At 42.3% G+C, this 57,671-nt stretch carries 54 protein-coding genes and 3 tRNA genes (1 of these 57 running past the window's edge); 22 read left to right on the forward strand and 35 right to left on the reverse strand.

Annotated elements, in window-relative coordinates; genetic code table 11:
* Positions 1-99: 99 nt before the first annotated feature.
* From PSF11_RS13685 to gpt, 14 genes are all read right to left on the reverse strand, one after another.
* Positions 100-176: transfer RNA gene (locus PSF11_RS13685), tRNA-Arg, on the reverse strand.
* An 11-nt stretch (positions 177-187) separates the two neighbouring features.
* Positions 188-280: transfer RNA gene (locus PSF11_RS13690), tRNA-Ser, on the reverse strand.
* Positions 281-693: 413 nt separating this feature from the next.
* On the reverse strand, positions 694-879 hold the full coding sequence (gene csrA, locus PSF11_RS13695; protein ID WP_004264815.1) for a carbon storage regulator CsrA: 186 nt from the start codon (positions 877-879) through the stop codon (positions 694-696).
* Positions 880-1,106: 227 nt separating this feature from the next.
* The gene (gene alaS / locus PSF11_RS13700) at positions 1,107-3,737 is read right to left on the reverse strand and encodes an alanine--tRNA ligase (RefSeq protein ID WP_004923165.1); all 2,631 of its coding nucleotides are present in this window, start codon (positions 3,735-3,737) and stop codon (positions 1,107-1,109) included.
* A gap of 451 nt (positions 3,738-4,188) precedes the next feature.
* Entirely contained in the window at positions 4,189-5,256 is a 1,068-nt protein-coding gene (gene recA, locus PSF11_RS13705; protein ID WP_014656658.1) for a recombinase RecA, read from the reverse strand.
* 106 nt (positions 5,257-5,362) lie between these two features.
* Positions 5,363-5,866 carry a nicotinamide-nucleotide amidase gene (gene pncC, locus PSF11_RS13710; RefSeq protein WP_036941514.1) on the reverse strand — a complete coding sequence of 168 codons (504 nt, stop codon included), beginning with the start codon at positions 5,864-5,866 and terminating at the stop codon, positions 5,363-5,365.
* Between the two features lie 22 nt (positions 5,867-5,888).
* Positions 5,889-7,079, reverse strand: coding sequence for a lysophospholipid transporter LplT (gene lplT, locus PSF11_RS13715; protein ID WP_004923175.1), 1,191 nt, complete (start codon positions 7,077-7,079; stop codon positions 5,889-5,891).
* A gap of 4 nt (positions 7,080-7,083) precedes the next feature.
* Positions 7,084-9,228: a bifunctional acyl-ACP--phospholipid O-acyltransferase/long-chain-fatty-acid--ACP ligase gene (gene aas / locus PSF11_RS13720; RefSeq protein WP_036941520.1), complete on the reverse strand. Its 2,145-nt coding sequence runs from the start codon at positions 9,226-9,228 to the stop codon at positions 7,084-7,086.
* 111 nt (positions 9,229-9,339) lie between these two features.
* Positions 9,340-9,837 carry a shikimate kinase AroL gene (gene aroL / locus PSF11_RS13725; protein WP_004923298.1) on the reverse strand — a complete coding sequence of 166 codons (498 nt, stop codon included), beginning with the start codon at positions 9,835-9,837 and terminating at the stop codon, positions 9,340-9,342.
* A 133-nt stretch (positions 9,838-9,970) separates the two neighbouring features.
* Positions 9,971-11,224 (reverse strand): glutamate-5-semialdehyde dehydrogenase, encoded by a 1,254-nt coding sequence (gene proA, locus PSF11_RS13730; RefSeq protein ID WP_004923180.1) that lies wholly within the window; start codon positions 11,222-11,224, stop codon positions 9,971-9,973.
* A gap of 2 nt (positions 11,225-11,226) precedes the next feature.
* Positions 11,227-12,330, reverse strand: coding sequence for a glutamate 5-kinase (proB, locus tag PSF11_RS13735; RefSeq protein ID WP_072503004.1), 1,104 nt, complete (start codon positions 12,328-12,330; stop codon positions 11,227-11,229).
* 115 nt (positions 12,331-12,445) lie between these two features.
* Entirely contained in the window at positions 12,446-12,847 is a 402-nt protein-coding gene (gene crl, locus PSF11_RS13740; RefSeq protein ID WP_004923183.1) for a sigma factor-binding protein Crl, read from the reverse strand.
* Between the two features lie 70 nt (positions 12,848-12,917).
* Positions 12,918-14,168 carry an esterase FrsA gene (gene frsA / locus PSF11_RS13745; protein WP_072502490.1) on the reverse strand — a complete coding sequence of 417 codons (1,251 nt, stop codon included), beginning with the start codon at positions 14,166-14,168 and terminating at the stop codon, positions 12,918-12,920.
* 178 nt (positions 14,169-14,346) lie between these two features.
* Positions 14,347-14,811, reverse strand: coding sequence for a xanthine phosphoribosyltransferase (gene gpt, locus PSF11_RS13750; protein WP_004923189.1), 465 nt, complete (start codon positions 14,809-14,811; stop codon positions 14,347-14,349).
* A 262-nt stretch (positions 14,812-15,073) separates the two neighbouring features.
* Between gpt and pepD the strand changes: the two genes are divergently transcribed.
* Complete coding sequence (pepD, locus tag PSF11_RS13755; protein ID WP_004923192.1) at positions 15,074-16,534, forward strand: beta-Ala-His dipeptidase; 1,461 nt, start codon at positions 15,074-15,076, stop codon at positions 16,532-16,534.
* 73 nt (positions 16,535-16,607) lie between these two features.
* On the opposite strand, the gene dinB is transcribed toward pepD, so the two are convergent.
* The gene (dinB, locus tag PSF11_RS13760; protein WP_014656663.1) at positions 16,608-17,663 is read right to left on the reverse strand and encodes a DNA polymerase IV; all 1,056 of its coding nucleotides are present in this window, start codon (positions 17,661-17,663) and stop codon (positions 16,608-16,610) included.
* A gap of 174 nt (positions 17,664-17,837) precedes the next feature.
* Here dinB and PSF11_RS13765 point away from each other — a divergent pair, with 174 nt between their 5' ends.
* From PSF11_RS13765 to PSF11_RS13775, 3 genes are all read left to right on the forward strand, one after another.
* Positions 17,838-20,138, forward strand: a complete 2,301-nt coding sequence (locus PSF11_RS13765) for a TonB-dependent hemoglobin/transferrin/lactoferrin family receptor (RefSeq protein ID WP_072502491.1) — start codon at positions 17,838-17,840, stop codon at positions 20,136-20,138.
* A 77-nt stretch (positions 20,139-20,215) separates the two neighbouring features.
* On the forward strand, positions 20,216-20,746 hold the full coding sequence (locus PSF11_RS13770; RefSeq protein ID WP_004923195.1) for an RNA polymerase sigma factor: 531 nt from the start codon (positions 20,216-20,218) through the stop codon (positions 20,744-20,746).
* Positions 20,747-20,772: 26 nt separating this feature from the next.
* Complete coding sequence (locus tag PSF11_RS13775; RefSeq protein ID WP_036941530.1) at positions 20,773-21,684, forward strand: glycerophosphodiester phosphodiesterase family protein; 912 nt, start codon at positions 20,773-20,775, stop codon at positions 21,682-21,684.
* A gap of 128 nt (positions 21,685-21,812) precedes the next feature.
* Here PSF11_RS13775 and nqrM read toward each other — a convergent pair whose 3' ends face one another.
* The 8 genes from nqrM to PSF11_RS13815 form a co-directional block, all read right to left on the reverse strand.
* A complete protein-coding gene (gene nqrM, locus PSF11_RS13780) occupies positions 21,813-22,040 on the reverse strand; it encodes a (Na+)-NQR maturation NqrM (RefSeq protein WP_004923200.1) in 228 nt (75 codons plus the stop codon).
* 16 nt (positions 22,041-22,056) lie between these two features.
* A complete protein-coding gene (locus tag PSF11_RS13785) occupies positions 22,057-23,088 on the reverse strand; it encodes an FAD:protein FMN transferase (RefSeq protein WP_036943998.1) in 1,032 nt (343 codons plus the stop codon).
* A gap of 191 nt (positions 23,089-23,279) precedes the next feature.
* Positions 23,280-24,506 carry an NADH:ubiquinone reductase (Na(+)-transporting) subunit F gene (gene nqrF / locus PSF11_RS13790; RefSeq protein WP_004923204.1) on the reverse strand — a complete coding sequence of 409 codons (1,227 nt, stop codon included), beginning with the start codon at positions 24,504-24,506 and terminating at the stop codon, positions 23,280-23,282.
* Positions 24,507-24,521: 15 nt separating this feature from the next.
* A complete protein-coding gene (gene nqrE / locus PSF11_RS13795) occupies positions 24,522-25,118 on the reverse strand; it encodes an NADH:ubiquinone reductase (Na(+)-transporting) subunit E (protein WP_004923207.1) in 597 nt (198 codons plus the stop codon).
* A gap of 4 nt (positions 25,119-25,122) precedes the next feature.
* Positions 25,123-25,752 (reverse strand): NADH:ubiquinone reductase (Na(+)-transporting) subunit D, encoded by a 630-nt coding sequence (locus PSF11_RS13800; protein ID WP_004923209.1) that lies wholly within the window; start codon positions 25,750-25,752, stop codon positions 25,123-25,125.
* Positions 25,745-26,539: a Na(+)-translocating NADH-quinone reductase subunit C gene (locus tag PSF11_RS13805; protein ID WP_004923212.1), complete on the reverse strand. Its 795-nt coding sequence runs from the start codon at positions 26,537-26,539 to the stop codon at positions 25,745-25,747. Before PSF11_RS13805 ends, PSF11_RS13800 begins: the two co-directional genes overlap by 8 nt.
* Positions 26,532-27,770, reverse strand: a complete 1,239-nt coding sequence (locus tag PSF11_RS13810; protein WP_004923214.1) for an NADH:ubiquinone reductase (Na(+)-transporting) subunit B — start codon at positions 27,768-27,770, stop codon at positions 26,532-26,534. The genes PSF11_RS13805 and PSF11_RS13810 overlap by 8 nt, the downstream gene beginning before the upstream one ends.
* 4 nt (positions 27,771-27,774) lie before the next feature.
* Positions 27,775-29,118, reverse strand: a complete 1,344-nt coding sequence (locus tag PSF11_RS13815) for a Na(+)-translocating NADH-quinone reductase subunit A (protein ID WP_004923217.1) — start codon at positions 29,116-29,118, stop codon at positions 27,775-27,777.
* 415 nt (positions 29,119-29,533) lie between these two features.
* Here PSF11_RS13815 and PSF11_RS13820 point away from each other — a divergent pair, with 415 nt between their 5' ends.
* Entirely contained in the window at positions 29,534-30,271 is a 738-nt protein-coding gene (locus tag PSF11_RS13820; RefSeq protein WP_014656669.1) for a L,D-transpeptidase family protein, read from the forward strand.
* On the opposite strand, the gene PSF11_RS13825 is transcribed toward PSF11_RS13820, so the two are convergent.
* Together PSF11_RS13825 and lpcA are read right to left on the reverse strand one after the other, a co-directional pair.
* Positions 30,242-31,009: a class II glutamine amidotransferase gene (locus tag PSF11_RS13825; RefSeq protein WP_004923223.1), complete on the reverse strand. Its 768-nt coding sequence runs from the start codon at positions 31,007-31,009 to the stop codon at positions 30,242-30,244. The genes PSF11_RS13820 and PSF11_RS13825 overlap by 30 nt on opposite strands.
* Before the next feature lie 26 nt (positions 31,010-31,035).
* Positions 31,036-31,614, reverse strand: coding sequence for a D-sedoheptulose 7-phosphate isomerase (lpcA, locus tag PSF11_RS13830; protein ID WP_014656671.1), 579 nt, complete (start codon positions 31,612-31,614; stop codon positions 31,036-31,038).
* A gap of 349 nt (positions 31,615-31,963) precedes the next feature.
* On the opposite strand from lpcA, the gene fadE reads away from it, so the two are divergent.
* Complete coding sequence (gene fadE, locus PSF11_RS13835) at positions 31,964-34,423, forward strand: acyl-CoA dehydrogenase FadE (protein ID WP_040132885.1); 2,460 nt, start codon at positions 31,964-31,966, stop codon at positions 34,421-34,423.
* A 419-nt stretch (positions 34,424-34,842) separates the two neighbouring features.
* On the opposite strand, the gene PSF11_RS13840 is transcribed toward fadE, so the two are convergent.
* Complete coding sequence (locus PSF11_RS13840; RefSeq protein ID WP_004923225.1) at positions 34,843-35,307, reverse strand: RidA family protein; 465 nt, start codon at positions 35,305-35,307, stop codon at positions 34,843-34,845.
* Positions 35,308-36,626: 1,319 nt separating this feature from the next.
* A complete protein-coding gene (gene lysA, locus PSF11_RS13845; RefSeq protein WP_004923229.1) occupies positions 36,627-37,886 on the reverse strand; it encodes a diaminopimelate decarboxylase in 1,260 nt (419 codons plus the stop codon).
* Positions 37,887-38,002: 116 nt separating this feature from the next.
* Here lysA and PSF11_RS13850 point away from each other — a divergent pair, with 116 nt between their 5' ends.
* Complete coding sequence (locus tag PSF11_RS13850) at positions 38,003-38,938, forward strand: LysR family transcriptional regulator (RefSeq protein ID WP_004923231.1); 936 nt, start codon at positions 38,003-38,005, stop codon at positions 38,936-38,938.
* Here the strand turns inward: PSF11_RS13850 and PSF11_RS13855 are convergent.
* Positions 38,912-39,832, reverse strand: a complete 921-nt coding sequence (locus PSF11_RS13855) for a LysR family transcriptional regulator (protein ID WP_014656674.1) — start codon at positions 39,830-39,832, stop codon at positions 38,912-38,914. The genes PSF11_RS13850 and PSF11_RS13855 overlap by 27 nt on opposite strands.
* Before the next feature lie 124 nt (positions 39,833-39,956).
* On the opposite strand from PSF11_RS13855, the gene PSF11_RS13860 reads away from it, so the two are divergent.
* Together PSF11_RS13860 and PSF11_RS13865 are read left to right on the forward strand one after the other, a co-directional pair.
* The gene (locus PSF11_RS13860) at positions 39,957-40,829 is read left to right on the forward strand and encodes an MBL fold metallo-hydrolase (RefSeq protein ID WP_036941546.1); all 873 of its coding nucleotides are present in this window, start codon (positions 39,957-39,959) and stop codon (positions 40,827-40,829) included.
* Positions 40,830-40,898: 69 nt separating this feature from the next.
* Complete coding sequence (locus tag PSF11_RS13865) at positions 40,899-41,543, forward strand: DsbA family protein (protein ID WP_004923238.1); 645 nt, start codon at positions 40,899-40,901, stop codon at positions 41,541-41,543.
* A gap of 4 nt (positions 41,544-41,547) precedes the next feature.
* Here PSF11_RS13865 and PSF11_RS13870 read toward each other — a convergent pair whose 3' ends face one another.
* On the reverse strand, positions 41,548-42,189 hold the full coding sequence (locus PSF11_RS13870; protein WP_014656677.1) for a prepilin peptidase: 642 nt from the start codon (positions 42,187-42,189) through the stop codon (positions 41,548-41,550).
* Positions 42,190-42,669: 480 nt separating this feature from the next.
* Here PSF11_RS13870 and rsmE point away from each other — a divergent pair, with 480 nt between their 5' ends.
* The 9 genes from rsmE (at position 42,670) to hemW (ending at position 49,457) form a co-directional block, all read left to right on the forward strand.
* Positions 42,670-43,401 (forward strand): 16S rRNA (uracil(1498)-N(3))-methyltransferase, encoded by a 732-nt coding sequence (gene rsmE / locus PSF11_RS13875; RefSeq protein ID WP_072502492.1) that lies wholly within the window; start codon positions 42,670-42,672, stop codon positions 43,399-43,401.
* A gap of 9 nt (positions 43,402-43,410) precedes the next feature.
* Positions 43,411-44,358, forward strand: a complete 948-nt coding sequence (gshB, locus tag PSF11_RS13880; protein WP_036941552.1) for a glutathione synthase — start codon at positions 43,411-43,413, stop codon at positions 44,356-44,358.
* Between the two features lie 124 nt (positions 44,359-44,482).
* Positions 44,483-45,043 (forward strand): YqgE/AlgH family protein, encoded by a 561-nt coding sequence (locus PSF11_RS13885; protein ID WP_004923247.1) that lies wholly within the window; start codon positions 44,483-44,485, stop codon positions 45,041-45,043.
* On the forward strand, positions 45,043-45,462 hold the full coding sequence (ruvX, locus tag PSF11_RS13890) for a Holliday junction resolvase RuvX (protein ID WP_004923249.1): 420 nt from the start codon (positions 45,043-45,045) through the stop codon (positions 45,460-45,462). The genes PSF11_RS13885 and ruvX overlap by 1 nt, the downstream gene beginning before the upstream one ends.
* Before the next feature lie 123 nt (positions 45,463-45,585).
* On the forward strand, positions 45,586-46,281 hold the full coding sequence (locus PSF11_RS13895) for a YggS family pyridoxal phosphate-dependent enzyme (RefSeq protein WP_053110101.1): 696 nt from the start codon (positions 45,586-45,588) through the stop codon (positions 46,279-46,281).
* A gap of 10 nt (positions 46,282-46,291) precedes the next feature.
* A complete protein-coding gene (gene proC, locus PSF11_RS13900) occupies positions 46,292-47,113 on the forward strand; it encodes a pyrroline-5-carboxylate reductase (RefSeq protein ID WP_036941558.1) in 822 nt (273 codons plus the stop codon).
* Positions 47,114-47,131: 18 nt separating this feature from the next.
* On the forward strand, positions 47,132-47,716 hold the full coding sequence (locus PSF11_RS13905; RefSeq protein WP_004923256.1) for a YggT family protein: 585 nt from the start codon (positions 47,132-47,134) through the stop codon (positions 47,714-47,716).
* A gap of 15 nt (positions 47,717-47,731) precedes the next feature.
* Complete coding sequence (gene rdgB, locus PSF11_RS13910) at positions 47,732-48,325, forward strand: RdgB/HAM1 family non-canonical purine NTP pyrophosphatase (RefSeq protein ID WP_004923259.1); 594 nt, start codon at positions 47,732-47,734, stop codon at positions 48,323-48,325.
* Entirely contained in the window at positions 48,318-49,457 is a 1,140-nt protein-coding gene (hemW, locus tag PSF11_RS13915; RefSeq protein ID WP_004923262.1) for a radical SAM family heme chaperone HemW, read from the forward strand. Before rdgB ends, hemW begins: the two co-directional genes overlap by 8 nt.
* A 115-nt stretch (positions 49,458-49,572) precedes the next feature.
* Here the strand turns inward: hemW and PSF11_RS13920 are convergent, their stop codons facing one another.
* The 5 genes from PSF11_RS13920 to trmB all read right to left on the reverse strand — a co-directional run bounded on the left by PSF11_RS13920 (position 49,573) and on the right by trmB (position 53,569).
* Complete coding sequence (locus PSF11_RS13920) at positions 49,573-50,523, reverse strand: siderophore ABC transporter substrate-binding protein (RefSeq protein ID WP_014656682.1); 951 nt, start codon at positions 50,521-50,523, stop codon at positions 49,573-49,575.
* A gap of 192 nt (positions 50,524-50,715) precedes the next feature.
* On the reverse strand, positions 50,716-51,441 hold the full coding sequence (locus tag PSF11_RS13925) for a DUF2884 family protein (protein WP_014656683.1): 726 nt from the start codon (positions 51,439-51,441) through the stop codon (positions 50,716-50,718).
* A 38-nt stretch (positions 51,442-51,479) separates the two neighbouring features.
* Entirely contained in the window at positions 51,480-52,406 is a 927-nt protein-coding gene (glsB, locus tag PSF11_RS13930; RefSeq protein WP_072502493.1) for a glutaminase B, read from the reverse strand.
* Positions 52,407-52,520: 114 nt separating this feature from the next.
* On the reverse strand, positions 52,521-52,850 hold the full coding sequence (locus PSF11_RS13935; protein ID WP_004923275.1) for a YggL family protein: 330 nt from the start codon (positions 52,848-52,850) through the stop codon (positions 52,521-52,523).
* Entirely contained in the window at positions 52,850-53,569 is a 720-nt protein-coding gene (gene trmB, locus PSF11_RS13940) for a tRNA (guanosine(46)-N7)-methyltransferase TrmB (protein WP_004923278.1), read from the reverse strand. Before trmB ends, PSF11_RS13935 begins: the two co-directional genes overlap by 1 nt.
* Positions 53,570-53,844: 275 nt before the next feature.
* Between trmB and mutY the strand changes: the two genes are divergently transcribed.
* From mutY to PSF11_RS13960, 4 genes are all read left to right on the forward strand, one after another.
* Positions 53,845-54,909: an A/G-specific adenine glycosylase gene (mutY, locus tag PSF11_RS13945; RefSeq protein ID WP_004923281.1), complete on the forward strand. Its 1,065-nt coding sequence runs from the start codon at positions 53,845-53,847 to the stop codon at positions 54,907-54,909.
* On the forward strand, positions 54,909-55,178 hold the full coding sequence (locus PSF11_RS13950) for an oxidative damage protection protein (protein WP_004923284.1): 270 nt from the start codon (positions 54,909-54,911) through the stop codon (positions 55,176-55,178). Before mutY ends, PSF11_RS13950 begins: the two co-directional genes overlap by 1 nt.
* 53 nt (positions 55,179-55,231) lie before the next feature.
* Positions 55,232-56,305 (forward strand): membrane-bound lytic murein transglycosylase MltC, encoded by a 1,074-nt coding sequence (mltC, locus tag PSF11_RS13955; RefSeq protein WP_072503005.1) that lies wholly within the window; start codon positions 55,232-55,234, stop codon positions 56,303-56,305.
* Between the two features lie 190 nt (positions 56,306-56,495).
* A tRNA-Phe gene (locus PSF11_RS13960) sits at positions 56,496-56,571 on the forward strand.
* 233 nt (positions 56,572-56,804) lie between these two features.
* Here PSF11_RS13960 and PSF11_RS13965 read toward each other — a convergent pair.
* On the reverse strand, positions 56,805-57,671 hold the 3' portion of the coding sequence (locus tag PSF11_RS13965) for a tyrosine-type recombinase/integrase (RefSeq protein ID WP_000654298.1). Its footprint extends 204 nt past the window's final position; only the last 867 of its 1,071 coding nucleotides appear in the window; its start codon lies beyond the right edge, outside the window — the gene reads right to left on this strand; its stop codon occupies positions 56,805-56,807.

A 57,671-nucleotide genomic window follows, 5' to 3' on the forward strand; every position in this document is an offset into this window, starting at 1 on the left:
CATTACAATATCAAACTCTACACTTCTCAATGACTACTGTTGTTTCAGTTCTTAAAAACCAAAACGCAACCCCACCAGCTTTACTTATAGGGTTAAATATGGTGCATCCGGGAGGATTCGAACCTCCGACCGCTCGGTTCGTAGCCGAGTACTCTATCCAGCTGAGCTACGGATGCAGCATCTAAAATGGCGGTGAGGGAGGGATTCGAACCCTCGATGCAGCTTTTGACCGCATACTCCCTTAGCAGGGGAGCGCCTTCAGCCTCTCGGCCACCTCACCGTTTTTAGTCACAGGCGATTTGTTTTTGACATCTCGTCTCTGTGTGGCGCACATATTACTTTCCTCGCTTTAGAAGTCAAACAATTTTTCCAAACTTTTTACTTTTCAATGATCGTTTGCACATTTCACAAGCAAGATGATTAGTTTAGCATCGAAAATCATATTCATCACGGGGTAATTTCACAATTTTTAAGGTCGTAAAAAAACGACTCATTGTGAAATTCAATCGTGAAAATATGCTAGCAAAACATGTTAATCATCATATGCAGTGCAAGAGAAGTGGTAAGGGCCATAGAATAAAAGGCCAATTAGCCACAGGGAAGCGAGAAAAAATTAAATATAGGAAGGGATATAGATAAAAGACAAGCGTCCATCTTTGCTGTGTGGGTCAAGATATGGACGCTTATTCATTATTATTGATTGTCTGGTTGAGTCTTTTCAGCCTGGATCCGTTGATAAATTTCTTCACGGTGAACAGAAACTTCCTTTGGGGCATTGACACCAATACGAACTTGATTGCCTTTTACTCCCAGTACCGTAACTGTTACCTCATCGCCTATCATGAGTGTTTCACCAACTCGACGAGTCAGAATAAGCATTCTTTGCTCCTTGAAATATTAAAAGAGTCGGGTCTCTAGGTTTCCCCCGCTATTGTCCATCACACACCGTGAAAACGTAAAGCAATGATATACACCTAAAGCATTGATGCCATCAAGGCAATCATTTTTAATTATATACATACAAAATATAACACCACTTACAACACTTTAACAATGTTGCAACAGCGAAAGTTACCTCACGGTGTATGAGGTAACTTCCCCAGTAGCTAGAGCCGTGAAGACACCCAATCTTCTACACTTGCCATAGCTGTTGGTAACGCACTCACATCCGTACCACCAGCCTGAGCCATGTCTGGGCGCCCACCGCCTTTACCACCGACTTGTTGAGCAACATAGGATATCAAATCACCCGCCTTTATTTTAGCAGTCAAATCATTAGTTACACCAACAATTATACTGACTTTATCACCACTTGTTGTTGAAAGCACGATAATCGCTGATTTCAACTGATTTTTGAGATCATCAACCATGGTTCTCAAAAGCTTAGGTTCAGTATTATTTAATTGACTAACAAGTAATTTAACGCCTTTGATATCTTTTGCTTTGCTACTTAGTGAAGCACTTTCTTGCGATGCTTGTTGATCTTTTAATTGCAAAATCTCTTTTTCTAGCTGACGAGATTTTTCCAATGCAGACTTAACTTTTTCAACTAAGCTACTCATATCGCCTTTGAGAAGATGAGCTATCGCATTAAGTTGCTCTGACTGGCTATGAACACTTTCCAATGCGCTCTCACCTGTTGTCGCTTCAATACGACGCACACCTGCCGCTGTACCAGACTCACTGAGAATACGGAACAAACCAATATCACCAGTACGGCTTGCATGCGTACCACCACAAAGTTCGATAGAGAAATCACCGCCCATACTCAGAACACGTACGCGCTCTTCGTATTTCTCACCGAATAGTGCCATCGCACCTTTCGCTTTTGCACTCTCTAAATCCATAAGTTCCGTTTCAATTGGTGTATTCTTACGAATTTGTGCGTTAACGATATCTTCAACTTCGCGCAACTGAGCGGCTGTCATAGCCTCAAAATGTGAGAAGTCAAAGCGCAAGTATTTATCATTAACTAAAGAGCCTTTTTGTGATACATGCTCACCTAGCACTTGACGTAAAGCGGCATGTAACAAGTGAGTCGCTGAGTGATTCAGACGGATTGCATCACGTCTTTCCACATCGATTTTGGCATCAATACGATGATTAATCACCAAAGAGCCTGATTCTACCTTACCAATATGACCAATCGCTTGACCATATTTTTGGGTATCCGTCACGATAAAGCTACCGCTATCATTACGCAACAAACCTGTATCACCGACTTGACCACCTGATTCTGCGTAAAACGCCGTTTTATCAAGGATCACCAAACCTTCTTCACCTGCGTTCAGGGAATCGACTGGCTGGCCATTTTTATAGATGGCAGTTATTGTTGCTAATTGTTCATTATAGGCATAACCAGAAAATTCGCTGTGCTTTTCGACCTTAATCAGTGAATTATAGTCAGTACCAAAGCCACTTGATTCTCTAGCACGACGACGCTGGTCTTCCATTGCGCGCTCAAAGCCTTCTTCGTCAACCTTAATATTACGTTCACGACACACATCAGCGGTTAAATCCATCGGGAAGCCGTATGTATCATATAAACGGAATACCGTTTCACCATCTAAGGTATCCCCTTTAAGGGCAGCTAGTTCTTCATCAAGTAGCTGTAGGCCGCGCTCTAAGGTACGAGCGAACTGTTCTTCTTCAGTTTTAAGTACTTTTTCAACAGTAGATTGCTGACGAGCCAGTTCATCCGCTGCGGCCCCCATAACGTTAATGAGTGGCGCCACTAGTTTGTAGAAGAAAGTGTCTTTTGCTCCCAGCATATAACCATGACGTACTGCACGGCGAATAATACGGCGCAATACATAACCACGTCCTTCGTTGGATGGAATAACACCATCACTCACGAGGAATGCACAAGAACGGATATGGTCAGCAATGACACGAAGTGATTTATTTGAAAGGTCGTTAGAACCTGTCGCTTTAGCGGCTGCTGCGATCAGCTCTTGGAAAATATCGATATCATAGTTAGAGTTGACATGCTGCAATACTGCCGCAATACGTTCAAGCCCCATCCCTGTATCCACTGACGGCTTAGGTAGTGGTTCCATCGTGCCATCGGATTGACGGTTAAACTGCATGAAAACGATGTTCCAGATTTCGATATAACGGTCACCATCTTCTTCAGGGCTTCCTGGAGGGCCACCCCAGATATGCTCACCATGATCATAGAAAATTTCGGTACATGGACCACAAGGACCTGTATCCCCCATCTGCCAGAAGTTATCAGATGCGTATGGCGCCCCTTTGTTATCACCAATACGGATAATACGATCTACAGGAATACCGACTTCTTTGTGCCAAATATCATAGGCCTCATCATCGGTCTCGTAGACGGTCACCCACAATTTTTCTTTTGGTAAGTTGAACCATTCTTTCCCAGTTAATAGCTCCCAAGCAAAGTTGATTGCATCATGTTTGAAGTAATCACCGAAGCTAAAGTTGCCAAGCATTTCAAAGAAAGTATGGTGGCGGGCTGTGTAGCCAACGTTTTCTAAATCGTTATGTTTACCACCTGCTCGCACACATCTTTGTGCTGTTGTCGCTCGGGAATATGCTCTTTTATCCAGACCAAGAAAAACATCTTTGAACTGGTTCATCCCTGCGTTAGTGAACAATAATGTTGGGTCATTGTTTGGCACTAGCGAACTGCTACTGACCACCTGATGACCTTTTGTATGAAAAAAGTCGAGAAACGCTTGACGGATCTCAGCGGTGCTTTTACTCATAATTATCCCGATTTCAAGCTGGAAACTGAATTACGAATTGTTGAGATGGAATGTAACATCACCTCTAATCAACTCTCCGATTAAAAAGTGACTGATAAGATAAAGTCTCTTTGTGTAGAAGTAAAATTTATACTCTTCATACTTCAAGTTGTAGCATGGTTGACTATGTTCACTCGTCCTAGTTACAGACATGATACATGTTCTTAGCGACTTATTTTTTTGTCGCCTCGCTGCGCCTTGAATTTTTTGTAGTATAGATACATCCATTCGTGGCTTTCATTGTAAAGCGTCTGAATATTTTCTGAAAGTATGTTTATACCTTTCAATGGGCTATTTTTCCACAGAAAAACCATTGTTCATCCCATTATAGCTCAAATGAAAAACAAAAAAACGCCACTCATTTTAGAGTGGCGTTTATAATCTTCTTATTTATCAAACTAATAAGTTCGTATTAAAATTCTTCTGGTGTCTCATCTTCATCAGTTTCACTGATATAGTCAGCCGCTGCGCTGCTAAACTCACCAGTGTGCGTTAAAAGCATTTCACGCAATTTTTTATCGAGTTCTTCTGCAATTTCCCGATGCTCTTTCAGATACGTTGTCGCGTTTGCTTTACCTTGACCGATTTTATCACCGTTATAGCTATACCAAGCACCGGCTTTTTCAATCAACTTATGTTTAACACCTAAGTCGATCAATTCACCATAGGTGTTAATGCCTTCACCATAAAGGATTTGGAATTCAGCCTGTTTAAATGGCGCAGCAACTTTGTTTTTAACAACTTTAACGCGTGTTTCGCTACCTACAATTTCTTCACCATTTTTGACAGCACCGATACGGCGAATATCTAAACGAACAGAAGCGTAGAATTTCAGAGCGTTACCACCTGTAGTGGTTTCAGGGTTACCAAACATAACGCCGATCTTCATACGGATTTGGTTAATGAAGATTAAAAGTGTATTCGAGTTCTTTAAGTTACCCGCTAATTTACGCATCGCTTGGCTCATCATACGAGCCGCTAAGCCCATGTGTGAGTCACCGATTTCACCTTCAATTTCAGCTTTTGGTGTTAATGCGGCTACGGAGTCAACGATAATGACATCAACAGCGCCTGAACGCGTCAGTGCATCACAAATCTCTAGTGCTTGCTCACCAGTATCAGGTTGAGAACATAGAAGGTTATCGATATCAACACCCAGTTTTTTCGCATAGATTGGATCTAGCGCATGTTCAGCGTCGATAAATGCACAGGTTTTTCCGCTACGTTGTGCTGCTGCAATAACTTGCAACGTGAGTGTTGTTTTACCAGAAGATTCAGGACCATAAATTTCGACAATACGCCCTAATGGCAAACCACCTGCACCTAAAGCCACATCAAGAGATAAAGAGCCTGTTGAAATAGTTTCTACGTCCATTGAGCGGTCTTCACCAAGACGCATGATAGAGCCTTTACCAAATTGCTTTTCAATTTGACCTAACGCTGCAGCTAATGCCTTTTGTTTGTTTTCATCGATAGCCATGTTCACTCCCTTTGGTGCAATGGACTCTCCCACTGCAAATAGAACGATTGAATTCGGTTTGTTGATGACAAGTATACTGTATAATCATACAGTATCAAGAAGATTTTTAACTTAACATTTGTAAAAGTGTTTCAAGTGCATAAGCGGTTGATTGTAAACGAACTGCATTTCTATCACCTTGGAACACACAATGCTTAGTCGTAATATTAACAGTACCTGTAGAGTGTTTTTGAGCAAATCCAAACCAAACAGTACCAACCGGTTTTTCCTCACTACCGCCACCGGGACCTGCGATACCGCTGACGGAAACCGCCACATCAGCGGCGGCTTCTTTAAGTGCACCAAGCGCCATCTCCGAAACGACTTGCTCACTCACTGCGCCATACTTCTGCAATGAGGCTTCTGTCACACCGATCATCTGGTGTTTTGCCTCATTACTGTATGTCACAAACCCTCTATGAAAGTAATCCGAACTACCGGCAATATCCGTCAATACTTTTGCAATCCACCCGCCGGTACATGACTCCGCACAGGTTATCGTTTTACCTTGTTTTTTGAGGAGCTGACCAAGCTGAACGCTTAATGTTTCGAGATAACTTTCATTTTTCATTTGATTGTTTACCTTTACATGCCTATTTTTTGCGTGCGCGATCCCAGATCCACAACCCAGCAATTGCGATAGCAAATACCGAGCCAAAGCCAATACCGACACTAATCACAGACAACCCAGCTTTCATTGCCAGTGAATATAGCCCTAACATAATAAGCATGGCGCTATTTTCACCTAGGTTTTGCACCGCTATCGCGTTACCAGCCCCAACCGTTTCCTTACCTTTTTCTTGCAGTAACGCATTGAGAGGAACTACAAATAGCCCACCAAAAATCCCTAATACAGCCAAGATAGCGTAAGAAGGCATGAGTTTAGTTTGCAGAGCAAGTAATATCACCATAACGCCAATCACAATCCCTGCGGGAATACAGCGTGATACGGTTTTTAATGTAATAAATTTTGCGGCAAGCCCCGCTCCCACGACAATACCGACGGCAACCGCGGCATTTAGGTAGGTTGGCGTTGCATTATCTTGTAAGCCTAATGCGATAGGAACCCATGCCACTAATAAGAAGCGTAAAGTGACACCCGCGCCCCAAAACATGCTAGTTCCGACCAATGAAAAACGGCTTTCTTGGTTTGCCCACAGCGTGCGGCAGGCTGTCCAAAAATCAATAAATAGTTTTTTAAAATGCCAACCTTTACCAGGGCGAGCGGCAACTAATCGAGGAATATAAAAATTGGCAATTACCGCTAACGCATAAAGCACAGCACAGGTCGCAAGGGCTAATATTAGGCTAACATCAGATAAAATACCGCCAACAACTGAGCCAACTAATATAGCGGCGATTGTTGATGCTTCCATAACGCCGTTTGCTTTTACTAAGTTATCGCCACTGGTTAGTTCACCTAAGATACCGTATTTTGCAGGGGAATATGATGCTGCGCCAATCCCAACAAGGCCATAACAAAGGAATGGGTTAAGACCCAAGCAGATCCCCAGCGCGCCAATAAACTTAAACAAGTTTGAAACTAACATGACACGCCCTTTCGAGAAGCGATCAGCAACTTGCCCTACAAATGGCGCTAAGATGATATAGGTAAATACAAAGACCATCTGTAATACGGGATGGCTCCATTCAGGATAAAACTCCGCTTTTAACTGGGCTAAAATGGCAAATAACAGCGCATTATCAGCAAAAGCGGAAAGAAACTGCGAAGCCAGAACCGCTTTCATCCCTCGGCTCATGAGTGGCGCATTGACATCTTGCATACCTTCAATCCTCTAACGCCATCTGTTTAAGCGTAACGAAATCTGTTTTACCCGTTCCGAGCACTGGTAACTCTTTTACAACACGAATATCCCGCGGCACAGCTAATTCGGTTAAGCCCTTACTTTTTGCGGCAGATGAAAGTGCACTTCTATCCAGCTCTTTATCTGTGGTAAACAGGACCAATGCCTCGCCTTTACTGCTATCCGGTTTCGTAACCACAGCATGATGGGCGTTTGGCGACAAACTGAATACCATCTGTTCAATACTTTCGAGTGAAACCATTTCACCAGCAAGCTTCGCAAATCTTTTGACACGGCCTTTAATCGTGCAGTAATTGAGTTCATCAAGTACGACGATATCACCTGTGTCATACCATCCTTCTTCTTGCTCACCATGCTGGTTTTCTGCCGATGGTTTTTCAAGAACGCCGGGCGCTTCAACACGCAAATACCCTTTCATGATATTTGGCCCTTTGAGTTGCAACTTGCCTCCATTTTCAATCCCGGAAATTGGGATAATACGGGAGTCCATTTGTGGCAATATTTGCCCTACCGTGCCTTCTTTAGAGGCCATCGGAACATTGATAGAGACAATAGGCGCACACTCAGTCACACCATAACCTTCAAGAATACGAATGCCGAATTTATCAAACCAAATCTTCTTGGTGCTATCTGATAATTTTTCAGCACCCGCAACAACATAGCGTAATCGTGCAAAATCATATTGATGAGCAAAACGTGCGTAGTTAGCCAAAAATGTTGATGTGCCAAATAACACAGTGCAATTTTTGTCATACACTAATTCAGGGATAACTCGGTAATGGAGTGGGCTTGGGTATAAAAAGACCCGGCTTCCTGAAAAGAGAGGAATAAATAGCCCAACCGTTAACCCAAAAGCGTGAAAGAGTGGCAACGATGACATAAAACGGTCACGAGGCGTAAAGTCTGCGATGGTTTTAATTTGCTCAACGTTTGCCATAAGGCTAGCGTGGCTGTGCACAACCCCTTTTGGCGTGCCTTCTGAACCAGAAGTAAACAGTACTAATGCTTCATCTTCAGCCTTACGAGGAATCACGGCCTTAGCTGGCATTAATAGGTGTTTAACTATCCATAATTTATCTTGCCAAGTTACGGTATCTTTTAAATCTTCAAGGTAAATCCAATTTGCTTCAGTAACTTGCTCTGGAATATGGGTTAAATTGCCTTTTTCAAGAAATTGTCGTGACGTAAAGATAACTTTTGCTTGAGAAGCTTTAAGTGCATTACGAATACCATGGCTACCCGCCGTATAATTCAGCATGGCAGGAACTCGTCCACGCATTAAAGCCCCGAAAATAGCGGCCGCCGTCACTGTTGTATTTGGTAATAATAGGCCAATACGCTCATTTTCATGGGTATAACGTTCGATTATTCGCCCAACGCCTAACGATTTTTTCAACAGCGTTTGGTAGTTATCTTCTTTAAAATTAATATCTTCAATACATGGCGAACGGCGCCCAAAGCGTTTTACGCTCTGAATAAATTCTTCAACCAGTGTGACTTGAGGACGGCAAGCCATACGTGCTGACTTCATAATGCTATATAAATGAATACCGGCTAAACGACGGCGTTCAATCGCTTTTGCCGCTTCAGGCATAGGGATAGTTTCAGCGGGTAAAATATGCAGAGTGATTTGAGGAAACCATTTCAAAGGAATAATACCTTTTAGGCGGCTAAAATAACTCCTTTCAGCGCCTTCAATGCGAATAGGTACCACTTTTGCCCCTGATTTTGCCGCAACAAATGCCGCACCGTCATAAATTTTCATCAGCGAGCCGTGAACGCTGATACGCCCTTCAGGGAAAATAACGATTGGGCGGCCTTTTTCAACTTCTTTGACTAGTTTGCGGATCCCCAGAGGGTTTGCCGGATCAAGAGGAACAATATCAGCATAAGGTTTTAGTAGTTTGATCATTCTCGGTGTTGCAACAGTCGAATAAACTGCAAACACAGGCTTGATAGGTAAAAACAGCGCAATTAATATCCCATCAATGAATGAAACATGGTTAGGTGTAATTAGACATTTGTCTTGATATAACTCTTTTTCGTCTCCCAGTACGCGGATACGAAATAAAAATCTAAGTACTGCCCTGAGCATATTTGCCAGCATAATAAATCCCTATGTTTTGTCTTCTTTTATCATTCCAACAGATAATTATGTCTTGAAAACCAGAATTAAGCTAAGTAGTTTACTCCTAAAGTGCCTTGAAGCACGATGCTTTTAAGCCAAATTTGTTAATTGAGTGATAATTGTCTCGACGGGCAGCTCCGCATCAATCACATAATGTGCGGTTGCTTGATAAAGAGGCTCCCTTTGTGACATGACCTCTTCAATTTCTTCTAATATTGATTTGCCTGTTAAGCTTGGACGTTGATCAGCTTGCGGCTCTGCTGCTAGTCTCGCCGCCAAAACCTCTGGTTTCGCGCTCAAATAGATCACCGTGCCATTATCACGCATCACACGTTGGTTTTCTTCAGATAGGATAATGCCGCCCCCCGTCGATACCACGGCATCTGGATCGGCTATCGATTTTAATACTTCACTTTCTAAGTGACGAAAGTATTCCCAGCCATGTTGTTCTACTATCCGCGCAATACTGGTTCCCGCACGTTCAACAATCAATTTATCGGTATCAATGAATTGACATGCTTTATAATCAGCCAATCGCCTACCGATTGTTGTTTTCCCTGAACCTCTCGGACCTATTATGTAAAACATTTTGATTCATCCCATTGTCATGATCATTACGAGGCATACGCTACGCGTTATAGATTTTTTAGTCTCAAAACAACCAATAATCATAAAAACAAAGCCACACGCTAAGTGTGGCCTAATTATTATTATTTAACTTTTAAGCTCGGTTAAGGAAGTCTCCATAACCAATCCATTTGTATGTCGTCAAGGCATCTAATCCCATTGGACCACGAGAATGCAGTTTTTGTGTACTCACAGCAACTTCAGCGCCTAGTCCAAATTGACCTCCGTCGGTAAACCGAGTACTTGCATTGACATACACTGCCGCAGAATCTACACGTAGGACAAAGTAGTCAGCTTGGCGGATAGATTCCGTTAAAATAGCATCGGAGTGTGCGGTGCCATAGGTTCGAATATGGTCGATTGCCGCATCAATTCCCGAGACAATTTCAACATTCAGATCGAGTGATAACCACTCATCCACTAAGTTTTCAGGCGTGACATCGACCACTTTTGCAGGCCCTTTTTGCAAGTACGGCATAGCTTGCTTGCTGGCATGTAAAGTGACCTGCTGTTCAGCCATTTTTTGGCTTAGTAGAGGTAAAAACGCCGCCGCAATTTTTTCATGAACCAATACGGTTTCAAGTGAATTACAAGCGCTTGGACGTTGGACTTTTGCATTAATCAGCACGTTGATTGCTTTATCAAAATCAACTGATTCATCAACAAATGTGTGACAAACACCAATCCCACCGGTGATCACAGGGATCGTCGATTGCTCACGACACAATTTATGTAGCCCTGCTCCACCTCTTGGGATCAGCATATCAACATAACGATCTAATTTGAGTAGCTGCGCCACTAATTCACGATCAGGGTTATTAATCGCTTGAATAGCATTCGCCGATATGCCGCTATTTTTTAATGCTTTTTGGATCACGTCTGTGATAGCCAAATTGGTATTATGCGTTTCTTTACCACCACGTAAAATAGCCGCGTTACCTGTTTTTAAGCATAAAGCAGCCACGTCAACGGTCACATTTGGGCGAGCTTCATAGATCACCCCAACAACCCCTAGTGGCACACGGCGACGTTGTAAATTTAAACCGCTATCCAACAGATTGCCATCAATCACTTGCCCGACAGGATCGGCTAATTGGCACACTTTTCTAACATCATCCGCGATATTTTTTAGGCGCTCTGGCGTTAGTAATAAACGATCTTGCAGTGCAGGCGACATCCCATTTGCACGAGCTTGTTCTATGTCTTTTTCGTTAGCGGCAAGAATTGCTGCACTTTCTTGTTCCAGTAGATCAGCAATTTGCTCTAAAGCCGCATTTTTTTGTTTTGTACTTAATTGGGCGAGTTGCCATGAGGCTTCACGAGCCGATTTTCCCATTTGTTCTAACATAATTAACCCACTATCATATCGTCGCGGTGGACAGCTACAGAGCCATGTTCATAGCCCAGTATGCGGCCTATTTCCTGTGAATGATGGCCCGCAATCATTCTTAAAGCGTCACTATTATAATGAGTGACCCCGTGAGCAAGATCTTTACCTGCCATATTCCGTATCCGTACAACGGCACCACGGGAAAAATCACCTTCAATTTTTTTGATGCCTTTCGGCAGTAAGGAGCTTCCTTTTTCCATAATAGCAAGTTGAGCGCCATCATCGATATATATATCGCCAGCCGCTGGAGCACCAAAGATCCAACGCTTGCGGTTTTCCATTGGGTTTTTCTGCCCATAAAACCGCGTGCCTACTGGAATATCTTCAATCACCGCGTTGATCACATCTGGCTTATTACCTGCCGCAATAATGACATCTATTCCTGCTCTTCCTGCAACATCGGCGGCTTGCAACTTAGTTGCCATCCCCCCCGTTCCCAGACCAGTAACACTTCCCCCCGCCATTTCACGCAATTCATCATTGACGCCATACACTTCTGGGATCAGTTTTGCATTCGGGTTACTACGAGGGTCAGAATCAAATAACCCTTCAATATCTGTCAATAATAGCAATTTGTCAGCATCACCAAGGATAGCGGCAAGGGCTGATAAATTATCATTATCCCCCACTTTAATTTCAGCGGTTGCGACAGCATCATTCTCATTAATCACAGGCACAATGCCATTATCAAGCAGAGCCTGCAATGTATCTCGGGCATTCAAAAAGCGCTCTCTGTCTTCCAGATCGGCCCGTGTCAACAGCATCTGCCCAATATGAATACCATAAATAGAGAATAGACGTTCCCATAACTGAATAAGGCGGCTTTGCCCTACCGCTGCAAGAAGCTGCTTCGACGCGATTGTCGCTGGAAGCTCGGGGTAATTAAGGTGTTCACGACCAGCAGCGATAGCGCCAGACGTGACAATAATAATACGATGCCCTTTTTGATATTGTTGCGCACACTGCCTGACTAACTCAACAATATGAGCTTGGTTCAATTGCCGTGAGCCTCCGGTCAATACACTAGTGCCTAATTTAACAACAAGTGTCTGGCTATTTTTCATCATTTTTCTGCCATTAAAATTAATCAATACAAATTAGGTATCATTTTTATCAGTTGGAGCGCGTTATGCCAACAGGCATAACGCTAAATTCAACAAAAGTTGGCTTAAAACAATTTTATGCGCTTAATTCCAATTTAAATTCTGCCATTTTTGCGGAAGGAAACAAAGATAGCTCAAGCTCAGAAAGTTGTTTGGAAAGGGATTGATGGAAGGATATGAGGTTCTGCTCAATGATATCAAGGGTTGCATTATCTTTCAGTGGCTTATCTTGCCAAGTACCATGAACATTGTACAAGCCCAAATGGTATGAATACTCAAACCCATCTTCATTTGGCGATAATAGCATCCACCAGCCCCAAAACTCGCGTCTTTCTGGTGCTGAATTGACATTAACGCAAACAGTCAGGCTATCGAAAAAATAGCAACCATCTAAACATTGCTTTTCTCGTAGATAAGGTCCTAAAGCAGAAAACTTCTTTAAATACTTCCCATTAGAGTAATCAGTAGGTAACGCCATGTAAGGATCTCCTTTTTGAGAAGATCCCTTTTTAACAAAAGTTAAAAAATAATCAAGTTATTAAATAAAATTAAACAATTTTACTTTTTAACCAATCTGTTGTTTCACTCAGTGACTTTTGGAAGTTTTCAAAAACAGGTGTCTCTGGCAGGGTTAATATATGGCTATCCATTGATGAACGCCTGATCAAATCGGATTCTGCTTTAGGACTATAAATATCACCTTTCCAATAAACCGACATCATAGGCACACGACAACGACGCCCTAAAAGCCCTTGATTTTTTAATGAATAGCAACTTAATTCATGCCGTAATGCCGCACCATCAACATGATAAATTCCTAAACGACTGGCGAAAACATCCAGCTCCATACGTGGAATATCGCGCTGATATTTTTCTTCATGCAATAAACTGTGTACAACTGGCCCTAAGACAGCGACAGCTTTGATTTTATCAGGGCACATATAGGCAAGCCTTAAAGCGACATTGGCGCCAAAGCGCAACCCAACAAGGCCAAAGCGTGTATGGTCTATCCATGGGATTGTGTTTAGCTGGCGAACCACTTGCTCATGGAGTTCACTGGTTTCTTGGGATAGCTTATATTTAATTGAATAGCCAATTGACGGCATATCTAATGTCAACATGGCAATACCAAGTGGCTCAAGGTAGTCACGGAAAAAACGGCAATAATCGATTTGTAAACTATCCAGCGTTCCACATACCATGACTGTCGGATAAGGCCCCTGACCCGTTGAAGGGATATGTAAAAAGCCACATACCTCTTTATTACCATCGACCTTAAACGCGATTTTTTTCAGTTTATAACGCGAAAATTGTGCGGCGCTATCATAGGCTTTGCATGCCAAGAGAATCGCTTGATCCGCTAATTCATCGCCTTTTATAAAAGGGTAAGCGGCAATACTGTACAAATTGGCAGCACGCAACCATGCCCGACTGGCTTTTTCTCCTCCTTCAAACTGCAAGGCTTTTTGTTGCCATTGCATGGCTTGATGAGACCACTCAAAGCACCAGTTACCGCGACGATTACCAATGATGGTATCAAGTAAATGTTCATCACTACGTTCGGCTTCTGTTACCGCAATACGGCTCAAAACCTCTTCAATTTCTAAAGCGTCAATACCACGCCAAATCCACAACAAGCGATTGATCATACGATACCAGCCCGCGTGCTGGGCACCACTTAATACCGAATGGCTATTGACAATAGGGGCGCTATAAGCGGAGTAAGAAACTAATGTTGATGTTTCAGTTTGCTTAACTTTTGGCTTGAACAGTTTTTCGGAGAGATTTTGTTGAGTCATCCTGATAACCTGTCGATTGAGCTAAAATAAAAAGGGAATGCCATTGCATCCCCCTTATCATAACGTTTCGTGTTTAATTTTATTAGGTAATAATGTTTTAAGCATCATAATAAAGGGCACACCCCATATTAGCGCTATTTTTACCTGTCATTTAGATCTAACTCAAAACCGTTATGGTTTATTTATCTTGCTCACACAAAGGCTTTACAAACACCACGCCCATATCCCATGGCTGTTCAATCCACGTGTTTTGTGGAATATCAACGACATAATCATCCACCAATGGGCGGCCTGCTGGTTTTGCAAAAATTGTCACAAAATGTGCTTTCGGGTACATATCACGAATGGCTTTTGCAGTACCACCAGTGTCAACGAGGTCGTCAATGACAATGAAACCTTCCCCATCACCTTCGGCACGTTTAATGACTTTCAATTCACGCTGGTTGTCATGGTCATAGCTGGAGATGCATACGGTATCAACATGGCGGATACCCAATTCACGTGCAAGAAGTGCACCTGGTACAAGGCCACCACGGCTAACCGCGATAATGCCGGTCCATTGTTCGACTGGTAATAAACGTTGTGCGAGTTTACGGGCATGTATTTGCAACATATCCCACGTTACGACATATTTTTCGCTCATAAAATTCGGGTCCCGACTGCTGAGTAATACTGAAATGTGTCTTGCGGAAAAAAGGTTGCGCGAGATTATAGTGATTTGACACAGCAAAAACCAGCAAAAACGGATAATTGTGATGAATTAATATGATTTACACTGACTATTTATAACAATTAGGTGTATGCTGAGAAAATCAATCGTGTGGCCTGAATATCTGTGCCACACCTTTTAAGCAGAATAAGTAGCTAAAAATAAATAAGACCAAAGTCGCTTAAGGAGATCTAACGTGTCTGAACTAGCCAAATTGTCACCACAGCCATTATGGGATATTTTTGCCAAAATTTGTTCAATTCCCCATCCTTCTCATCATGAAGAAGCGCTAGCAACACACATTATCGAATGGTCAAAACAAAAAGGGTTTCATGTAGAACGTGACCAAGTCGGTAATATCTTGATCCGCAAAGCGGCAACACCTGGCTATGAAAATCGTAAACCTGTTGTGCTGCAAGCACACTTAGATATGGTTCCGCAGAAAAATAATGACACGGTACATGATTTTACCAAAGATCCTATCCGCCCTTACGTTGATGGAGAGTGGGTCACGGCAGAAGGCACAACTTTAGGTGCAGATAACGGTATCGGAATGGCATCTACCCTTGCGGTGCTAGCAGATGATAGCGTTGAACATGGGCCACTTGAAGTACTGTTAACCATGACCGAAGAAACAGGCATGGACGGTGCTTTTGGCTTACAAGCAGGTTGGCTACAAGCGGATATTCTGATCAATACTGACTCAGAAGAAGAAGGCGAAATCTATATGGGTTGCGCGGGTGGTGTTGATTTTACAACAACATTTGACCTCACTCGTGAAGCCGTACCGCAAGGCTACAAAACCTTCACCATGACATTAAAAGGCTTAAAAGGCGGTCACTCTGGTGGTGATGTTCATTTAGGTTTAGGTAATGCTAACAAGCTGTTGGCACGCTTCCTTGCGGGCCACCAAGAAGAGCTTGGTTTAAAACTGTTAGAATTCACTGGGGGAACCGTTCGTAATGCTATCCCTCGTGAAGGGCATGTGATTATCGCTGTTCCAGCGGATAAAGTCGCTGAACTAACAGCCCTAAGAGCACGCTATGAAGACATCTTAAAAAATGAACTGGCCGTTGTTGAGCCAAACTTAGTTCTTTTATTAGAAGAAACTCAAAGCAACTTGAAAGCGCTGACTGAAGAGTGCCAAAAACGCTTTGTGTTCTTCTTAAATGCGGCGCCAAATGGTGTGATCCGCATGAGCGATGTCGCAAAAGGTGTGGTAGAAACCTCACTTAACGAAGGCGTTGTCACGATGACGGAAGAGAAAGCCGAAGTGATTTTCCTCGTTCGTTCATTAATCGACAGCGGTAAAAACTATGTCGTGAATATGCTGACATCGGTGAGCAAGCTCGCACAAGCACAATACCGTGCAGAAGGCAGCTACCCAGGTTGGCAACCCGATGCAGACTCACCCGTTATGCATTTAGTTAGCGAAACTTACCAAAAACTGTTTGGTAAAATTCCTAATGTAATGGTGATCCATGCAGGTCTGGAATGTGGTCTATTCAAGAAGCCTTACCCTGATATGGATATGGTCTCTATTGGGCCAACCATTCGTGGTGCGCACTCACCTGATGAGCGAGTACATATCGCCAGTGTTGGTGAATACTGGAAATTATTAACAGCGGTCTTAAAAGCGATCCCTGTTAAAAACTAATTGTTTCTTCAAATACCCGTCTTAATGAACGGTCTAGCTTTATGGGATCAGCGTCATTAATGGCGGGTGTTTTTTAGAAATCTAGTAATAATTGCCTTTCTATCTGTGGGCTTAATAACGTTACATGCAGGCCCACTAGCCTAACACCTCGATCTTTACGGCGGTGCTCCCACACTTGCTTAGCTAATGATATTAAGTCTTGCTTGTCTAAAATGGGATAAGCATGCTCTTGAGTTGTTTGCTGAAAGTCATTAAATTTCATTTTTATCCCTTGCCGAGCAATACGGCGGTCCGGTTTCACTTTCATAAGCCTGACTTCCAACTCTTCATATAATTGATTAAGTAATGGTAAGCAATCTTCCCAATGTTGAATATCTTCTGCCAGTGTGCGTTCGACACCAACAGATTTACGTAGCCTATCGGGATTGACTGAGCGTTCATCAATTCCATGGCAACGCTCCCACAGGACTTGACCAAATTTCCCCATCACTTTGATTAAGTTAACCACATCATAACTTTGTACATCACCACAAGTTTCTAGCCCCATATCGAGTAATTTTTGTGCGGTTACCTTCCCTACCCCAGGAATTTTCTTTAATGGCAATGACCAAACAAAGTCGGGCAACGCTTGAGGCGTGATCACGTATTGGCCATTCGGTTTATTTAGATCAGAAGCTATCTTGGCTAAAAACTTTATTGGGGCTATCCCTGCCGAAGCAGTGAGTTGCAGTTCATCAAAAATTTGCTGGCGAATGGCTTGGGCAATCAATGTCGCTGAGCCGTGGTAATGCTCACACTCACTGACATCCAAATAAGCTTCATCCCAAGAAAGAGGCTCTATTAAATCCGTATACTGGGAAAAGATTTTATGAATGTGTAAAGAGGTTTCTTTATAAAGGGCCATCCTACCCGGTACAACTTTCAGATGAGGGCACAACCTTAATGCAACCGCCGTTGACATGGCGCTATGTACGCCATAACGCCTCGCTTCATAATTCGCGGTACTGATGACACCACGGCGGTCAGCACTCCCACCGACGGCAATTGGAATATTGCGCAAACTTGGGTCATCACGCATTTCTATCGCTGCATAGAAGCAGTCCATATCGATATGAATTATTTTACGCATAGCAATCTGATCGACAAACAACACTGTTCAAATATACAGTATATTTATAGACTGTGCAATTATTCCTCAAGCAAGCAACATAGATGAAAATAATTATTATTTTTATTACCCGAAAAACCACCTCAAAACGACTCATTAAAGATGTTTATAGAATGGTTAATTAGTAGGAAAATAATGAATAAAAATTATATTTCATGGTTTAAAATCAATAACTCTACACATCTCTTTTTATCAACATTTAATCACCTTTCTCTGGCTGGATTACTTGTTGTTACCTCCTCTGCATTTGGGCAAAGTGCATCGGAAGAGGTTAAACAGACAAAACAACAAGATGATGTCGTGCAATTCCCCGCGCTCTCTGTTGTTGGTAATTTAAATTCCAGTGTCGGTGCCGGTAGCTCTGTATTAAAACTGAAGGATATTGAGCGTACTCAAGCTAATAACCTTGCAGAATTAGTTGATCAGCTACCGGGGGTCTCCTCATCAGGTTCACCTCGCCCCAGTGGACAAACCCTAAATATTTGGGGCATGGGCGATGTGGAAGATGTCAAAGTGACCCTTGATGATGCCCCTAAAGGGTTTGAAAAATATCGCCAAGGCTCTGTGTTTATCGAGCCTGAGCTGATTAAACGCATTGACGTTGATAAAGGACCACATAATATTATGGATGGTAATGGTGGTTTCGGCGGAACCGTTAAAATTACCACCAAAGATCCCGCAGACTTACTACTTGCCGATCAACATTTTGGCGCTATGTTCAAATATAGCTATCACACTAATGATCGCCAAAATATTTACAGTTCAGCACTATATGGTAAAACATTAAATGGCGTTGCAGATGGTTTGCTGTATGTCAGTAAACGAAAAGGGGATGATTTACGCCGCCCCGATGGCACTCGATTTGGCTTTTCGCAAGCTGACCAACTCTCTTATTTACTGAAAACCAACCTTTATCTCAATGATGAACACACGCTCAGTCTATCGGTAATGCGCTCCGAATCAGATAACTTAGTTCCTTGGGCAGCCAAACGAGATGAGTTAGCAACACCAACGCAAAAAGAGATTGAGCAATATGGTTTTGACGGTGCGATAAAACGCAAATTGGTCCAACGGGATCAACAAGATCAAAACTATAGTGTGAAATGGAATTATATCCCTGAAAATAGTGATTGGATCAACTTAACGACAACTTATGCTTGGTCTAAGAGTCAACAGCATGATACCCGACCAGAAAATGCTTCAAAATACTTAACCTCCAGCTTAGGGAATAAAAGTTGGGTTGACTATACCGATCAGCTATTTGATATCCATAATGAAAGTCTATTTGATACTGGTCGTTTAGAACATCAACTTACTATAGGTGCTCGTTGGCATAAAAATGATCGCGGTATTTTGATGTTTGATGCGGGAAAAGCGAAAAACCCTAAATATAACTATGGTTATTATCAGCCACAATTTATGCCAGCAGGTGTTCAAGAAACCACTAGTGTATATCTCCAAGATGCGATTAGTTGGCACACACTCACTGTCACACCAGGCTTACGTTATGACTATGTGCAGAACAAAGGTAAAGGAAACTTAGCCGCAACCTATATGGAGCAAGACCCGCTAATTGGTCATGACTACCGTTCTGTCACTTATAGTGGTATTTCACCTCACTTAGGCATTCTTTGGAAAACGACACCGAATCTCACTTTATTCGGGGATGTTAGCCGCACATGGCGTGCACCTGTTATTGATGAACAATATGAGGTGCAATTTGCCAATAGTAGTTTAACCGGAAGTAGTCGAAACTTGGGTAAGGAGCGCATGGATGGGGTACGTTTAGGCGCAATACTCGACTTTGATCAAGTCATACAGGCCAATGATCAGCTGCAAATACGAACCACGCTTTTTCGTAACAGAGGAAAGGATGAGATATTCCGCCGCCGTGGTGAATACTGTGAAGCCAAGAAAAATGGTACTGGCGATTGTGGTCGCCCCTTATCCAATTACCGTAACTTACCCGGTTACACCATTGAGGGCTTAGAAATTGAGCTATTTTATGATAGCCCGAATGTATTCGGTAAAATGGCCTACTCCGCTATCAAGGGTGAACGTGACGCTTCCCCTCGAGACCCTTGGTTTGGGCAAAAAACATGGATTGGTGAGATCCCACCAGATACCTTACATGTTATGTTGGGGTATAAACTCCCTCAATGGAATGCCAACTTTGGTCTCACCGGTGACTTTGTTGGTCATCAAGTCCGCTCTCCCGCAGATAGAGATCCTAAAGCCGATTCATGGGGATACCCAAAGTCGAAAGGCTATGCACTCTATGGCGCATTTGCGCAATGGCAGCCTGAATTTATTCCAGATACCAATATTAGAGTGACCGCGACTAACCTCTTTGACCGTGACTACTATCCCTACTTAGGGGAGTCTGTCTCAGGCGTTGGTCGTGATGTTCGCTTAAGTATCACCAAGTACTTCTAAGCAATCGATGGACTCTCATCTCTGAGAGTCCATAATTGACAATAAAATAAAAATGATAATAATAATTATTTTTATTTATGACAACGCACACTCCCTCTATAGAAAATAGCGACTTGGCAGAAGAAAGCCAACTTTTGCAACAGCACGCCCCTAGCCTATTTCGCTATATTCTTGCGCGCACACCTGATAGCGATATCGCAAACGAAATTTTACAGGATGTCTTTGTTCATACGATTGAAACATATCGCTGCCAAACTTTGCAATTTCCGAGAGCCTTTATGTACACACTGGCACAACGCAACATCGCTAATTTTTATCGTCGGCAACGCATCGAAGCGGAATATCAACGTTTGCTGGTGGAGCCTGAGCCAGAGTGGAATTTAGAAACTCAGTTAGTAGTCGAAGAGCAATTGCAATTACTGTCTGAGCAACTTGCCAAACTACCTGAAAATATGGAACAAGCTTATTTACTCGCGCAATTTGAAGGGATGACTTACCAACAAATTGCAACTCAGTTAAAAGTTAGTCCTAATTCAATCAAGTACTACTTACAAGTAGCAAGAAAAGTATTACAAAAAGAGCTCACTGAAACGTATTTAACTCATTGAGATAACTATTATTATAGGTAATAAATATGACAAAAACAGCAATGCCATCTATTAAAAAAGGGGTGGCTATCAGTTTATTGTTTCTTGCCAGCTACAGTGCAGCCGCTCAATCCCCACAAATTGTTGCCCATAGAGCAGGAACGGCAGATGCGCCAGAAAATACGCTTTATGCAATTGAACTGGCTAAGAAAAATAGCGCCGATATTATTTGGCTAACCGTCCAACTCTCTAAAGATAATCAACTTGTTCTATATCGGCCAAGCCAGTTAGAGGCATTAACCGATAAAAAAGGGGTTATTTCTGATTACTCCGCTCAACAACTCACAACGTTCAATGCCGCCCATCAATTTAATAAAAAAGCTCATCTTCAATTACCGTTACAGCAAACCACGATCCCAACACTTGGATCCATTCTTAAAAAATATCCAGATACTGCGTTTTATATTGATTTAAAATCACCTGACGCCGATCCAGATACTCAAGCAGAAGCGGTGTACTCCCTGCTCGAAAAAAATAATGCTTTTAAAAATACTCGGTTTTATTCAACCAATGATGCATTTGTAAAAGCTCTAACCAAGCGCTCCGATAAAATTAATACCTTTGAAAGCCGTGATGAAACACGCACTATCTTAGCGAATAGCGCGATGAATCATCATTGTTCAGTCAGCAGTGATGCACAATCTAAATCGCGTTGGTATGGCTTTGAATTACACCGTAAAGTCGAGGTTGTAGAGAAATATACGTTAGGAGAGGCTCGCTCACCTGCAACGTTGTCATGGGATAAAGAAGCCATTGATTGCTTTAGAAAAAATGGTCAGGCCTACATTGTTCTATTTGGTGTCAATAGTGCGGCAGATTATCAATTAGCTAAAGAAATTGGTGCGGATGCCGTGATGGTTGATTCCCCTAAAACTTTTAAAAGCGAAATCATTAAGTAAATTTTAGCTGGCTTTATCTAATCGGTTTTACGTTAAAGCTATCTGTCTTAATTAGGCCGCCAAATAAAAAATAAGCCTTAACTGTGAATGTTCGCAGTTAAGGCTGTCATCATACTAATATCGACTATTTAAATAATGCGGTGTTTTTCAAGTGCCTTTTGGCGAGCCTCTTCCCGTGCCATACGTTTTTTACGGGCATCGCAAGGTTCAGGGCAATCACAGACTTTTTCAACACCAATACTGCTTAACCCACCACAGCTACCTTGAATACTTTTGCGCTTAATAATATACCCTAGTGACATACCGAGAAATGCCAGTAGGAATAGGACGAAAGCTGCAATAAAAACATTTAGCATTCTTACATCCTCCTAATTACTGCTTTTTCTGTAAAAATGGCTCGAATGCCTTAGTATAACGCTCTTCAAAGCCTTTTTCTGTCTTAATGATCATAAACACAGGAATATCGAGCTTTTCAGCTAAGGCAAAACCTTCAACAGGCCCTAATACATTAAGCCCAGTCGATAGCCCATCAGCACTCATGCAAGTTGGTGCCAGTACCGTAATCGAAACGAGGTTATGTTTAATTGGCATCCCTGTTTTCGGGTCGATGGTATGAGAGAAGCGCACACCGTCTTGTTCAAAATAGTTGCGATAATCACCAGAGGTAGCAATAGACATATCACCAGGTTCAATCACTTCCTGAGCCGTTTGGTTTACGCCATCGGTTTGTGGTTTTTCAATCGCAATCCGCCAAGGTGCACCTTTACCATTTTTCCCTTTTGTACGTACTTCACCACCAATATCAACCATATAATTATTGATATTAATTGACTCCAAGTATTCAGCTACAACATCAACGCCATAGCCTTTTGCTATCGAAGAAAGGTCGACGTACAATTCAGGGATAGTTTTAATTAAGTTATTGCCCTGCACAGACAGCTTTTCTATACCAACCCATGCACGACGTTTCTCCAATTCACTATCTGTTGGTGCTTTGGTTACTCGCCCTTCTGGCCCAAAGCCCCATAAATTGACTAACGGCCCTACCGTGACATCTAATGCACCATTAGTTAATTCATTAATGCGTATGGCTTCTTTAACAACTTTCGCTGTTGCTGCTGAAACAGGAAAAGGAACATTAACCTCTTTAAATTGGTTGAAGCGACTTAATTCCGAGTCTGGACGATAAGTTGACATCTGATCATTCACTTCTTCTAAGCGCTTATCTATCTCAGCTTGGATAGATTCACTGCTTGGCGATGAAGATTCAGCAACATATTTAATGGAATAGTAGGTTCCCATTGTCTGACCCTGAAGGTTTGCCTGTTCAGGCCCACCGCAGGCAGCCAACAATAGTGTCGCTGCAAATAGCAGCACTGGGGTAATCACTTTTCTGTTCAGCATAATTTTCTCTGCTTCAATAATAAGCGCCCACACAAGTGGGCGCTATACTCGCCATACTTCAAGTTTCAACATTATTGATGGCATTCATTCACACGAGTCACAAAGCTGTTTAAATTCCTAGTCACTCATTGGCCTGCCGTCTCGCTGTACCTCGAATTATTTAAAGTATATACAAACAACTCTAGGGTTACTTAACCACCGAAATCATCCAACAAGATATTTTCATCTTCTACACCAAGATCTTTAAGCATCTTGATAACCGCAGCGTTCATCACTGGTGGCCCACACATGTAGAATTCACAATCTTCTGGTGCTGGGTGATCTTTCAGGTAGTTTTCATACAATACATTATGAATAAACCCGGTATAACCATCCCAATTATCTTCCGGCAATGCGTCAGAAAGTGCAACATTCCAAGTAAAGTTTTCGTTTTCAGCCGCTAATTGATCAAAGTCTTCTGTATAGAACATTTCGCGCTTAGAACGAGCACCATACCAGAAGCTGATCTTACGTTTCGAATTTAGACGTCTTAACTGATCAAAAATATGTGAACGCATTGGTGCCATCCCCGCACCACCACCAATAAAGATCATCTCTGCATCGGTTTCTTTAGCGAAGAATTCACCAAATGGCCCAGAAATTGTCACTTTATCACCCGGTTTTAGCGACCAAATATAAGATGACATGATGCCCGGTGGAACATCTGGATTACGTGGTGGCGGTGTAGCAATACGCACGTTCAACATGATGATCCCGTGTTCTTCTGGGTAGTTAGCCATTGAATAAGCACGAACTGTGGGTTCTTTTACCTCAGAAACATAGCGGAACAAATTAAATTTATCCCAATCCTCACGGTACTCTTCTGGAACATCAAAATCTTCATATTTCACTACGTGTGGTGGACATTCTATCTGAATGTAACCACCTGCACGGAATGGTACGACTTCACCTTCAGGAATTTTCAGTTTCAGTTCTTTAATGAAAGTTGCTTTGTTATCATTAGAAATAACTTCGCATTCCCATTTTTTCACCCCAAAAATTTCTTCTGGTAACTCAATTTTTAAGTCTTGTTTAACGTTCACCTGACAAGCTAAACGGCAACCATCTTTCGCTTCACGTTTATTAATGTGAGAAAGCTCTGTTGGCAGGATATCCCCACCACCTTCTTTGATTTTCACGCGGCATTGACCACAGGAGCCACCACCACCACAAGCAGATGAAACGAAAATCCCTTGGTTAGATAACATACCTAACAGCTTGTCACCTGCGGGAGCTTCAAAGCTCTTATCAGGGTCGCCGTTAACTTCAACTTTGATGTTCCCTGTATTGACTAACTTGGATTTAGCAAACAGGATCAGACCTGTTAGCACCAAGACAATCAGGGTAAACATCACTACGCCTAGAATAATAATATCCATGAATTCTTCTCGCCTTTATAGCTGCACACCGGAGAAGGACATAAAGCCCAGTGCCATCAAACCGGTGGTGACAAAGGTAATACCTAAGCCTTTCAGACCCGCCGGAACATCTGAATATTTCATCTTTTCACGAATCGATGCTAACAGCACAATTGCTAACATCCAGCCGATACCTGAGCCGAACCCATAAACGATAGATTCGCTAAAGTTGTAATCGCGCTGAGCCATGAAAGAGACGCCACCAAAGATTGCACAGTTAACGGTAATCAACGGCAGGAAGATACCCAATGCGTTATAAAGTGACGGGAAATAACGGTCTAAAATCATTTCCAGAATTTGCACCAGTGCTGCAATAACCCCGATAAAGGTAATAAAGTTAAGGAAAGATAAATCGACCCCCTCAACTAATGCACCATCACGCAGTACTAGGTTGTACACAAGGTTGTTGGCAGGTACAGAAATACCTAACACCACGGTAACAGCAATACCTAAACCGAAAGCTGTCTTAACATTCTTCGATACTGCCAAAAATGTACACATACCGAGGAAGAATGCCAATGCCATGTTTTCAATGAACACGGCTTTTACGAACAGACTAATATAATGTTCCATTGACTTAATCCTTCTCTACCTGAGCTGGTTTCAAGGTACGTAACCCCCAAATCAGCATACCAATGATAAAGAATGCACTAGGCGCTAACAGGAACAAACCATTAGGCATATACCAACCACCATTTTGCAATGATTCCATAACGGTAATACCAAACAATTTGCCAGAGCCGAACAGCTCGCGTAGGAAACCAACGAGGATCAGAATGACACCATAACCAAGGCCATTACCAATACCATCCATAAAGCTTTCTACCGGTGGCGCTTTCATGGCATAGGCTTCTGCACGACCCATAACAATACAGTTTGTAATGATAAGGCCGACGAACACCGACAGCTGCTTAGATATCTCATAAGCATAGGCACGCAAAATTTGGTCAACAACGATAACCAAAGAAGCAATAATTGCCATCTGAACAATGATCCGCACACTGCTTGGAATGTAGTTGCGAATTAATGAGATAAAAAAGTTAGAGAACGCGGTAACCAAAGTTACTGCGATGGTCATGACGACAGCCGTTTCCAGCTTAGTCGTTACTGCCAGTGCAGAACACACCCCGAGGATCTGTAACGCAATTGGGTTGTTATCAAACAAAGGCCCAAGTAGGACGCGTTTTACTTCTTTAGAATCAGCCATTATTCAGCGCTCCTTCACGAACTTTTTTCAGGAACGGACCAAAACCGTTATCACCTAACCAAAAATCAAACATATGCTGAATGCCGTTTGATGTTAGCGTTGCACCTGAAAGGCCATCGATACCATAAGGACTATCTGTAGAGCCACTACGGACAATTTTTATTGCCGGTACCCCCTGCTCATTGAACAGTTTTTTACCCGGCCATTGCGCCTTCCATTGTGGATTATCGACTTCACCACCAAGACCTGGCGTTTCACCATGCGAATAATATGTGATACCACGAGAAGTCACGCCATCCACATCTACCGCAACGAAGGCATACATCACCGACCATAGTCCTGACCCATAAACAGGCAGAATAATTTGTGAAATTTTGCCTTGTTCATCTTTCACAAGATAGATTTCAGCCGTATTTGCACGACGGCGAATTTTGGCGATATCTTCTTCAGGTGAAAGTGCAATGCTGGTTTCATCGCTACGTAATTCACTATTGAGGTCAAAGCGACTCTTGCTATCAGAAAGCTCATTAGTTTGGAAGTTCAACAGCTTAGGTTCAATACGGTCACTGTAAACTTTTTGAACTTCTTCCGCTGTCATTTTAGGTTGCAATAGACCTGCAACACTCAAAATATTACGTTGCGTATCTAATAAAATTTGTTCTTGCTGCTTAGATTTTAATCCTACAGCAGAACCGGCTACGACGATAGAACAGACTAGACATAGAATAAAAACGACTATGAACGTTCTTCCGACGCTATCTTTATTGGTTGTTTTTTCATTAGCCACGGGCTTTTCTCCGTTTAATATTTGCTTGAACGACCAGATAGTCAAACAGAGGAGCAAACAAGTTGGCGAACAGGATTGCTAGCATCATGCCTTCCGGATATGCCGGGTTTGCAACACGAATAAGCACACACATTACACCGATCAAAATACCGTAGGCCCATTTGCCTTTATCTGTAAACGAGGCCGAAACTGGGTCCGTCGCCATAAAGATCATCCCGAATGCAAAACCACCTAAAACCATGTGCCAGTACCATGGCATTGCAAACAATGGATTCGTCTCTGACCCGATAAAGTTAAACAGGTAAGACATGGCAATCATCCCAAGCATAACGCCAGCAACGATGCGCCATGATGCAATACGGAAGAAGATAATGAAGGCACCACCAATGAAAATCATCAATGTGGAAACTTCACCGATAGAGCCAGGCATATTCCCTAGGAATGCTTGCATCCAAGAGATTGGCTCACCAGATACCGTATTCATTAACGCGCGCTCACCGCCCGCAGCCCATTGAGAAAGTGGGGTTGCACCAGAGAAGCCATCCGCCGCTGTCCAAACAAGATCACCCGAAATTTGTGCAGGGTAAGCGAAGAACAAGAAAGCACGGCCTGCAAGTGCAGGGTTTAAGAAGTTGCGCCCTGTTCCACCAAAAATTTCTTTAGCGATGACCACACCAAATGTAATACCGAGCGCCGCCTGCCATAATGGGATAGTTGGCGGCACAATCAGGGCAAATAGGATGGACGATATAAAGAAACCTTCGTTGATTTCATGACCGCGGATCAGAGAAAACAGAATTTCCCAAAAACCACCGACTGCAAAAACAACCGCATAGATAGGTAGAAAATAGACTGCACCAAGCAGCATTTTACTACCCCAGCCCGCATCAGGTGTTAATGATGCTCCCAAGAATTGAGCTAAGCGATAGTGCCAATCACTCGCTAAAACTTGCTGTAGCTCAGCCCCACTGTATAAGTGATAAAGAGCAGGAATGGCTTGGTTACCAACGTTATACATCCCCCAGAACATCGCAGGAAATACAGATAACCAAACCAAGATCATCATGCGTTTCAGGTCTATTGTGTCACGAACGTGAGAACGACCTTTAGTCACCGTTCCTGGCGTATAGAAGACTGTCGTAACAGCTTCAAACAATGGATAGAGTTTTTCTAACTTTCCACCAGGCTCAAAATGATGCTCATGCTTTTCAAATAAATTTTTCAAACCCATGGAATTACCCTTCTAGCTCAATCTTGGTCAGTACATCACGAAGTACAGGGCCATATTCATATTTAGCCGGGCATACATAAGTACACAGTCCCAGATCTTCTTCATCCAACTCTAGACACCCCAACTCCTGAGATGAATCCGTATCTCCAGAAAGGAGGTCTCGTAGCAGGTGAGTTATCATAATATCGAGAGGCATTACACGTTCATAATTACCAATTGGCACCATTGAGCGCTCACCACCATTCATGGTTGTGGTGAAGTTGAAGCGTTTGCCTTTCAAGAAATGGCCAACCGTTGTACGTGTAATGGTGAATTTATTAAAGCCCGGCCAAATCCAGCCGAAAAGCTCTCTTTCACGCCCTTCACGTAATACTGAAACCTGATTATGGAAACGCCCTAAATAGTGATGTGTATCATCACAAGGTACGCCCCACAGTACAGAGCCAGAAATAATGCGGTTATCTCCCTCTTTGAGCTGACCTTTTGTTAACTCATAGAGATCCGCACCAAGACGAGTTTTAACTAAACGTGGTTTCTCAACTTGAGGCCCCGCAAGGGCAATCACGCGATCAGTATATAGATAGCCTGTTGTGAATAACTTACCAATCGCAATGACATCTTGATAATTAAGGTGCCATACTTTTTTATTGAGGCTCACAGGCTCAAGAAAATGAATATGAGTACCGACTAAGCCTGCGGGATGAGGGCCTGCAAATTCGCTATAGCTCACTTGAGGGTGATTATCAGATTTCGCTAAATCCCCCGCGCCATGGCAAACATGCACTTTACCTTCGGTTAAATGGCTAATAATGGTTAAACCATCATTAAAAGCTTGTTGTTGTGAACGAATAATCACAAGTGGGTCAGCAGCAAGTGGGTTGGTATCCATCGCCGTTACAAAAATCGCGGCGGGTGAGGAACCCAGTGCCGGTGAGCGGCTAAATGGACGCGTTCGCAATGCTGTCCATAAACCTGATTTAACCAAGTTTTCTTCGACTTGTTCACGAGTCAATCCTGCAAGCTCTTCACGCTTATAAGCAGCAAAGGCCTCTTGCTCGTCACCATCAATTTCGATAACAACGGATTGGAGTACACGACGCTCACCACGATGAATAGCAATAATTTTACCGCAGGCTGGGCTAGTGAATAAGACACCAGGGTTCTTTTTATCTTCAAAAAGAACCTGCCCTTTTTTAACGTGCTCACCTTCTTTAACCAGCATAGAAGGACGCATTCCGACATATTCTTCACCTAGCAATGCTACGTGTTGAATTTTCGGGCCGTCTTCTATTACTTGGGCTGGCTCACCTGCAATAGGAAGGTTGAGTCCTTTTTTAATTTTAATCATAAGATCTGCACAAGTTTCTAAGTTAACCCTAAGCTAATGATCCTGACATAGACCATAGCGACTCAGTAAATAAAAACAGCTCAAGTTACTCACATAACTCAAGCAAATAATTCTCTCGATATCGTGAAGCTATTCTCTTTCTGCCGCTCGTAATTTTATCAGTTCCCCCGACTTCTGTCCGGATATTCAAGTGACTTAGCTCAAGCAAATTACAATAAATTTTCAACTTTCTTTATAATTATTCGTAAAAAACGAGCATTTACATCATATTTATCGAACGCTGTGCGATTTTCACACAATATCTATTCCGTACGAAACTATTAATAGGCTATATCAAATTACTTTTAGCTCATTTAAAATAGCGCCATAATGTCTTTTTTTTAGGCAAAAATACTCATTTAAATTTGGTTTAAGTATGAATAAAAATATCCTTATTAGCTTTATTTTCAACCTGTTTTTTCTGCAAATTACGGTTGCTGAAGCGAATAACCATTCATTTTTGCTTAATAGTAAAACAACTAACCAGCAAAATTCCGCGATCTTTATTCAGATATTTAAGCAAGAAGGCGTCTTGGAGCTATATCAAAAAGCGCCGAACGGAAAATATAACTTATCTAAAACTTATCCAATTTGTAAGTTTTCGGGCGGGCTAGGCCCTAAAAAGCGCGAAGGTGATCTAAAAAGCCCTGAAGGCTTTTATCAAATAACCGCCTCCCAACTGAATCCAAACAGTCGGTATTACCGATCTATTAATTTAGGTTTTCCTAATGAATATGACCGAGCACAGGGCTATGAAGGTAACTACTTGATGATACATGGCGACTGTGTTTCTGTTGGTTGCTATGCGATGACAGATAAATACATGAGTGAAATCTACCAAACTGTTGAAAGTGCTTTTAAAAGTGGACAAAGCACGATTGATGTCAGTATTTACCCGTTTCGAATGACAAAAGAAAATATGTTGATCCACAGAAACTCCAGCCATTACGCTTTCTGGCAGCAACTAAAACCGGCTTATGATTACTTTCAGGATGTAGGCAAGCCCGCACAAATCTCTGTAACATCAGGAAAGTATGCTGTGAATAGCTTGCCAGAAAGGTCGGATACTTTATTGAGACTTCGATCACAATATACGTTGGCCGAGGTGAAATAGCACGAAACTACCCGGTTCAATTTTGTGCCAATTTTCATTACCTGTTAGCGGCTGCGTGGCAATCACTGAAACAATATCGGTTGGTGTTGTGCAACTTTGAAAATCGATCTCAATATCCTGATCGAGTAATTTCGCCTTACCGAATGGAGCTTTACGAGTGATCCAATAAAGATTGGTTGAACAAAATGCCATTACGTAACGCCCATCTGATAGCAGCATATTAAATACACCTTTACGACGTAACTGCTCAGCCAGCACCGCAATAAAACGGAAAACAGCGGGCCAATTCGAGGGGGTTTTCGGATATTTCGCTGCAAGTTGGCTCAAAATCCAGCAAAATGCTTTTTCGCTGTCTGTTTCACCTATCGGTCGATAATGCCCTGTATTTAGTGAGCGATACCCTTTTAATTGCCCGTTATGTGCATAGGTCCAATTACGTCCCCACAATTCACGCGTAAAAGGATGCGTGTTTGCTAGTGTGACATCACCTCGATTCGCTTGGCGAATATGTGCTATCACCGTTTCCGATTTGATTGGATACTCCTGCACAAAGCGTGCCACTGGGGATAAAAAGCTAGGTTGAGGATCTTTAAAAGTGCGGCACCCCAGCCCTTCATAAAACGTGATCCCCCAACCATCTTTATGTGGGCCAGTTTGCCCCCCACGGGATATCAGTCCACTTAGGCTGAAGTTAATATCTGTTGGCACATTTGCACTCATGCCAAGTAATTCGCACATTACAAGACCCTCTATAGTTTAAGAAACTACTTTACCATTTCTTTTTCAATCAGCTGGATCAGGATATGAATCACTTTAATATGGATTTCCTGAATACGATCCGCATAACCAAAATGAGGTACACGAATTTCAATATCTGCGCTACCCGCCATTTTGCCGCCGTCTTTCCCAGTCAGCGTAATCACTTTCATGCCCTTTTCACGCGCAGCACTAATAGCTTTGATAATGTTGCCTGAGTTGCCAGAAGTCGAAATGCCCAGAAGAACATCCCCTTCTTTACCTACAGCCTCAATAAAGCGAGAAAACACATATTCATAGCCAAAGTCATTACTGACACAAGATAAGTGGCTAACATCAGAAATGGCAATAGCAGGATAGCCTGGGCGATTTTCACGGTAACGCCCTGTCAGTTCTTCAGCAAAGTGCATGGCATCACAGTGGGAGCCACCATTACCACACGAAAGCACTTTTCCTCCGGCTTTAAAGGAATCTGCCAGTAACACCGCCGCTTGCTCAATAGCCTGAATATTTGCATCATCACTAAGGAATTTTGCCAACGTATCGGCCGCTTCTGATAATTCACCACGGATCAGGTCTTGATACATGAGATTTCCCCTTAAATTTAACGAGTTTTGTGCCATGATAAACGGCATCAAGATAGGTAATTAATCTTTACTACTCAGATTGTTACACAGGGTACATTTTCTTTCTACATCTGATTACGCTTGATTTATGCATTTAGGGCTAATCAATGCGTTTTGCCTCTTTTTCTCCCTTTGCGCCTACTTCATCTATCTCACAAATTTTTTTATGAAACAATCACCAAACATTATTTGGTGATTTTGTGAGCCAAGTTGTAATTAAGATGTAAATGTCTTGCTAATTGTTTATTACTGGATATAGATTAAGAGAAACAACAGGTCAGACCTCTTACAAGTAGACAGGAGTTTCCCTATGACCCTACTCAGCATAATTCTATTTCTCGCATTAATCGGTATTCTCTGTTACCACAAGACTTCGTTAACATTGAGTACCGTTCTGTTACTTGCCTATACCGCCGTTATGGGGGTACTTGATGTATGGAGTTACTGGATGTTACTGCCAGTAGCTCTTGTGTTATTCCCTTTTGTTTTCACTCCCGTGCGTCAATCACTGGTTTCAGTGCGTGCACTGAAAATGTTCCAAAAAGTCATGCCTCCCATGTCTCGTACAGAGAAAGAAGCCATTGATGCAGGAACAACATGGTGGGAAGGTGACCTTTTCCGTGGCGCACCGGATTGGAATAAATTACATAATTACCCAAAACCACAGCTGACGGCTGAAGAACAAGCCTTCATTGATGGCCCTGTAGAAACGGTTTGTGGCATGGTGAATGATTTTGCAGTAAGCCATGAATTGTCCGATCTCCCCCCAGAAGTTTGGCAATATTTACGTGAGCACCGCTTCTTCGCCATGATCATCAAAAAAGAGTATGGCGGCCTTGAGTTCTCTGCCTATGCGCAATCCCAAGTTTTACAAAAATTGGCGGGTGTCTCCGGTATCTTAGCTATCACCGTTGGTGTTCCTAACTCATTGGGGCCAGGTGAGTTGCTGCAACATTATGGTACTGATGAACAGAAAAAACGTTACCTCCCTGGCTTAGCGACAGGTGAAGAGATCCCTTGTTTTGCGCTTACTAGCCCAGAAGCTGGCTCTGACGCCGGTGCTATCCCTGATACTGGCGTTGTCTGTATGGGTGAATGGCAAGGAGAGCAAGTGTTAGGTATGCGTTTAAATTGGAACAAACGCTATATCACTCTTGCCCCCATCGCGACAGTTCTTGGGTTGGCTTTCAAATTATCAGATCCTGATCGTTTATTGGGTGGTGAAACACAGTTAGGGATCACCTGTGCGTTAATCCCCACTAATACCCCAGGCGTCGAAATAGGCCATCGTCACTTCCCACTGAATATTCCATTTATGAATGGACCAACGCGCGGAAAAGACATCTTTGTTCCTATCGACTACATTATCGGTGGCCCTAAAATGGCAGGCCAAGGCTGGCGTATGCTTGTGGAGTGTTTATCTGTAGGTCGTGGAATTACTCTGCCATCTAACTCGACAGGTAGCTTAAAGAGCATTGCAATGGCGACAGGAGCCTACGCTTATATCCGTCGCCAATTTAAATTGCCTATTGGTAAGATGGAAGGGATTGAAGAGCCGCTCGCTCGTATCGCAGGTAATGCCTATTTGATGGATGCTGCTGCTACATTGATTACCTCTGGTATCATGTTAGGTGAAAAACCTGCCGTGCTATCTGCTATCGTTAAATACCACTGTACTCATCGTGGGCAACATTCAGTCATCGATGCCATGGATATTACGGGTGGTAAAGGCATTTGTCTTGGCCCATCTAACTTTGTTGGTCGAGCTTACCAAGGTGCGCCAATCGCCATTACCGTTGAAGGTGCCAACATCTTAACCCGTAGCATGATCATCTTTGGCCAAGGGGCTATTCGTTGCCATCCTTATGTGCTCGAAGAGATGGCGGCAGCACAAGACAATAATCTGCACAAATTTGATAAAGCAGTATTTGGTCATATTGGACATGTTATTAGCAACCAAGTCCGTAGTTTCTGGTTGGGATTAACCAATGGTCGAGGAAGTAGCGCGCCAACGAAAGATGAAACGCGTCGTTACTATCAAATGTTAAATCGCCAAAGTGCTAACCTTGCCTTACTTGCCGATATCTCCATGGCTGTTTTAGGTGGTAGCTTAAAACGTCGTGAGCGTATCTCTGCACGCTTAGGCGATATTCTCAGCCACTTATATTTAGCAACCGCAACACTTAAGCGTTATGAAGATGAAGGTCGTCAAAAAGCGGATTTACCACTGGTAAAATGGGCTGTAGAAGATTGTCTGTATCAATCTGAGAAGGCGATGGATGATTTATTGAAAAACTTCCCAAATAGAATGGTTGCAGGTTTAATGCGCATTACCTTGTTCCCGACTGGTCGTGCTATGTCTGCCCCTTCTGATCGCCTAGACCACAAGCTAGCACAACTGTTAATGGAGCCATCTGAAACTCGTGACAGGATCGGTCGTGGGCAATATCTGACACCAACAGAGCATAACCCGCATGGTTTAGTGAATCAGGCGCTGTATGACATCATCGCTGCAGAGCCAATTTTTGAGCGCATCTGCCGTCTGAAAGAGCGCAAGTTTAGTTTCACTCGCTTAGATAAATTGGCAGAGCAGATGTTGCCTGAAAATATTATCACACAAGAAGAAGCTGATATTTTACGTAAAGCAGAGGCAAGCCGTCTACGCACCATCAATGTTGATGAATTTGAGTTTGATGCTCTAGGCGTACACAGTGAAAAAAACCCTCGCGAGGAAAATGAAAAGCAAGCTAAGAAAAAGCAAGCCGCTTAATTAGCTGCCTACATTGTCAGCGCCATAAAGCCCCAAGCATATTGGGGCTTTATTTTTTGCATGGAAACTGGCACATAAAAGGAAACTGAATATTTATTAAAGAGTCATAAGGTAAAGGATAGTGTGTCTTTTTATACAATAATCATTTTGTTAGTAGAGCAATCGCGCTCGCTACCCATTCCCGCTATAAGGCCGTTTGTATGGGCATTTCACTGTTCGACACCACTCCCCTTCAAACGGCAGATGCTATGTGACTATTGCCTTTAGGTCGAAATACTAAGAAGTTTGGTTAGCAGATAATTACAGCAGTGTTTTTATTTAGCGCTAAAATACAAAACTCCCGATAAATATTACCGAGAGTTTTATCATCAAAAGGCGGTCAGCCTATATTAAGGCTGGAAATTGATTGCTAAAACGGCTTATTTTTTAACCGCAGTAACTTCAATTTCAACCAACCATTCAGGGTGAACCAGAGCCTTCACTTCCATTGCTGATCTAGCTGGTGTCAGAGGCTGAGCTTTAGTACCGAAGAATTGAGTATAACCTTTCATAAAGCCGTCAAAGTCCATTTTTCCTGTTTCTGGTGTTGCAACAAGGAAAACTTGCATTTTAACAACGTCACCTAATCCTAGGCCTTGTTTTTCCAATGCAGACTTAATTGAGTTAAGCACATTGACGGTTTGTTCTTCTGTGTTTTTACCGAATGAACCATCAGCTTGTTTTGATGGAACAACACCGCTGAAATAATAGGTTTTCATATTCGCAGGTACTTCAACTACGCTCGAGATTGGGAAGTCAGGTACTGCGGTACGAACGATTGAAGAATTATCAGCCATCGCTACGCTGCTGGCTAATAGTGCTGAAATTAGTAATGCTTTTTTCATATTCAGTTCCCTATTTTATGATATTGCTTTTTATAAAATCTAGAAATGACCTCTAGTGAAGATGCCATTACACCTTCTCATCAGTCATTCATATAAGAAGCCACTTTGCCCATAATAAAAATGGTCATCAAAGCAGCATAACATTTATGTGTTTATCTCTTACTATTTCAGTTCAAAAGATATCCACTAAGTGCTTAAGAGATATTATCCCTTACTGCAATATTTATGTTGTCAAATTTACCTTTAATTTGGCGATATATTTACCAGACATAAACTATGGTTTTTTTAGCCTATATTCAGACGCTACCGGAGTAAATTCAGCGCCATTAACCTATTTTAGTACCACATCCTTTCCATGACTTAACAATGTCATGAAGGTGATGAATAAGCTAAATACGAAATGAGTCAGTTTGTCAGAGACTCTCCCGCTAAAATTACACTAACGTATTTGCTGCGCCACAGATTAATGCTCGTCCTCAAAGATATCGTCTAGTTTAAGGGTATTTAACAAAACGCTTTTTTCTTCATTGTTGAATTCATTATCTATGATAATTAATATCAGCAACTTTAGACAGCCATTCACTTATCTAATCATTAAATCAGCAAAAAACTCTCTAAAACACTGAAGGTTACCATTCGTCCATTCAGTAAATGAATGGTGAGCATTAAAGTGCATCTGAACGAATGGATCAAGGGTAATATTCAATTCTTTACAATAATGACGGCTAATTTTATGGCAATCTAGAATTCACTAAGTGAAGTCATCTACACTATCCAGAATTTATAATATTTTAAAATAACAACTTATTTTTTCAACCCATAAACCGCAGTCTGAATGTAAAAGTAATAACTTTAATCCGCCTACCTGAAAGCGCCCTAATAATAGAAACTCAAAAGATAGATACCAATATCCCTACAGGTTAATTGGACATACGTCTACTTTGGATAAAAAACAATCTATTGGTTTACTCTAAAATAGGGAAACCTACTGCTCTCGATAAAAATAGTTAAGCTCACGATACAAAAGTAATATTTATCATTATTCAATAGACTGGCCGTTTTTTATTTATAGGTGGCCTTATTTCAATATAAACAAATAATTTTAGTTATAGGTTCAAGCAATAATAAATTAACCTTAGTTATTACAATGAATATATGTTTATTTTTTCAACATATAAACTTATTTTTTATCGCTTAATTTCTGAGATAGGATGAGTTAAAAACCGAAAGAAAATAGGTCAGGAATAGTATTTTAATAAATGAATTTTAATATTAGTTGGTAACGATACTGCTTTAAAAAGCAGTATCGTCAAAAAAGATTAAAGCTCTAATGCCAATAATTCTTCAATCGTTTGGCGACGACGGATAAGTTTTGGCGTACCCTCAATTAATAACACTTCAGGTAACAGAGGGCGGCTATTGTAGTTTGATGACATCGACGCCCCATAAGCACCAGTATCATGGAAGACCAAATAATCCCCTACTTGCACATCAGGCAGTAAACGGGTCTCGACCATTCCTCCTTCTTGCTGGGTAAACACATCCCCCGATTCACACAAAGGCCCCGCGACAATAGTCTCTTTTAAAGGTACATTTTCTAATGAGCGCCCCTCAGCAGGTAATACAGAGATATGGTGATAACTCCCATACATTGCAGGACGCATCAGATCATTAAATCCACTATCAACCAACACATAGTGGCGGCTTCCCATCGTTTTAACCGCTCTCACTTCCGCGAGCAATACCCCCGATTCAGCAACCAAATAGCGACCCGGTTCAATTTCCAGTTCAATAGAATGACCTAAATGACGCTCAATTCGTTGGCGAGCAGTGTTCCAAAGGCTGTAATAGTGCTGAATATCGATAACTTCATCTTGTTCTCGATAAGGTGTCGATAACCCACCACCGGCTGAAATCGCCTGAATATCCGCATTTGACGAGATCACTTGTTCAACCATTGCATCACAGACATTTGCTAAGTGTTGATAATCGACCCCAGAGCCAATATGCATATGTAGCCCAACCAATGACAGATTATAACGGCGAATTTGTTCCAGTGCTTTTGGTAGGTCTTGATACCAAATACCGTGTTTACTGTTTTCACCACCTGTATTGGTTTTTTGTGAATGGCCATGACCAAAACCAGGGTTAATACGCAACCAAACAGGATGACCCGATTTTTGCTCACCAATCTGGCTTAACATATCAATAGATCCAGCATTCACCGGAATATCTAACTCAGTCACCCGTGCCAAAGTAGCTCTATCCAGTACATCAGCAGTAAAAACAATTTCTGAGTTTTCACGACCAGCCTGGAAACCAGCCACAAGCGCACGCTCTATTTCACCTAGCGAAACAGAATCAACCTTGACTCCCTGCTCACGCATTAAGCGCAAAATATGAATATTTGAGCAAGCTTTTTGAGCAAAACGCACGGTATCAAAGGGTTTGAGCTGATTTATTCGCTCAATAATCACTGAGCTGTCGTACACCCAAACAGGGGTACCAAACTGTTCAGGTAACGTCGATAAGTATTCGGGCGTTAAATATTGGCTAGTAGTGGTGGCAAATGAGGTCATGTTTTTCTCGCAAGTAAATTTTTTCTTATATTGTCCTATTATTCAGAGAAAGTTCGGGAAAAAAAATATCCATTTTGCTAAAGTCTATTCATTTTTGATATAGAAAGAAAAACATCATGCAAACTCTCTCTTGGCGACATATTGAAATCTTTCGGGCGGTAATGACGACGCCGAATCTAACAGAAGCAGCGTTACTGCTAAATACCTCACAGCCGACCATTAGTCGAGAGCTTGCTCGCCTTGAACATCTGCTACAGTTCAAATTATTTGATCGCGTTAAAGGCCGATTGCGCCCGACAGCACAGGGATTACGCTTTTTTGAGGAGGTTGAGCGCTCTTATTATGGTTTAGAGCGGATAAAAAACTCAGTACAAACCATCCGCCGTTTTGATAATGCGCAGATCTCCATCATATGCTTACCCGCCTTCGCCCAATCATTACTACCACAAGTGTGCCAAACATTTATGGCTGATTATCCTGACGTCAATCTGACAGTGATCCCTCAAGAATCACCAATCCTCGAAGAGTGGCTATCGGCTCAACGTTATGATTTTGGTCTAACCGAACACTTACAAACGCCACCAGGCACAGAACAACTCACATTAGGCTCGCTGAATGAGGTTTGTGTCTTACCGGCGGGTCATCCCCTTGAGCATAAACCCGTTTTAACACCGATTGATTTTCAGCAACAAAACTTCATTAGCCTGTCACTAACAGACAGCTATCGGCAGATTATCGATACCATTTTTGCTCAACATCAAATTGAGCGAAAAATGGTGATGGAGACGCATTCAGCATCGTCTATCTGCGCAATGGCGTTAAAAGGCATCGGTATTTCAATCGTCAACCCTATCACCGCTTTGGATTTCCACCAGCAATCAGCAGGTAAGCTGATCATTCGCCCATTGAGTTTTTCGATTCCTTTTACGGTGAGTTTAATTAAGCCGATTCACCGGCCATCATCACAACTATTAGATATTTTTACCCAATACTTACGGGCTTCATTTGCCAAAACTGAGCAAGATTTAAGTAGCGCGTTGCTGCATCAGTGACTGCCAATATTCTGAAGTTGTAAACCAGTTACCTAAAAAATCCAGTACAGCTCTTAATGTTGTCGGCATATTTTGGCGACTGGCATACACTGCATAAATTCCTAATGGCTGCGGCACATAGTCGGGTAATAGCTGGAGCAGCTCCCCTGATTCTAAGTATTTTTTGACCGATAAATAAGGCTGCATAGCAATACCTGCACCATTTAATGCCGCTTGAGCCAAAAATACAGATTCATCGGCACTGAGTCGCCCTCCTACTAATACGGAAAAAGGCTCCCCATCTTTTTCAAAACGCCATAAACTGCGCCCAAAAAAATTGTAGGTCAAACATTCCAGTGGCGCTAAATCCTCCGGCTTAGTCGGTATTTTTTTATCTTTGAAAAAAGATGGCGCTGCACAAATCACAGAGTGGCACGTTGAAAGCGGCTTGGCTATCAAACTCGGCTCTAATTGATTCGTAATACGGATAGCCAAATCAATCCTATCTTCAATCAGATTCACCGCCTTATTTGTAATACTTAAATCAATCGCCATATTCGGGTAGTGTTGTAAAAACTCGGTTATTGCGACAGAAAGCGCTTGGCTGGCAATCGACTGAGCACAACTAATACGCACTAGCCCCGTCAATTGAGTCGCATCATGTTGCTGTTGTACAGGCAGAGTTAAAGAGAGTGCATTTAACTTTAGCGCTTGTTGATAAACCCCTTCTCCTGCCGATGTCAAACTCAGCCGCCTTGTCGTACGGTTTAATAAACGTACCCCAGCCCACTGTTCCATTTCAGCAAGATATCGGGTCACCATCGCTCGTGACATATCGAGTTTATCTGCGGCAGCACTCATACTGCCATGCTCAACAATACTAATAAAAACCTGTACCGCCGTTAATCTATCCATCTATTTGACCGATTTGTGCAACAAACATTTGCTAATTATGGCGTTTTTCTCATCATTATTGCAATTTAATATACACCCAACTTAACGAGGTTTTTAAAATATGGCTAACAATTAGGAGTTAATGATGAAACAACATGCTATCGCCGCCGCCACTTTACTTGCAATGAGCGCTACATTTGCCCATGCAGCAGAGCTTAAATTAGATATCTATAACCCAGGAAATAACAGTGTATTTCCCGTTTCCTCTGAAATTATCAGCGGTGATAAAGAAGTTGTGCTGATCGATGCACAGTTTCAAAAAAATGATGCACAGGCCTTAGTGAAAAAGATAAAAGCGCTCAATAAAACCCTAACAACCATTTATATCAGCCATTCTGATCCCGATTATTATTTTGGATTAGATACGATCACGAAAGCATTTCCTAAAGCTAAGGTGATAGCGACGAAAGAAACCGTTGAAGCTATCAAAGCATCGAAAGATGGCAAGTTGGCATATTGGGGTGAAGTGCTTAAAAACGAAGCGCCAACAACACTTATCGTACCCGATGTGATACAAGGCAATAGTTTTACTGTCGATGGTGAAACTCTCTTTATTAAAGGAAGTGATGGTCCAGCTCCAGAGCGTACTTATGTTTGGGTTCCATCATTGAAAGCTGTCGTTGGGGGAGTCGTTGTCTCTGATAATATCCATGTTTGGATTGCAGATACTCAAACTCAATCATCGCGACAACACTGGCAACAAACTTTAGAAAGCATTCAAGCTTTACAACCTAAAACCGTTGTACCTGGGCACTTTACTGGCAAATCAAAAATGGATCTTAGCTCTGTTACCTTTACTCAAAATTACTTGAATACCTTTGAGGCCATGGCTGAACAAAGTAAGGATGCCAAAGAGCTTACGAGCAAAATGGAGAAGGCTTACCCTCATCTTGATGATAAATCGAGCTTAGAACTAAGTGCCAAAGTCATTAAAGGCGAAATGCAGTGGCCACAATAAAATAATCTCAATTAGCCTATCTCTATAATGGATAGGCTAATTGAATCACTGAATAGTTAAGGAGCTATCATGAATAAAATCACCTTACATTACATTTATGACCCTTTATGTGGCTGGTGTTACGGTGCTTCACCATTGATTGAAATTGCCAATTCTCACCCTGACATTGTGTTAGAATTACATGGCGGAGGCATGCTGGCAGGCGCATCACGCCTTCATATGGATAATCAATTCCGTGAGCACATCAAACAATCCGATAAACGCATTGCCGCCATGACAGGGCAAATTTTTGGTGATGACTATTTAAAAATGCTGGATGAGCCAAATCTTGTTCTTGATTCAGCACCACCTTTACAAGCCATTCTTGCTTCTGAAAAGCAACAAAAAGCATTAGCGATGTTAAAAGCAGTTCAGCATGCTCATTACGTCTCTGGTCGTCATATCAGCAACCCAAATGTCTTATTAGCGATCGCACAAGAAATCGGGTTAGATAGCGAGCAATACCAGTTTGATTATGCCGAACAAGGAGGGAATAACCTTGAACACCATATTCACTATAGCCGCCAGCTACTGGCTCAATCCGGATCTTCCGGCTTCCCGACCTTACTCATAAAACAGCAGCATAAGTGGCTGCGCGTACCGTTACAAAACTATTTAGGTGATCCTCAAAAATGGCAACAATTTTTGGATTCACTAGTAGCAGCCAATCAATGATGCGCTACGACATCGCGCCATTGAACATCACTAAACACACCAATGGCGCAAATAACCAATAAGTTGCACTCAAAATGATAGCTGGGCCAAAGGGGATACGGGCGATAGCTTTGTGCCGATGACGTAAATAAATGGCCCAATAGTGAAGCCCGCCAATGCCCGCCGCTAGCGCAAAAAACTGAGGTAAATTCATAAGCCCGATCCAAGCTGCACACGCGGCAATCAGTTTAAAATCCCCTCGCCCCATTTGCGGGGATTGGCGGATCTTCTCCATAATTACCGTTAACAGCATGATGGAAAGGTAACTGGTGATCACCGCATAGATAGCCGAAACCACATTACCTTGCTCAGAGCACACTTGATACACTAACCCTACCCATAATAATGGGTAAACAAGTATGTCTGGTAAATAGCCTATTTTCATATCAATAATAAATAGACAAACTATTAAATTGAAGAAAATACTAAATAAAATAACAATAATTAATTCATCATTTAATGAAAAATTAAATATTAATAAAGGAAAATAAATAAGTACCAGCCATTTATAACCTATCCTTATCCCATCTTTATTTAAATATTTTTTAGGAATATGTTGTAACATCAACTGTGAAATTTTCGCTGATATAACAATGATAAAAGCCATAAGTAATAGCCTATAGCCACATACATCCCCCAAAAAACAGTATGAATTATCGATAGTTACATTTCCTGAACTTAAGTTGCCTCGGCATACTGTTAGCATTGGAAAAGTTGAAGTAATAAAATTATTAAGATCACTAAAAGATAAAAAAGAGAGATGATGGATAATTTTATGATAGATCCTTTCAATCGGTAATATCATATATTCTCCTTATTCCATTATGGAGTTATATACAAATATACCGTACCTCTATTTATTTCCCTACACAGTAATTCCGACACAATTTATCGTTTTAACCGCGATGATTTTTTGTCGTATTTGATAATATATTATCATTCATCACACCAATACCACACAGGCTAGACTACAAAAAAACCATAAACCACTATAAAATTGAGCTAGCTCTTGATTTTGGCGATTGCATCCCCATATTTTTGATCTGCTATTGCTCTTTTTTAACCTTGTTCTTTTTAAGGAAACTGTATGCGCATTCCACGCATTTATCACCCTGAGCCACTACAAATTAACACTACAATCGCTCTTGGCGATGATGCAGCCAACCATGTGGGGCGAGTGCTTCGCATGACTGCGGGCCAAAAACTGGAATTATTTGACGGCAGTAATCAGGTGTTTTGCGCTGAAATATCAGAGGCGACAAAAAAGAAAGTCTCCGTCAATATTATCGATAGCCATGTTGATGATAGAGAATCGCCATTAGATTTACACCTTGGGCAAGTCATGTCGCGTGGTGAAAAAATGGAGTTTACTATCCAAAAATCGGTGGAACTAGGTGTTAATACAATCACCCCTTTACTCTCTGAGCGCTGTGGTGTTCGTTTAGATTCAGAAAGGTTAGAGAAAAAACGACAACAATGGCAAAAGATTGCCATTGCTGCGTGTGAGCAGTGTGGTCGTAATCGGATCCCACAAATTCGTCCTGTACAGTCACTCGAAGCATGGTGTGCTGAGGAGGATGGGGCATTTAAGGTCAACTTACACCCACGAGCAACACAAAGTATCAATACATTACCTGCCGAATTAAATAAAGTTCGGCTATTAATCGGCCCCGAAGGTGGGCTAAGTGAAGAAGAAATCGCCATGACAGCTAATTATCAATTTACTGATATTCTGTTAGGGCCAAGAGTGTTAAGAACAGAAACGACTGCGCTAACTGCAATCACCGCACTGCAAGTGCGCCTAGGTGATCTAGGTTAAGGAGAAAAAATGATCAAGCTCGGTATAGTAATGGATCCTATTTCATCCATTAAAATCAAGAAAGATACTAGTTTTGCTATGATGCTGGAAGCTCAACGTCGTGGTTATGAAATCCATTATATGGAGATGAATGATCTCTATCTGTATCAAGGTGAAGCTCGCGCAACGACAAAAGTCGTCACTGTCGAAGAAAACCCAAACAAATGGTATGAGTTCAAATCTGAGCAAGATATCGCGCTCGGTGATCTTGACGCTATTTTAATGCGTAAAGATCCCCCTTTCGACACTGAGTTTATCTATGCAACTTATATTCTTGAAAGAGCTGAGCAGGCTGGCGCACTGATCGTCAACAAGCCACAAAGTTTACGCGACTGCAATGAAAAACTGTTTACAGCGTGGTTCCCTGAATTAACGCCACACACATTAGTCACGCGCAGCGCTAAACAGCTACGTGAGTTCCACCAAAAGCATGGCGATGTGATTTTTAAACCACTTGATGGAATGGGCGGAGCGTCTATTTTCCGTTTGAAGCAAGACGACCCTAACGTTGGGGTTATTATCGAAACGCTCACCGAGCATGCTAGCCGTTACTGCATGGCACAAAACTATTTGCCAGCAATTAAAGATGGTGACAAACGTGTACTGGTCGTTGATGGTGAGCCTGTGCCTTACTGTCTAGCTCGTATCCCAGCACAGGGGGAAACCCGTGGTAATTTGGCGGCAGGTGGTCGCGGAGAAGCTCGCCCATTAAGTGAAAGCGATTGGGAAATTGCCCGCGCCGTTGCCCCAACTTTAAAAGCAAAAGGCTTATACTTTGTTGGGCTTGATATTATAGGCGATCGTTTGACTGAAATTAATGTCACTAGCCCAACTTGTGCCCGCGAAATTGAAGCCGCTTACGATATTTCTATCACGGGTATGTTGATGGATGCCATTGAGCGCGATATAAAAAAATAGTGCCTTCAGCGCTAAAAATAGCGTATTGGTAATGAGAAAAGGCTCATTAAAGTGCCTTTTCTCAACCTTTAAAGGCAATTCTTATCATTAAAATAGGTTACTTACTACACTGAGCCTAAAAATTATGAATTTACAAAATCATTTTTTGATAGCAATGCCATCTCTTACTGATCCCTATTTTGAGCAGTCTGTTGTTTATGTGTGTGAACACAATGAAAAAGGCGCTATGGGGATCGTTATCAATAAACCTATTGATGATTTTTCTGTGAGTACCATGCTCGAGAAATTAGAGATAGCGGTTTCAACAACCAATACCAGCAACCTTGCTAAACCAGTGATTGCTGGTGGCCCTGTTGCTGAAGAGCATGGTTTTATCCTCCATACGCCGATTAAAGGCTTTGCTTCAAGTCTGCATCTCAATGATGACATGATGGTAACGACCTCTAAAGATATCTTAGAAACACTCGGCAAGGACCAGCAGCCTATGCAATCATTAGTCGCTCTGGGATATGCAAGCTGGGAGCCCGGTCAACTCGAAAATGAAATTATGGAAAATAGTTGGTTGACGGTAGAAGCCACACCAGAGTTAGTGTTTGATACCCCTATTAAAGATCGCTGGCAAGCTGCTGCTAACCTTCTAGGCGTGAATATCCATACAATTTCCATGCAGGCGGGGCACGCGTGATGTCTAGCAGAACCCTTCTTGCATTTGATTTTGGTACGAAAAGTATTGGTGTTGCTGTTGGCCAAGAAATCACAGGAACAGCCCGCTCCCTCGCCTCACTGAAAGCCAATGATGGCCGCCCTGATTGGCAACAGATCGAAAAGTTGCTAAAAGAGTGGCAACCTCAATTGGTCATTGTTGGCCTTCCTTTAAATATGGATGGCACTGAACAACTTGTCACCAGCCAAGCGCGTAACTTTGCTAATCGTATCCATGGGCGATTTGGTGTCAAAGTCGAGCTACACGATGAACGCCTATCCACGGTTGCCGCAAAAGCAGAATTATTTGAGCGTGGTGGTTACCGAGCACTGAGTAAAGGCAAAGTAGACTCAGCATCTGCTGTCGTGATCTTAGAAAGTTGGTTTGAGCAACACCTTTAAGCCGCACAATGTTTTCCGAAATGTAATTTTTTTTAATCTACACATGCAAAGGTGCCGTTATCAAGCAATATGCTTTACACTATGGGCATTATGATTATCCACCTAACGTAATTGAACAGAATAATGACCATTCAACGTAATATCTCTGATGTAAAAGCGCGTATTGAACGAGCGGCAGCAGAATGTCATCGCTCTGCACAGGACATCACTCTACTTGCAGTTAGTAAAACCAAACCTTGTGACGCTATCTTGGAGGCTATCGAGGCTGGACAGCGTCAATTCGGTGAAAATTATGTTCAGGAAGGCGTTGAGAAAATTCAGTTTTTCGCGGATAGACAAGATCTGGTTTGGCATTTTATTGGCCCATTACAATCAAACAAAAGCCGTCTTGTCGCCGAGTATTTTGACTGGTTCCATACGCTGGATCGGCAAAAAATCGCCCAACGTCTAAATGATCAGCGTCCAAGCAACAAAGCACCGCTAAATGTGCTGATCCAAATAAATATCAGTGATGAAAACAGTAAGTCAGGCATAAAACTTGAAGAGCTTGATGAGCTAGCAAAACAAGTTAGCCAAATGCCTAACCTAGTTTTTCGTGGTTTGATGACCATTCCAGCACCGGAAAGCGACTACCAGCGCCAATGCGAAGCTTTTCGCAAAATGGAGCAAGCCTATCAACAGTTACAAACACACTACCCTAGCGTCGACACCCTATCTATGGGGATGACCGATGATATGGCTGCTGCCATTCATTGTGGGTCGACCCTCGTTCGTATCGGAACGGCTATTTTTGGTGCCCGTGACTATCACAAATCATAAGGAGTACAACATGCAACATCGCAAAATTGCATTTATAGGTGCCGGAAATATGGCCCATGCTATTATTGCAGGGCTTGTTAGCCACGGTTACCCCGCCTCAATGATCACCGTCTGTTCGCCAACCCCTGTTCGCCGAGAAAAAATCGCCGAACAATATGGCGTTATCAGCAGTAGTGATAATGTATCCGCTGTGCAACACGCCGATGTGATTGTACTTGCTGTAAAACCACAAATGATGGAAGAGGTGTGTCAGCCTTTACAGCATGCCGTGGATTTCAGTAAAAAACTGGTATTGACCATTGCTGCGGGTATCCCCGCTCACCGCTATGCCGATTATTTAGCCCAACCATTGCAGTTGGTTCGTATCATGCCAAATACGCCATCACTCGTCGGTAAAGGCGTGAGTGGTTTATTCGCAGAAGAGAGTATTAACGCCGAAGACAAACAATTTGCAGAGCAATTGATGCAAAGTGTTGGCTCGACAATTTGGTGCGAAAAAGAGCAAGAGATCAATAATATTATTGCAATTACTGGAAGCTCTCCTGCTTACTTCTTCTTATTTATGGAATCCATGCAGCAAGAAGCCGAAAAACTAGGCTATACGCCCGATCAAGCCCGTCAATTGGTCTTAAATGCCGCGGAAGGTGCTGTTGCGTTGTCGAAATCACAAGGCGACACCCCATTTTCCACATTGCGCGAACAAGTGACTTCTAAGGGAGGAACGACAGCGATGGCATTAGCGCAATTTTACGATAGTGGTCTTCCGCAAATGGTAGCAAAAGCGATGCAACGTGCTATCACTCGGGCAGAAGAGATGGAAAAACTTTTTTAATTAACAGCGGGACGAGACATGCAGACTTTACTTTTTGTTGTTACAACCATTATTCAACTTTATATTTTTATCTTACTGCTACGAGTCTGGATGCAGTGGGTACGTGCAGATTACTATAACCCCTTCTCCGTGTTCGTGGTAAAAGCCACGAAACCTGTTATTACACCATTACGCCGTGTTATCCCTTCTATCGGGCCTATTGATACAGCAACAGTTACTATCGCATTTATCTTATCACTTGTTGCTATTGTCTTTAGCTTATGGATCACCCATACATTGGCCCTTCTCAGTTTTAGTGTTATTCCAATCAGTATTATTCTGTTACTAACCTATGCCGGAAAATTAATTTTCTGGATGATATTGATTAGAGCGATCATGAGCTGGATTAGCCAAGGCCGTAATCCTGTCGACTATTTGTTATATCAATTAACAGAACCATTAATGGCGCCAATCCGTCGCATTATCCCTGCTATGGGTGGGCTTGATTTCTCAGCAATGATTGTCATGTTCATCTTAATTGCGCTGAATTATCTACGTTCTGATATTTCACTGATGATTGATCCAACATTAACAGGCATTCTCTACGCTGTTGGCGTAATGTAATAAGAGCGATTAAAAATGCAAAAGGTTGTTTTAGCTACCGGTAATCCGGGAAAAGTCAATGAACTTGCTGACCTGTTACGTGATTTTGGGATGGATATCGTAGCCCAAACTTCTCTCGGCGTTGAGTCTGCCGAGGAAACAGGATTAACATTTATCGAAAATGCGATTTTAAAAGCTCGCCATGCTTCTCAGCAAACTGGTCTCCCTGCTATTGCGGATGACTCTGGGATCTCCGTTGACGCACTCGGTGGTGCTCCGGGGATCTATTCCGCTCGCTATGCTGGTGAAGAAGCAACGGATGAACAAAACCTGCATAAATTACTCGATGCGATGAAATCGGTGCCTGATGGGGAACGTCAGGCACAATTTAACTGTGTGTTGGTTTACTTACGCCATGCAGAAGACCCAACACCTTTGGTTTTCCATGGACGCTGGCATGGCATCATCACTCATGAACCAAGTGGGCAAGGCGGTTTTGGTTATGATCCTATTTTTTATGTGCCAGAACTGAATTGTACCTCTGCTGAGCTGACGAAATCAGAAAAACAAGCGATTTCACATCGAGGCAAAGCCTTAGCAATGCTATTGGATGCACTCAAGAATGCTTAAGTTGCCACCTCTAAGCCTATATATCCATATTCCTTGGTGTGTACAAAAGTGCCCATATTGTGATTTCAATTCGCATACTCTTAAAGGTGATATCCCCCAGCGAGAGTATGTTGAGCACCTGTTGCACGACTTAGAGATTGATGCGAAATTCATCGGTGATCGCGCCATCAAAACACTATTTATTGGTGGAGGTACACCAAGCTTATTAAGTGCGGAATCCATGCAAGCGCTGATGGATGGTGTACGTCAACGAGTTCATCTTGACCCACAAGCTGAAATCACGATGGAAGCTAACCCGGGTACTGTGGAAGCCGATCGTTTTTCAGGCTACCAAAAAGCAGGGATTAACCGGATCTCTATTGGTGTACAGAGCTTTGGCGATGACAAATTGATTACTCTTGGCCGCATCCACGGCGCTGAAGAGGCGAAACGGGCTGCGAAGCTTGCGACACAGCTTAATTTACGTAGTTTTAACTTAGACTTGATGCATGGCTTGCCTTCACAAACTCGTGATGAAGGGTTATCTGACTTGCGCCAAGCAATTGCGCTTTCCCCTCCCCATTTATCTTGGTATCAATTGACTATCGAGCCTAATACACAATTTGGCTCGCGCCCTCCGACCCTGCCCGATGATGATACATTATGGGAAATTTATTCCGAAGGGCATAAGCTGCTCACTGCGGCAGGTTATCAGCAATATGAAACATCGGCTTATGCTAAGCCTGGTTTTCAATGTGAACATAACCTCAACTATTGGCGTTTTGGTGATTATCTCGGTATCGGCTGTGGCGCTCATGGTAAGATCTCATTCACTGATGGACGTATTATGCGTACCATCAAGACTAAGCATCCTCGTGGTTATATGGAGGGGCGCTATTTGCAAAAATCTTACGATGTCGATGCCCAAGATAGGCCGTTCGAATATTTTATGAACCGCTTTCGGTTATTGGAGCCAATGCCCCGAAAAGAATTTAGTGACTATACGGGCTTGCCTGAATCGGTGGTAAGAGACTCACTTAATGAAGCGCTAAATAAAGGCTATATCACTGAAAATGAGCATGAGTGGCAAATTACCAAACATGGCAAATTATTCTTAAACTCATTGCTAGAGCTTTTTCTTGATGAAGAGTAATTTGTTTTCGCAATAAAAATATCCCTATCCCGCCCCATAAATCACAAAAGCCCGCAGATTAAAGTGCGCTCATAAAATTGGGCGCTTTTAACTGGTGCGGGCTTTTTTAGATCACTTATAGTGCTTTAGCGACTGCATCAACTTGTTCTGTTAGGCTCACTAAACCACCACCTGACAAATACCATAAATCAGACTGCAAGTATGTGATTTTGCCATTTTTGTAGGCTTTCGTTTCTTGAATATTTTGATCTTCGAAAACGGTTTTATCCAGCTTACCTGCCCCGATCGCTTCACTGCGATCCACGATTAAAATCACATCGGGATCTGCCTGTGCGATGGTTTTCGTATCAACGACACGGCGCTTAGACTTATCCGCTTCTGCTGGCTCTGGTAACTCTGCGCGTTGTGCTTTAACAACATCATAAACAACACTTTGGTTATTTGGGATCAATTTGCCATCGTTATGCAGCAGAACTAACACTTTAGACTGTGATTTTTTCGCTTTTTCTTGGGCTACCGCAATAGATTTATCCAACTGAGCCAGTTGCTCTTCTACCGATTTTTGATTGCCATACAGCTCACCGATTAAATTGATATTCGCTTTCACTGAATCAATGTAATGCTGGCTATTTGTACCTAAATTAATGGTTGGAGCAATTTTAGATAGTTCATCATAAGACTTACCTTGGCGACCAGTGATCACGATCAGATCAGGCTTTAATTCTGCAATTTTTGCAAGATCAGGCTGTTTCATTCCACCTGCATTTTGCACATTAGCAGCAATATTGCCTTTAATGTAAGCAGGCGCATTGCCCATTGGCAGCGCAACGACCTTATCGCCAAGCCCTAATTTTTGCATTGAATCATAAACACCAAAGTCGAATAAAACCACTTTCTGTGGAGCCTTATTCACTTCAGTCTCACCTGACAAATGTTTGATATTCACTTTTTCAGTGCCTTGTGCAATGACGGCGTTAGGGGTAAATGCCGCTGATTCAGCACTCAGTGCATATGGCGCGGAAAAAGAGAGTAAGGAAACAAGTACAGCAGGAATGAATTTTTTCATATTAAACAATACCAGTTAGTCACTAAACCAAACTTGCATTCTAGAGTGAGCCATTAATAAGTCAATCAAATAAGAATCAATTTCATTTTGATTATTATTATTGATAAAAACATCACATTTTTGCTGTGCTAAATAACAAAGAGGCAGAGCCCAAAATAGGCCTCTGCCTCTTAAAAAAGAAGAGAATATCTCTTACTTCAGTGAATTCATTAATGAAATACGTTGCTGTTCAAGGGAAGTCACTTTACCACACACTTGTTGACCAAACTGTTGGAAGCTATTTTCTTGTTTTTTCCACTCAGCTTCGAGGTCTTGCTGAAGCCCACCTAAATTCCCTAAAAGACCTTGCAGCGCTTTACTGCTATCACCGCCAGAGAGCAGTTGCTTACGCCCCATTTCATTAATACTGTCCTGTAATATGCCACCTAGACTCTCATTGACCAATTGACGCCCTTGCGTTTCAACTTTGCTCATTGCTTGGTGATGGAAAGCATAACCATCAGGGCGTGTCTCTATGACTTGATTGATCTGACCATTAAGGTCACTTTCTAACTTCGTTAAGCGTTTACGTACATTGCTATCATTACCGATTACTCGGATCACCACTTTATCAAGGGTATTTTTCGAGGCCGATAATTTATTTTGGGTTTCCAATTTGATCCATGGAATATCATTACGGATAGCGGCTTGATAACGAACAGCTTGCTGCCTTTGCTGCTCGGTTACCTCAATTTTTTTGCCATTAAGAGTCACATCACCATTAGGCGTAATATTCAAGTCGCCACTGCGCCCAACCACTTGAACACTTGCTGGGGTCAGAAAGATATCGTCTTTAGGCGTCACTGAACATTTATAATCTGCGGCCTGAGTGCCTGCACTAGCCAATAAAGAAAGAACAATTAAAGTACGGCGTAACATAGTAACTCCTATTAGATCGTTTTACCGATTGATGATATCTAAAACACCGAACGACCAATGCGTTTTGATAATAATTCAAGAGCTGCGCAACCCACCAGCGAGTTCCCCGCCGTATCTAATTCAGGTGCCCATACCGCAACAGAAAACTGGTTCGGTACGACACAAACGATCCCACCACCAACACCCGATTTCCCTGGCATGCCAATACGAAAGGCAAATTCACCAGAACCATCATACATCCCACAAGTCATCATTAAGGCATTAATTTGCCGCGACTGTAGTGGCGTAATAATAGGGTCGATAGAGCAAGATGACATCCCTTGTGATGTTAAGTAAGAGAAGCAGCGTGCCAGCTCTACACAGTTCATACTTAGAGAACAATAATGAAAGTAAGTTTCGAGAACTGTAAGGACATTATTCTCAAAATTACCAAATGATTTCATCAAAAAGGCAATGGCGGCATTACGGCTGGCATGTTCAAGTTCCGAACGCGCAACCGCAATGTCGTAGCTAATATCTGGCTCGCAAGCAAGTTTTCGGACAAACTCTAGCATGCGTTGCTTGGGCGCACTTAAACGTGATTGCAGCATATCTGTAATCACAATCGCTCCCGCATTAATAAAAGGGTTACGCGGAATACCTTTTTCCATTTCAAGCTGGATCAAGGAGTTAAATGGTAATCCTGATGGCTCTTTCCCGACGCGTCGCCAAATTTCATCTTCTTCATAACGCGTCATCGCTAAAGTCAGGCTCAGTACTTTTGAAATTGATTGGATAGAAAAACGTGTCTGAGCATCTCCCGCCATAAAAATTTCACCGTCAGCAGTATGCACCGCAATCCCCAATTGATGAGGAGGGACATTCGCGAGAGCAGGAATATAATCTGCGACCGCGCCTTGACCAATTAAAGGCCGTACTTGGTCTAAGATATCGTTCAGTAGTTGATTAGAAAATAGACGGCTCACTGTACTTCACTCCAGAAAACAAAGGCATCCTAAAAGGATGCCTTTGGTCGTAATGACCATTAGAGTTCGTAAAACAAATAAGAAACCCAATAAATCGATTACCGACTTAAGAAATTATTCCCACCAAACATCAAATAGCTCTGAAACAACGATATCTTTCATGCCTTTTGATTTTAGCCAGTTTTCGACAATGGTACGGTGTTCTTCAGTACATTTACCGATTTTTTGCAGGCAAACAATACCTTCCCAGCTCATATAACCACTTGCTTCAAACGCTAAGCCATTAGGTTCAATTGCTTCAGCAATCAATGCATCAACGGTACGATCGACTTCTTCGATAGGCGTACCTTCTTCAAAGCTCCATTTTACAATGAACCCTAACTCTTGGAATTCATCAATACGTAGTTTTTTACGTAAACGACGACTGCGTTGTTGCTTAGCCATTATTTTGTCCTCTCAAACATTAAATCCCATACACCGTGCCCCAACCGCTGGCCGCGTTTTTCAAATTTTGTTTCAGGTCGTGTTTCAGGCCGAGGTACATAATCCCCTGATGCAGATAAGTTTTTATACCCATCTGCATGGCTCATCACTTCCAACATATGTTCCGCATATGGCTCCCAATCCGTCGCCATATGAAAAACACCGCCCTTCACCAGTTTAGCGCGAATTTTATCGGCAAAAGGCCCTTGCACAATACGGCGCTTGTTATGTTTTGCCTTATGCCATGGATCTGGGAAAAATAGCTGAACCATAGATAAACTTTCATCGGGGATCATACGGTCCAACACTTCAATTGCGTCATGACACATGACACGTAAATTTGTCACATTTTCTTCTTTTGCGGAAGCAAGGCATGCTCCAACACCAGGCGCATGGACTTCAATTCCTAGAAAGTTTTTTTCAGGATTTTGTGAGGCCATTGTGACTAAAGAGGCCCCCATACCAAACCCTATCTCAAGTACAACAGGATTTTGGTTATTAAAAATTGCGGCAAAATCTAAAGGCTGTGCAACAAAATCGATCCCCATCGTTGCCCATTCACTTTGTAGCGCATCTTCTTGGCGTTGCGTCAAACGTCCTTGACGACGGACAAAGCTGCGAACGCGGCGCATAACCCGCCCTTCTTCATTATATTCTGGGGAGATGACGTTATTGATCATAATATAAAAATTCTACGAATTGATTGCCTAATCAAGTAAATAAGCGAAAATGACTACCCTTGCCGACTATTTTCAACAAGTTAGTAAAACGATTAATAATACAAACTTCACATGAAAGTGCAGGGAGTTTATCAAAACTCATCCAAGGTTGCAGGTGAAAATTGGATAACTTTACACTCCAGCACACAATAAGCGGTTTACAGCTTGTCCGGTCTATGTTGCAATCCTGACTATCTCTGATTTTAATAGAATTACCGATAAAAATAATATACTCAATGGAAGCTCAACAATTTTCGCTCGCCGTGCTTAATTGGTATCACCAATATGGCCGGAAAACTTTGCCGTGGCAAAAAGAAAAAACGTCATACCATGTCTGGCTCTCGGAAGTCATGCTACAACAAACCCAAGTCAGTACGGTTATTCCCTATTTCGAAAAATTTATTCGCCGTTTTCCCGATGTAAAAGACCTCGCGAATGCCCCCTTAGATGAAGTATTACATCTATGGACGGGGCTGGGCTATTACGCACGCGCTCGCAATTTGCATAAGGCCGCAAAAGTCATAGCAGAACGTTTCAATGGGCAGTTTCCAACTACATTCGATGATGTTGTGGCCCTTCCTGGTGTTGGTCGCTCTACAGCAGGCGCTATTTTGTCGTTATCACAACAACAGCACTATCCAATATTAGATGGTAATGTTAAACGCGTGCTCGCTCGCTGCTATGCCATCGAAGGATGGCCAGGGAAAAAAGAGGTCGAAAATCGCTTATGGGATATCAGTACTGAGGTTACCCCTAAAGAAGGCGTCCAGTTCTTTAATCAGGCTATGATGGATTTAGGTGCTATGGTATGCACCCGTAGTAAACCGAAATGCGAACTTTGCCCCCTGCATTTAGGTTGCATAGCCTATGCTAACCACTCATGGCAGGATTACCCCGGTAAAAAGCCGAAACAAAAGATCCCTGAAAAGACAGCTTGGTTTCTAATTATGCAGCAAGGCGATCTCGTTTGGCTTGAACAGCGACCACCTTCAGGTATTTGGGGAGGGCTATTTGCCTTCCCTCAATTTGAAACCCAAGAGCAAATGAATGCGTGGCTTTCTCAATCCGGTATTCAACATGATACGCCAGAACAATTAATTGCGTTTCGCCACACATTCAGCCATTTTCATCTGGATATTATTCCTGTTAAAGTTAATATTCAGGCATTTACTTCAGCCATGGATGAAGGTAAAGGACTTTGGTATAACTTAAATCTCGGTGCAACAATCGGCCTCGCTGCGCCGGTTGAAAGCTTACTTCAACAGCTTGCCGTGCCGCCTGATATTCTGAGGAAAAAATAATGAGTAGAACAATTTTTTGTACTTTTTTACAACGTGACGCTGAGGGGCAAGATTTTCAGCTCTATCCGGGTGAGCTAGGAAAGCGCATTTTTAATGAGATTTCGAAAGAGGCTTGGGGTCAGTGGATGGCAAAACAAACCATGCTGATTAATGAGAAAAAGCTCAATACCATGAACCCTGATGACCGTAAAATGCTAGAGCAAGAAATGGTTAAGTTCCTATTTGAGGGACACGATATTCATATCGACGGCTACACACCTGAAAAATAATTGATTGGTCTACCTATCTTAGGTAGACCATGAGCTTGAATACTGTGGAATGTATGAAAAAACTGTTAGCCTTAACGCTGCTGGTGCCTCTTCTTATCTCCTGCTCCAGCAATAAAGAGTCTGATTTTAATCCTAACTATGTGAAAGACACCAATGGGTTCGAGATCCTTATGGGGCAATTTGCCCACAATATCGAAAATATCTGGGGGATCAAAGAAGTTCTCATTGCAGGCCCTAAAGATTATGTTAAGTATACCGATGAGTATCGTACCCGTAGTCATATCAACTTTGATGCTGGGACGATTACAGTAGAAACCATCTCCGCCGTAGAGCCTTCAGAACATTTGAAAAAGGCTATCATCACTACCCTATTAATGGGTGATGACCCAAATTCTATCGATTTGTATTCTGATATTAATGATATACCTCACAGCCAAGAGCCTTTTCTATTTGGGCAGGTATTAGATAACACAGGTGAACCCATTCGTTGGGAATGGCGCGCAAATAAATACGCTGAATACCTTGTTAATAATAAGTTGCAGCGCCGGCAATCAGGTATGAATGTCATTTGGTCTGTGACCATGCAACTGGTTCCTAACCACCTTGATAAACGCGCTCATAAGTACCTTCCTTTTATCAGGAAGGCATCGGCTAAATATGGGGTTGATGAGTCACTTATTTTAGCCATTATGCAAATCGAATCGAGCTTTAACCCTTACGCGGTAAGTCGTTCCGATGCGTTAGGCTTGATGCAAATCATGCCAAATACCGCGGGTAAAGATGTTTTCCGTTCGCAAGGTAAGTCAGGGGTTCCGAGCCGTAGTTACCTTTTCGATCCGGAAAAAAATATTGATACGGGAACTGCTTATTTGGCAATTTTACAAAATAGCTATTTAGGTGATATTCAAAACCCAGTGTCACGCCGTTATGCCGTAATAACCGCTTATAACGGTGGTGCTGGTAGCGTCCTTAGAGTCTTCCACAGCGATAAAAAAGTAGCTGCACAGAAGATCAATCAGCTCGCCCCTGGCGAAGTTTATCAAACGCTATCAACAAAGCATCCTGCTGCCGAATCGCGTAATTATCTGATAAAAGTCGATAAGGCTCAGAAGAATTACCGTCTCTAAAGGCGATTAATATTAGTACAAAAAGCACTCGTTTCAGTATATAACTGGCGAGTGTTTTTTATTTTATCGTCTTTTTATTAGCCTTACTGTTCAATAATCAGCTAACCTGTTGAAAAAAAGCGCATACGAAATAAAGTTTTTCGAATGTTCCTTGACTCCAACTGTGAAATCAGGTTTAATACGCCTCGTTGCCCGGATAGCTCAGTCGGTAGAGCAGGGGATTGAAAATCCCCGTGTCCTTGGTTCGATTCCGAGTCCGGGCACCATCTTTCCTTTCGGAAATGGTGTAACCGTTTCCCTAGCACGGTCGCTGGAAGTGAGATCTCCAACGCTCGGTTAAAACTTGAATTTCAGTTGTAATCACGTTCATGACTTCTCACGTGGTTGACAATGATTTATCAAGTAAGGGTGTTTTCCTAGAACACCCTTCTCAATCAAATCCAGCTTATACACAAAGTTGATAAAATAGTCAACTTTGTGTAAATATTTTTTATTTATATCACATCCTCTGTCTTTTTGATGCTAGCCTTGTAAGTTCACCACCTAATCCCATTGTTAAAAACTCACCTAACTCATTCTCCAAGATCCTGACTGTACTGTATGCATCCAGAGCAATATATTCCATAGTTGAAGAGAGACTACGGTGTCCTAACATCTGTTTCGTCAATTGCATATTACGTTCAGGATGTTTCATTAATGTCGTCGCCAGTGTATGTCTGAAACGATGGGGACTGACATGAAATCCACATTCCTTTGATAAACGACGGAAAAAAGAACGTATCGTCTGACTGAGTGGAGTTTCAGAGCGGGATAGTCGTTTATGATAAAGACGATGAACATCAAACAAAATATCGTTTTTATCCGCCCCGTGACAACGCATTTCCTCAACCAAGGGCGCCAGTAAACAACGTAGTGGCTGAACAAAAGCAATCTGATATTCCCGGTGATTTTTACTGCTTTCACTGCGCAATGTGATCGTACACTCCTCAAAATCCAGATCGCCAATATGCAGGTTAATCAGCTGGTTAAAACGAATAGCCGTCAGCCTCAGCGTTTCCAGCACAGCAAACCAGAATCGAGTGGGATAAACCGCACATGCCTGAAAGTGAGCCTGATCAGGTGGCAGCATATTTTCCTGTTGCTGAAATTGTTCCAGAATACGATAAATCGTTCTCAGTTGTGATTGTGTATAGACTTTTTTCTGTTTTTCACCCGGTTCAATTTGTGTTTCTGAGAACGGGTTTTCTTTAAGTGAAACAATCCCTTTTTTGATCCAATAATTATACAGAGACTGCATATGCCTGGTTTTTGTGTTCCATGTCCGTTCCCGGACTTTCTGAATATTCAGCTCATTTCTTCGCCATCT

Source organism: Providencia sp. PROV119 (assembly GCF_028482435.1).
GTDB lineage: Bacteria > Pseudomonadota > Gammaproteobacteria > Enterobacterales > Enterobacteriaceae > Providencia > Providencia stuartii.

Coding starts and splice junctions, on each gene's coding strand:
- csrA (WP_004264815.1), bottom strand. CDS start 879: ATGCTTATTCTGACTCGTCGAGTTGGTGAAACACTCATGATAGGCGAT.
- alaS (WP_004923165.1), bottom strand. CDS start 3,737: ATGAGTAAAAGCACCGCTGAGATCCGTCAAGCGTTTCTCGACTTTTTT.
- recA (WP_014656658.1), bottom strand. CDS start 5,256: ATGGCTATCGATGAAAACAAACAAAAGGCATTAGCTGCAGCGTTAGGT.
- pncC (WP_036941514.1), bottom strand. CDS start 5,866: ATGAAAAATGAAAGTTATCTCGAAACATTAAGCGTTCAGCTTGGTCAG.
- lplT (WP_004923175.1), bottom strand. CDS start 7,079: ATGCAAGATGTCAATGCGCCACTCATGAGCCGAGGGATGAAAGCGGTT.
- aas (WP_036941520.1), bottom strand. CDS start 9,228: ATGCTGGCAAATATGCTCAGGGCAGTACTTAGATTTTTATTTCGTATC.
- aroL (WP_004923298.1), bottom strand. CDS start 9,837: ATGTTTTACATAATAGGTCCGAGAGGTTCAGGGAAAACAACAATCGGT.
- proA (WP_004923180.1), bottom strand. CDS start 11,224: ATGTTAGAACAAATGGGAAAATCGGCTCGTGAAGCCTCATGGCAACTC.
- proB (WP_072503004.1), bottom strand. CDS start 12,330: ATGAAAAATAGCCAGACACTTGTTGTTAAATTAGGCACTAGTGTATTG.
- crl (WP_004923183.1), bottom strand. CDS start 12,847: ATGGCGTTACCTACTGATTACTCTAATGGGAAGTATTTAAAGAAGTTT.
- frsA (WP_072502490.1), bottom strand. CDS start 14,168: ATGACTCAACAAAATCTCTCCGAAAAACTGTTCAAGCCAAAAGTTAAG.
- gpt (WP_004923189.1), bottom strand. CDS start 14,811: ATGAGCGAAAAATATGTCGTAACGTGGGATATGTTGCAAATACATGCC.
- dinB (WP_014656663.1), bottom strand. CDS start 17,663: ATGCGTAAAATAATTCATATCGATATGGACTGCTTCTATGCAGCGATA.
- PSF11_RS13765 (WP_072502491.1), top strand. CDS start 17,838: ATGAATAAAAATTATATTTCATGGTTTAAAATCAATAACTCTACACAT.
- PSF11_RS13770 (WP_004923195.1), top strand. CDS start 20,216: ATGACAACGCACACTCCCTCTATAGAAAATAGCGACTTGGCAGAAGAA.
- PSF11_RS13775 (WP_036941530.1), top strand. CDS start 20,773: ATGACAAAAACAGCAATGCCATCTATTAAAAAAGGGGTGGCTATCAGT.
- nqrM (WP_004923200.1), bottom strand. CDS start 22,040: ATGCTAAATGTTTTTATTGCAGCTTTCGTCCTATTCCTACTGGCATTT.
- PSF11_RS13785 (WP_036943998.1), bottom strand. CDS start 23,088: ATGCTGAACAGAAAAGTGATTACCCCAGTGCTGCTATTTGCAGCGACA.
- nqrF (WP_004923204.1), bottom strand. CDS start 24,506: ATGGATATTATTATTCTAGGCGTAGTGATGTTTACCCTGATTGTCTTG.
- nqrE (WP_004923207.1), bottom strand. CDS start 25,118: ATGGAACATTATATTAGTCTGTTCGTAAAAGCCGTGTTCATTGAAAAC.
- PSF11_RS13800 (WP_004923209.1), bottom strand. CDS start 25,752: ATGGCTGATTCTAAAGAAGTAAAACGCGTCCTACTTGGGCCTTTGTTT.
- PSF11_RS13810 (WP_004923214.1), bottom strand. CDS start 27,770: ATGGGTTTGAAAAATTTATTTGAAAAGCATGAGCATCATTTTGAGCCT.
- PSF11_RS13815 (WP_004923217.1), bottom strand. CDS start 29,118: ATGATTAAAATTAAAAAAGGACTCAACCTTCCTATTGCAGGTGAGCCA.
- PSF11_RS13820 (WP_014656669.1), top strand. CDS start 29,534: ATGAATAAAAATATCCTTATTAGCTTTATTTTCAACCTGTTTTTTCTG.
- PSF11_RS13825 (WP_004923223.1), bottom strand. CDS start 31,009: ATGTGCGAATTACTTGGCATGAGTGCAAATGTGCCAACAGATATTAAC.
- lpcA (WP_014656671.1), bottom strand. CDS start 31,614: ATGTATCAAGACCTGATCCGTGGTGAATTATCAGAAGCGGCCGATACG.
- fadE (WP_040132885.1), top strand. CDS start 31,964: ATGACCCTACTCAGCATAATTCTATTTCTCGCATTAATCGGTATTCTC.
- PSF11_RS13840 (WP_004923225.1), bottom strand. CDS start 35,307: ATGAAAAAAGCATTACTAATTTCAGCACTATTAGCCAGCAGCGTAGCG.
- lysA (WP_004923229.1), bottom strand. CDS start 37,886: ATGACCTCATTTGCCACCACTACTAGCCAATATTTAACGCCCGAATAC.
- PSF11_RS13850 (WP_004923231.1), top strand. CDS start 38,003: ATGCAAACTCTCTCTTGGCGACATATTGAAATCTTTCGGGCGGTAATG.
- PSF11_RS13855 (WP_014656674.1), bottom strand. CDS start 39,832: ATGGATAGATTAACGGCGGTACAGGTTTTTATTAGTATTGTTGAGCAT.
- PSF11_RS13860 (WP_036941546.1), top strand. CDS start 39,957: ATGAAACAACATGCTATCGCCGCCGCCACTTTACTTGCAATGAGCGCT.
- PSF11_RS13865 (WP_004923238.1), top strand. CDS start 40,899: ATGAATAAAATCACCTTACATTACATTTATGACCCTTTATGTGGCTGG.
- PSF11_RS13870 (WP_014656677.1), bottom strand. CDS start 42,189: ATGGCTTTTATCATTGTTATATCAGCGAAAATTTCACAGTTGATGTTA.
- rsmE (WP_072502492.1), top strand. CDS start 42,670: ATGCGCATTCCACGCATTTATCACCCTGAGCCACTACAAATTAACACT.
- gshB (WP_036941552.1), top strand. CDS start 43,411: ATGATCAAGCTCGGTATAGTAATGGATCCTATTTCATCCATTAAAATC.
- PSF11_RS13885 (WP_004923247.1), top strand. CDS start 44,483: ATGAATTTACAAAATCATTTTTTGATAGCAATGCCATCTCTTACTGAT.
- ruvX (WP_004923249.1), top strand. CDS start 45,043: ATGTCTAGCAGAACCCTTCTTGCATTTGATTTTGGTACGAAAAGTATT.
- PSF11_RS13895 (WP_053110101.1), top strand. CDS start 45,586: ATGACCATTCAACGTAATATCTCTGATGTAAAAGCGCGTATTGAACGA.
- proC (WP_036941558.1), top strand. CDS start 46,292: ATGCAACATCGCAAAATTGCATTTATAGGTGCCGGAAATATGGCCCAT.
- PSF11_RS13905 (WP_004923256.1), top strand. CDS start 47,132: ATGCAGACTTTACTTTTTGTTGTTACAACCATTATTCAACTTTATATT.
- rdgB (WP_004923259.1), top strand. CDS start 47,732: ATGCAAAAGGTTGTTTTAGCTACCGGTAATCCGGGAAAAGTCAATGAA.
- hemW (WP_004923262.1), top strand. CDS start 48,318: ATGCTTAAGTTGCCACCTCTAAGCCTATATATCCATATTCCTTGGTGT.
- PSF11_RS13920 (WP_014656682.1), bottom strand. CDS start 50,523: ATGAAAAAATTCATTCCTGCTGTACTTGTTTCCTTACTCTCTTTTTCC.
- PSF11_RS13925 (WP_014656683.1), bottom strand. CDS start 51,441: ATGTTACGCCGTACTTTAATTGTTCTTTCTTTATTGGCTAGTGCAGGC.
- PSF11_RS13935 (WP_004923275.1), bottom strand. CDS start 52,850: ATGGCTAAGCAACAACGCAGTCGTCGTTTACGTAAAAAACTACGTATT.
- trmB (WP_004923278.1), bottom strand. CDS start 53,569: ATGATCAATAACGTCATCTCCCCAGAATATAATGAAGAAGGGCGGGTT.
- mutY (WP_004923281.1), top strand. CDS start 53,845: ATGGAAGCTCAACAATTTTCGCTCGCCGTGCTTAATTGGTATCACCAA.
- PSF11_RS13950 (WP_004923284.1), top strand. CDS start 54,909: ATGAGTAGAACAATTTTTTGTACTTTTTTACAACGTGACGCTGAGGGG.
- mltC (WP_072503005.1), top strand. CDS start 55,232: ATGAAAAAACTGTTAGCCTTAACGCTGCTGGTGCCTCTTCTTATCTCC.